This is a genomic window from Cedecea neteri (assembly GCF_000758325.1).
Lineage (GTDB): Bacteria > Pseudomonadota > Gammaproteobacteria > Enterobacterales > Enterobacteriaceae > Cedecea > Cedecea neteri_B.
Genome location: NZ_CP009459.1, coordinates 2,351,573 through 2,408,079, shown reverse-complemented (window position 1 = coordinate 2,408,079; position 56,507 = coordinate 2,351,573). Strand labels below are relative to the sequence as shown.

The 56,507-nt window shown below is 55.3% G+C and carries 56 protein-coding genes and 1 riboswitch (2 of these 57 running past the window's edge); of the genes, 24 read left to right on the top strand and 32 right to left on the bottom strand.

Going from position 1 to position 56,507, the window contains the following annotated elements:
* Positions 1-343, top strand: the end of a protein-coding gene (folC, locus tag LH86_RS11375) for a bifunctional tetrahydrofolate synthase/dihydrofolate synthase (protein ID WP_039301310.1). Its footprint begins 941 nt before the window's first position; 343 of the gene's 1,284 nt are visible here — the last part of the coding sequence; its start codon lies beyond the left edge, outside the window; its stop codon occupies positions 341-343.
* A gap of 74 nt (positions 344-417) precedes the next feature.
* Here folC and bglX read toward each other — a convergent pair whose 3' ends face one another.
* A complete protein-coding gene (gene bglX / locus LH86_RS11370) occupies positions 418-2,715 on the bottom strand; it encodes a beta-glucosidase BglX (RefSeq protein ID WP_039301308.1) in 2,298 nt (765 codons plus the stop codon).
* Between the two features lie 176 nt (positions 2,716-2,891).
* On the opposite strand from bglX, the gene dld reads away from it, so the two are divergent.
* Together dld and LH86_RS11360 are read left to right on the top strand one after the other, a co-directional pair.
* On the top strand, positions 2,892-4,625 hold the full coding sequence (gene dld / locus LH86_RS11365; RefSeq protein WP_039301306.1) for a D-lactate dehydrogenase: 1,734 nt from the start codon (positions 2,892-2,894) through the stop codon (positions 4,623-4,625).
* Between the two features lie 112 nt (positions 4,626-4,737).
* Positions 4,738-5,292 (top strand): GNAT family N-acetyltransferase, encoded by a 555-nt coding sequence (locus LH86_RS11360; protein WP_039301302.1) that lies wholly within the window; start codon positions 4,738-4,740, stop codon positions 5,290-5,292.
* Here the strand turns inward: LH86_RS11360 and pbpG are convergent, their stop codons facing one another.
* Together pbpG and LH86_RS11350 are read right to left on the bottom strand one after the other, a co-directional pair.
* Complete coding sequence (gene pbpG / locus LH86_RS11355; RefSeq protein ID WP_039301299.1) at positions 5,293-6,234, bottom strand: D-alanyl-D-alanine endopeptidase; 942 nt, start codon at positions 6,232-6,234, stop codon at positions 5,293-5,295. It lies immediately after the preceding gene.
* A 161-nt stretch (positions 6,235-6,395) separates the two neighbouring features.
* Positions 6,396-6,983 carry a Yip1 family protein gene (locus LH86_RS11350; RefSeq protein WP_039301298.1) on the bottom strand — a complete coding sequence of 196 codons (588 nt, stop codon included), beginning with the start codon at positions 6,981-6,983 and terminating at the stop codon, positions 6,396-6,398.
* A 164-nt stretch (positions 6,984-7,147) separates the two neighbouring features.
* On the opposite strand from LH86_RS11350, the gene LH86_RS11345 reads away from it, so the two are divergent.
* Positions 7,148-7,711 carry a DedA family protein gene (locus LH86_RS11345; protein ID WP_039301295.1) on the top strand — a complete coding sequence of 188 codons (564 nt, stop codon included), beginning with the start codon at positions 7,148-7,150 and terminating at the stop codon, positions 7,709-7,711.
* On the opposite strand, the gene LH86_RS11340 is transcribed toward LH86_RS11345, so the two are convergent.
* Entirely contained in the window at positions 7,708-8,274 is a 567-nt protein-coding gene (locus tag LH86_RS11340; RefSeq protein ID WP_039301292.1) for a TetR/AcrR family transcriptional regulator, read from the bottom strand. The genes LH86_RS11345 and LH86_RS11340 overlap by 4 nt on opposite strands.
* Before the next feature lie 106 nt (positions 8,275-8,380).
* Here LH86_RS11340 and LH86_RS11335 point away from each other — a divergent pair, with 106 nt between their 5' ends.
* The 3 genes from LH86_RS11335 (at position 8,381) to yohP (ending at position 9,872) form a co-directional block, all read left to right on the top strand.
* Positions 8,381-8,848 (top strand): DUF1348 family protein, encoded by a 468-nt coding sequence (locus LH86_RS11335; protein ID WP_038474398.1) that lies wholly within the window; start codon positions 8,381-8,383, stop codon positions 8,846-8,848.
* A 91-nt stretch (positions 8,849-8,939) separates the two neighbouring features.
* Positions 8,940-9,677: a class I SAM-dependent methyltransferase gene (locus LH86_RS11330; protein WP_039301290.1), complete on the top strand. Its 738-nt coding sequence runs from the start codon at positions 8,940-8,942 to the stop codon at positions 9,675-9,677.
* Between the two features lie 111 nt (positions 9,678-9,788).
* Complete coding sequence (yohP, locus tag LH86_RS22905; RefSeq protein WP_008456306.1) at positions 9,789-9,872, top strand: small membrane protein YohP; 84 nt, start codon at positions 9,789-9,791, stop codon at positions 9,870-9,872.
* Between the two features lie 35 nt (positions 9,873-9,907).
* On the opposite strand, the gene LH86_RS11325 is transcribed toward yohP, so the two are convergent.
* Entirely contained in the window at positions 9,908-10,864 is a 957-nt protein-coding gene (locus LH86_RS11325; RefSeq protein WP_039301287.1) for an MBL fold metallo-hydrolase, read from the bottom strand.
* A gap of 78 nt (positions 10,865-10,942) precedes the next feature.
* Between LH86_RS11325 and LH86_RS11320 the strand changes: the two genes are divergently transcribed.
* Entirely contained in the window at positions 10,943-11,863 is a 921-nt protein-coding gene (locus tag LH86_RS11320) for a LysR family transcriptional regulator (RefSeq protein WP_039301284.1), read from the top strand.
* A gap of 75 nt (positions 11,864-11,938) precedes the next feature.
* On the opposite strand, the gene LH86_RS11315 is transcribed toward LH86_RS11320, so the two are convergent.
* The 7 genes from LH86_RS11315 to rhlE all read right to left on the bottom strand — a co-directional run bounded on the left by LH86_RS11315 (position 11,939) and on the right by rhlE (position 21,410).
* The gene (locus tag LH86_RS11315; RefSeq protein ID WP_039301281.1) at positions 11,939-13,333 is read right to left on the bottom strand and encodes a glycoside hydrolase family 1 protein; all 1,395 of its coding nucleotides are present in this window, start codon (positions 13,331-13,333) and stop codon (positions 11,939-11,941) included.
* A 15-nt stretch (positions 13,334-13,348) separates the two neighbouring features.
* Positions 13,349-15,196, bottom strand: coding sequence for a PTS beta-glucoside transporter subunit IIABC (gene bglF, locus LH86_RS11310; protein WP_039301278.1), 1,848 nt, complete (start codon positions 15,194-15,196; stop codon positions 13,349-13,351).
* Between the two features lie 136 nt (positions 15,197-15,332).
* Positions 15,333-16,172, bottom strand: a complete 840-nt coding sequence (licT, locus tag LH86_RS11305; protein WP_039301275.1) for a BglG family transcription antiterminator LicT — start codon at positions 16,170-16,172, stop codon at positions 15,333-15,335.
* A gap of 161 nt (positions 16,173-16,333) precedes the next feature.
* Entirely contained in the window at positions 16,334-17,224 is an 891-nt protein-coding gene (surE, locus tag LH86_RS11300; RefSeq protein ID WP_039301272.1) for a 5'/3'-nucleotidase SurE, read from the bottom strand.
* A 24-nt stretch (positions 17,225-17,248) separates the two neighbouring features.
* Positions 17,249-18,577, bottom strand: coding sequence for an OprD family outer membrane porin (locus LH86_RS11295; protein ID WP_039301270.1), 1,329 nt, complete (start codon positions 18,575-18,577; stop codon positions 17,249-17,251).
* Between the two features lie 280 nt (positions 18,578-18,857).
* Positions 18,858-19,793: a tRNA dihydrouridine(16) synthase DusC gene (gene dusC, locus LH86_RS11290; protein ID WP_039301266.1), complete on the bottom strand. Its 936-nt coding sequence runs from the start codon at positions 19,791-19,793 to the stop codon at positions 18,858-18,860.
* 219 nt (positions 19,794-20,012) lie between these two features.
* Positions 20,013-21,410, bottom strand: coding sequence for an ATP-dependent RNA helicase RhlE (rhlE, locus tag LH86_RS11285; protein ID WP_039301263.1), 1,398 nt, complete (start codon positions 21,408-21,410; stop codon positions 20,013-20,015).
* A gap of 256 nt (positions 21,411-21,666) precedes the next feature.
* Here rhlE and cecR point away from each other — a divergent pair, with 256 nt between their 5' ends.
* From cecR to LH86_RS11260, 5 genes are read left to right on the top strand one after another with little or no spacing between them, the layout of a single operon-like run.
* A complete protein-coding gene (cecR, locus tag LH86_RS11280; RefSeq protein ID WP_039301260.1) occupies positions 21,667-22,362 on the top strand; it encodes a transcriptional regulator CecR in 696 nt (231 codons plus the stop codon).
* Positions 22,352-23,359 carry a secretion protein HlyD gene (hlyD, locus tag LH86_RS11275; RefSeq protein WP_039301256.1) on the top strand — a complete coding sequence of 336 codons (1,008 nt, stop codon included), beginning with the start codon at positions 22,352-22,354 and terminating at the stop codon, positions 23,357-23,359. The genes cecR and hlyD overlap by 11 nt, the downstream gene beginning before the upstream one ends.
* Positions 23,346-25,094: an ATP-binding cassette domain-containing protein gene (locus LH86_RS11270; RefSeq protein WP_039301253.1), complete on the top strand. Its 1,749-nt coding sequence runs from the start codon at positions 23,346-23,348 to the stop codon at positions 25,092-25,094. The genes hlyD and LH86_RS11270 overlap by 14 nt, the downstream gene beginning before the upstream one ends.
* Positions 25,081-26,220, top strand: coding sequence for an ABC transporter permease (locus LH86_RS11265; RefSeq protein WP_039291299.1), 1,140 nt, complete (start codon positions 25,081-25,083; stop codon positions 26,218-26,220). The genes LH86_RS11270 and LH86_RS11265 overlap by 14 nt, the downstream gene beginning before the upstream one ends.
* A gap of 10 nt (positions 26,221-26,230) precedes the next feature.
* Positions 26,231-27,337, top strand: a complete 1,107-nt coding sequence (locus LH86_RS11260; protein WP_039301250.1) for an ABC transporter permease — start codon at positions 26,231-26,233, stop codon at positions 27,335-27,337.
* Here the strand turns inward: LH86_RS11260 and LH86_RS11255 are convergent.
* From LH86_RS11255 to moaA, 7 genes are all read right to left on the bottom strand, one after another.
* On the bottom strand, positions 27,299-27,706 hold the full coding sequence (locus LH86_RS11255) for a YbhQ family protein (RefSeq protein ID WP_039301247.1): 408 nt from the start codon (positions 27,704-27,706) through the stop codon (positions 27,299-27,301). The two genes, LH86_RS11260 and LH86_RS11255, sit on opposite strands and share 39 nt — an antisense overlap.
* Positions 27,707-27,890: 184 nt before the next feature.
* Complete coding sequence (locus LH86_RS11250) at positions 27,891-28,601, bottom strand: Bax inhibitor-1 family protein (protein ID WP_008456273.1); 711 nt, start codon at positions 28,599-28,601, stop codon at positions 27,891-27,893.
* A gap of 90 nt (positions 28,602-28,691) precedes the next feature.
* Positions 28,692-29,144, bottom strand: coding sequence for a molybdopterin synthase catalytic subunit MoaE (moaE, locus tag LH86_RS11245; protein WP_008456271.1), 453 nt, complete (start codon positions 29,142-29,144; stop codon positions 28,692-28,694).
* Positions 29,145-29,390 carry a molybdopterin synthase sulfur carrier subunit gene (moaD, locus tag LH86_RS11240; protein ID WP_008456269.1) on the bottom strand — a complete coding sequence of 82 codons (246 nt, stop codon included), beginning with the start codon at positions 29,388-29,390 and terminating at the stop codon, positions 29,145-29,147.
* Complete coding sequence (moaC, locus tag LH86_RS11235; RefSeq protein WP_039301244.1) at positions 29,383-29,868, bottom strand: cyclic pyranopterin monophosphate synthase MoaC; 486 nt, start codon at positions 29,866-29,868, stop codon at positions 29,383-29,385. Before moaC ends, moaD begins: the two co-directional genes overlap by 8 nt.
* Positions 29,869-29,871: 3 nt before the next feature.
* Positions 29,872-30,384 (bottom strand): molybdenum cofactor biosynthesis protein B, encoded by a 513-nt coding sequence (gene moaB / locus LH86_RS11230; protein ID WP_039301241.1) that lies wholly within the window; start codon positions 30,382-30,384, stop codon positions 29,872-29,874.
* 24 nt (positions 30,385-30,408) lie between these two features.
* Positions 30,409-31,431, bottom strand: a complete 1,023-nt coding sequence (moaA, locus tag LH86_RS11225; RefSeq protein WP_052045573.1) for a GTP 3',8-cyclase MoaA — start codon at positions 31,429-31,431, stop codon at positions 30,409-30,411.
* Positions 31,387-31,521: riboswitch (molybdenum cofactor riboswitch) on the bottom strand. Its footprint overlaps the gene before it by 45 nt.
* Positions 31,522-31,729: 208 nt before the next feature.
* Here moaA and yvcK point away from each other — a divergent pair.
* Positions 31,730-32,638 (top strand): uridine diphosphate-N-acetylglucosamine-binding protein YvcK, encoded by a 909-nt coding sequence (gene yvcK, locus LH86_RS11220; protein WP_039301236.1) that lies wholly within the window; start codon positions 31,730-31,732, stop codon positions 32,636-32,638.
* 10 nt (positions 32,639-32,648) lie between these two features.
* On the opposite strand, the gene uvrB is transcribed toward yvcK, so the two are convergent.
* A complete protein-coding gene (gene uvrB, locus LH86_RS11215) occupies positions 32,649-34,664 on the bottom strand; it encodes an excinuclease ABC subunit UvrB (protein ID WP_039301232.1) in 2,016 nt (671 codons plus the stop codon).
* A gap of 791 nt (positions 34,665-35,455) precedes the next feature.
* Here uvrB and LH86_RS11210 point away from each other — a divergent pair.
* Entirely contained in the window at positions 35,456-36,166 is a 711-nt protein-coding gene (locus tag LH86_RS11210) for an ABC transporter ATP-binding protein (protein ID WP_039301230.1), read from the top strand.
* 12 nt (positions 36,167-36,178) lie between these two features.
* Here the strand turns inward: LH86_RS11210 and LH86_RS11205 are convergent, their stop codons facing one another.
* The 6 genes from LH86_RS11205 to bioB all read right to left on the bottom strand — a co-directional run bounded on the left by LH86_RS11205 (position 36,179) and on the right by bioB (position 40,756).
* Positions 36,179-36,697 carry a helix-turn-helix transcriptional regulator gene (locus LH86_RS11205; RefSeq protein ID WP_039301226.1) on the bottom strand — a complete coding sequence of 173 codons (519 nt, stop codon included), beginning with the start codon at positions 36,695-36,697 and terminating at the stop codon, positions 36,179-36,181.
* A 15-nt stretch (positions 36,698-36,712) separates the two neighbouring features.
* Positions 36,713-36,973, bottom strand: coding sequence for a hypothetical protein (locus LH86_RS22805; protein WP_071842826.1), 261 nt, complete (start codon positions 36,971-36,973; stop codon positions 36,713-36,715).
* A gap of 176 nt (positions 36,974-37,149) precedes the next feature.
* On the bottom strand, positions 37,150-37,833 hold the full coding sequence (gene bioD, locus LH86_RS11200; RefSeq protein ID WP_039301223.1) for a dethiobiotin synthase: 684 nt from the start codon (positions 37,831-37,833) through the stop codon (positions 37,150-37,152).
* Positions 37,826-38,584, bottom strand: a complete 759-nt coding sequence (bioC, locus tag LH86_RS11195; protein ID WP_039301219.1) for a malonyl-ACP O-methyltransferase BioC — start codon at positions 38,582-38,584, stop codon at positions 37,826-37,828. The genes bioD and bioC overlap by 8 nt, the downstream gene beginning before the upstream one ends.
* Positions 38,568-39,719 (bottom strand): 8-amino-7-oxononanoate synthase, encoded by a 1,152-nt coding sequence (gene bioF, locus LH86_RS11190; protein WP_039301216.1) that lies wholly within the window; start codon positions 39,717-39,719, stop codon positions 38,568-38,570. The genes bioC and bioF overlap by 17 nt, the downstream gene beginning before the upstream one ends.
* Positions 39,716-40,756: a biotin synthase BioB gene (gene bioB / locus LH86_RS11185; RefSeq protein WP_008456235.1), complete on the bottom strand. Its 1,041-nt coding sequence runs from the start codon at positions 40,754-40,756 to the stop codon at positions 39,716-39,718. The genes bioF and bioB overlap by 4 nt, the downstream gene beginning before the upstream one ends.
* A gap of 89 nt (positions 40,757-40,845) precedes the next feature.
* Between bioB and bioA the strand changes: the two genes are divergently transcribed.
* The 3 genes from bioA (at position 40,846) to LH86_RS11170 (ending at position 43,960) form a co-directional block, all read left to right on the top strand.
* Positions 40,846-42,132 carry an adenosylmethionine--8-amino-7-oxononanoate transaminase gene (bioA, locus tag LH86_RS11180; RefSeq protein WP_039306105.1) on the top strand — a complete coding sequence of 429 codons (1,287 nt, stop codon included), beginning with the start codon at positions 40,846-40,848 and terminating at the stop codon, positions 42,130-42,132.
* A 162-nt stretch (positions 42,133-42,294) separates the two neighbouring features.
* Complete coding sequence (locus LH86_RS11175; protein WP_039301213.1) at positions 42,295-42,534, top strand: hypothetical protein; 240 nt, start codon at positions 42,295-42,297, stop codon at positions 42,532-42,534.
* Between the two features lie 145 nt (positions 42,535-42,679).
* Positions 42,680-43,960, top strand: a complete 1,281-nt coding sequence (locus LH86_RS11170; RefSeq protein WP_039301211.1) for a putative acyl-CoA thioester hydrolase — start codon at positions 42,680-42,682, stop codon at positions 43,958-43,960.
* 56 nt (positions 43,961-44,016) lie between these two features.
* On the opposite strand, the gene pgl is transcribed toward LH86_RS11170, so the two are convergent.
* Positions 44,017-45,015, bottom strand: a complete 999-nt coding sequence (pgl, locus tag LH86_RS11165; RefSeq protein ID WP_039301209.1) for a 6-phosphogluconolactonase — start codon at positions 45,013-45,015, stop codon at positions 44,017-44,019.
* 128 nt (positions 45,016-45,143) lie between these two features.
* Between pgl and LH86_RS11160 the strand changes: the two genes are divergently transcribed.
* Positions 45,144-45,974, top strand: a complete 831-nt coding sequence (locus LH86_RS11160; RefSeq protein ID WP_039301207.1) for a pyridoxal phosphatase — start codon at positions 45,144-45,146, stop codon at positions 45,972-45,974.
* On the opposite strand, the gene modC is transcribed toward LH86_RS11160, so the two are convergent.
* From modC to LH86_RS11135, 5 genes are all read right to left on the bottom strand, one after another.
* Entirely contained in the window at positions 45,975-47,033 is a 1,059-nt protein-coding gene (gene modC / locus LH86_RS11155; protein ID WP_039301205.1) for a molybdenum ABC transporter ATP-binding protein ModC, read from the bottom strand.
* A complete protein-coding gene (gene modB, locus LH86_RS11150) occupies positions 47,033-47,725 on the bottom strand; it encodes a molybdate ABC transporter permease subunit (RefSeq protein ID WP_039301202.1) in 693 nt (230 codons plus the stop codon). Before modB ends, modC begins: the two co-directional genes overlap by 1 nt.
* The gene (modA, locus tag LH86_RS11145) at positions 47,722-48,498 is read right to left on the bottom strand and encodes a molybdate ABC transporter substrate-binding protein (protein ID WP_039301200.1); all 777 of its coding nucleotides are present in this window, start codon (positions 48,496-48,498) and stop codon (positions 47,722-47,724) included. The genes modB and modA overlap by 4 nt, the downstream gene beginning before the upstream one ends.
* A gap of 185 nt (positions 48,499-48,683) precedes the next feature.
* Positions 48,684-48,836 (bottom strand): AcrZ family multidrug efflux pump-associated protein, encoded by a 153-nt coding sequence (locus LH86_RS22070; RefSeq protein WP_008456213.1) that lies wholly within the window; start codon positions 48,834-48,836, stop codon positions 48,684-48,686.
* 91 nt (positions 48,837-48,927) lie between these two features.
* Positions 48,928-50,490, bottom strand: coding sequence for an AbgT family transporter (locus tag LH86_RS11135; RefSeq protein WP_039301198.1), 1,563 nt, complete (start codon positions 50,488-50,490; stop codon positions 48,928-48,930).
* Between the two features lie 299 nt (positions 50,491-50,789).
* Between LH86_RS11135 and modE the strand changes: the two genes are divergently transcribed.
* From modE to galK, 5 genes are all read left to right on the top strand, one after another.
* Positions 50,790-51,581 carry a molybdenum-dependent transcriptional regulator gene (gene modE, locus LH86_RS11130; RefSeq protein WP_039301196.1) on the top strand — a complete coding sequence of 264 codons (792 nt, stop codon included), beginning with the start codon at positions 50,790-50,792 and terminating at the stop codon, positions 51,579-51,581.
* Between the two features lie 77 nt (positions 51,582-51,658).
* Complete coding sequence (gene modF, locus LH86_RS11125) at positions 51,659-53,137, top strand: molybdate ABC transporter ATP-binding protein ModF (protein ID WP_039301194.1); 1,479 nt, start codon at positions 51,659-51,661, stop codon at positions 53,135-53,137.
* Between the two features lie 210 nt (positions 53,138-53,347).
* Entirely contained in the window at positions 53,348-54,364 is a 1,017-nt protein-coding gene (galE, locus tag LH86_RS11120) for a UDP-glucose 4-epimerase GalE (RefSeq protein WP_039301192.1), read from the top strand.
* Between the two features lie 9 nt (positions 54,365-54,373).
* Positions 54,374-55,426: a galactose-1-phosphate uridylyltransferase gene (galT, locus tag LH86_RS11115; protein WP_039301190.1), complete on the top strand. Its 1,053-nt coding sequence runs from the start codon at positions 54,374-54,376 to the stop codon at positions 55,424-55,426.
* Positions 55,423-56,507, top strand: partial view of a galactokinase gene (gene galK, locus LH86_RS11110; protein ID WP_039301188.1) — the 5' portion only. Its footprint extends 64 nt past the window's final position; 1,085 of the gene's 1,149 nt are visible here — the first part of the coding sequence; its start codon is at positions 55,423-55,425; the stop codon falls past the right edge of the window. The genes galT and galK overlap by 4 nt, the downstream gene beginning before the upstream one ends.

Sequence of the window (56,507 nt, the reverse complement as noted above, 5' to 3'; positions counted from 1 at the left end):
AGCGGAAAGATTGCGCAACTTCCCCACAAAGGGAAAGTACCTTTTTGTGTTCGGCATGCTTATTAATAAAGATATCAAAGGCACTGTTGAACAGTTAAAAGAGCTTGCCGGGGAGTGGTATTGCTGTGGCATTCAGGCGGGCCCCAGAAGCTCTACAGCTGAAGATATTGCTCAGTATTTACCGCAGGCAAAATGCTTCCCGGATATTTTATCCGGCTGGGAAGCGGCCAGAGATGACGCCAGTGCCGACGATGCGATCGTCGTTTGCGGCTCATTCTATTCTGTTGCGCCAGTATTAAACGAGCTCAATCTGGGCACCGAAAACAATCAGGGAATACGCTAGCTTTCAGCGGAACATTAATTACATCTAAAAAAACAGCCACCCCGAAAGGTGGCTTTTTTCAAGTATCTGCTTGTTTATTTCAGCTCAAATTCACCCTGCTGCACGCGGGCGGAATCGAGGCCGATAAACACGTTGAACTTGCCCGGCTCGGCATCGTACTTCATCTTCGCGTTCCAGAACTTCAGGGCGCTGATGTCGATTGGGAAGCTGACCGTCTGGCTTTCGCCCGCTTTCAGCGCCACTTTCTTAAAGCCTTTCAGCTCTTTCACCGGGCGGCTCATGGAAGCAGTCACGTCCTGCAGGTACATCTGCACCACGGTTTCCCCTGCCCGATCGCCGGTGTTGGTGACAGTAACCGACGCTTCAACTTTGCCGTCGCGCTTCATGCCAGGGGCAGAGAGCTTCACGTCACCGACTTTAAAGGTGGTGTAGCTCAGGCCGTAGCCAAACGGATACAGCGGCCCGTTGGCTTCATCAAAGTAGCGGGAGGTGTATTTGTTCGGTTTTTCCGGATCGTACGGGCGGCCGGTATTCAGGTGGCTGTAGTACGTCGGAATTTGCCCTACGGAACGCGGGAAGGACATCGGCAGTTTGCCGGACGGGTTGTAGTCGCCGAACAGAATGTCAGCGACGGCGTTACCGCCTTCCGTGCCGCCATACCAGGCTTCAAGCAGCGCGTCCGCCTGCTGGTCTTCTTTCACCAGCGCCAGAGGACGGCCGTTCATCAACACTAACACCAGCGGTTTACCGGTAGCCTTCAGCGCAGCAATCAGGTCACGCTGGCTCTGCGGCAGCGTCAGGTTGGTGCGGCTGGACGCTTCATGCGCCATGCCCTGGGCTTCACCGACCACCGCCACGACCACGTCGGCATTTTTCGCCGTATTCACCGCTTCGTCGATCATCGCCTTCGGCGTGCGCGGGTCAACGGTGACCGCCGGTTCGTACTGGTTCAGGAACTCGACGATATCTTTTTCATCGGTCACGTTCGCGCCCTTCGCGAACACCACTTTGCCCTGCTGGCCAACGGCATTTCTGATGCCCTCCAGCGGGGTGACGGACTGCGCGGCCACGCCTGCGGCTGACCAGCTGCCCATGGCGTCACGCTTGCTGTCCGCCAGGGGACCAATCACCGCAATGGTAGAGGTCTTTTTCAGCGGCAGCGTTTGCAGACGGTTTTTCAGCAGCACCATGCTTTCTCGCGCCACTTCACGCGCTTCTTTGCGGTGCAGGCGGCTTTCGGCGTTGGTATCTACCGGATCAGAGTCTTTCGGCCCGAGGTGGCTGTACGGATCGTTGAACAACCCCATGTCGTATTTCACGTTCAGCACGTGGCGGGTGGCGTCATCCAGCTCTTTCATCGGCACCGCGCCGCTTTTCACCAGCTCCGGCAGGTATTTGCTGTAGTACTCATCACTCATGCTCATGTTGATGCCGGAGTTGAGCGCAATGCGCACCGCGTCTTTCGGGTCGCTGGCTACGCCGTGTTTGATGAGCTCTTTAATCGCGCCGTGATCGGAGATGGTGATGCCTTTGAATTTCCATTCGTCGCGCAGCAAATCTTTTAATAGCCAGCTGTCGGCGGAGGCCGGCGTGCCGTTCAGGGAGTTCAGCGCCACCATTACGCCACCGCTGCCCGCATCCAGCGCGGCTTTGTACGGCGGCATGTAGTCGTTGAACAGGCGCTGCGGGCTCATGTCGACGGTGTTGTACTCTTTCCCGCCTTCCACCGCGCCATAGGCGGCGAAGTGTTTCACGCTGGTCATCACCGAGTAGCGATCGGCCGGACTTTTGCCCTGCATCGCTTCAACCATGGTGCGGCCCATAATCGAAGTCAGGTAGGTGTCTTCCCCAAAGCCTTCGGAGACGCGGCCCCAGCGCGGATCGCGCGAGACGTCCACCATTGGCGCCCAGGTCATGTTCAGACCGTCGTCGGCGGCTTCATAGGCGGAAATCCGCCCCACGGTTTTGACCGCATCCAAATTGAACGAAGACGCCAGGCCGAGGCTTATCGGGAAAACGGTACGTTGGCCGTGCACCACATCGTAGGCGAAGAAGAGAGGAATTTTCAGGCGGCTGAGCTGCATCACCTGGTCCTGCATGGTGCGGATATCCTGACGGGTGACCGTGTTGAAAATGGCCCCCACCTGCCCGGCTTTGATCATTTCGCGGATGGCTTCTTTCGGGTTGTCCGGGCCGACGCTTATCAAACGCAGCTGACCGATTTTTTCATCGGTGGTCATTTTTTTCAGCAGGTCGGTGACGTAGGCATCACGCGCTTCCGGCGTTAAAGGGTGCGGGCCAAACATTTCGTCGGCCAGCGCAGGCTGCAGCGCCAGGCTTACGGCAATCCCTACAGAACAGAGCCATTTCATCGGATTCACTCTCACAAGCGTTTGTTAAGGCGTGCAGTTTGCCACATCGCCATCACGGTAAGAAGAGCGTAGCCAAGTCTGGCTGCTGATTTCGTGGAGATTTCCTCGTTACGCTCACGTTTTTCGGCGCTATGCTTAACGACAGGCTTTTTGATGCCATCACAAGGAGTGGATCCATGTCTGTTTTGATGACTTCCGATAATAAAACGCTGATAAACGAACTCTCTCGCCACGTTGGCTCGCACCATGTTTTAACCGATCCGGCCAAAACGGCCCGCTACCGCAAAGGCTTCCGTTCAGGCCAGGGGGAAGCGCTGGCAGTGGTCTTCCCTGGCTCTCTGCTGGAGCTGTGGCGCGTATTAAGCACCTGCGTCGCGGCGGATAAAATTATTATTATGCAGGCCGCCAACACCGGCCTGACCGAAGGCTCGACGCCCAGCGGCAGCGACTACGACCGCGATATTGTGATTATCAGCACGCTGCGCCTCGACAAGCTGCATCTGCTGGATAAGGGCGAGCAGGTGCTGGCGTATCCAGGCACCACGCTGTACTCGCTGGAAAAAGCGCTGAAGCCGCTCGGGCGCGAGCCGCATTCGGTGATTGGCTCATCCTGTATTGGCGCTTCGGTTATCGGCGGGATTTGCAACAACTCCGGCGGGTCACTGGTGCAGCGCGGCCCGGCCTACACCGAGATGTCGCTTTTCGCGCGCATTGATGAAAGCGGCAAGCTGCAGTTGGTAAACCATCTGGGGATTAACCTCGGCACCACGCCAGAACAAATTCTTGCCGCGCTCGACGATGAGCGCGTGAAAGACAGCGACGTGCAGCACGATGGCCGCCACGCTCACGACCACGACTATGTCACCCGCGTACGCGACGTTGAGGCCGACACGCCCGCGCGTTATAACGCTGACCCGGACCGCCTGTTTGAATCTTCCGGCTGCGCGGGCAAGCTGGCGGTCTTCGCCGTCCGCCTCGACACCTTCCCGGCGGAAAAACGCCAGCAGGTGTTTTACATCGGCACCAACCAGCCCCGCGTGCTGAGCGAAATTCGCCGCCACATTCTGGCCAACTTCGAAAATCTGCCGGTTGCCGGGGAGTATATGCACCGCGATATTTACGACATCGCGGAGAAGTACGGCAAAGACACGTTCCTGATGATCGACAAGCTCGGCACCGACAAAATGCCGTTCTTCTTCACCATGAAGGGGCGCACCGACGCGATGCTCGACAAAGTGTCGCTGTTTAAACCGCACTTTACCGACCGCTTTATGCAGAAACTCGGCAGCGTCTTCCCGGCGCACCTGCCGGAACGCATGAAAACCTGGCGCGATAAATATCCTCACCACCTGCTGTTGAAAATGGCCGGGGACGGGATCGATGAAGCCAAAGCGTGGCTGAGCGAATATTTTAAAACCGCCGAGGGTGACTTCTTCGTTTGTACGGCGGAAGAAGGCAGCAAAGCCTTCCTGCACCGCTTTGCCGCCGCCGGGGCTGCCATTCGCTATCACGCCGTGCATGCGGATGAGGTGGAAGATATTCTGGCGCTGGATATCGCGCTGCGCCGCAACGATGAAGACTGGTTCGAAGAACTGCCGCCGGAGATCGGCGAGAAGCTGATCCACCGCCTCTATTACGGCCACTTTATGTGCCATGTCTTCCACCAGGATTACATCGTTAAAAAAGGCGTGGACGTGCACGAACTGAAAGAGCAGATGCTGGCGCTGTTGCACGAGCGCGGGGCGCAGTACCCCGCCGAGCATAACGTCGGCCATCTCTACAAAGCGCCGGAAACGCTGAAGCAGTTCTACAAGGCCAACGATCCCACCAACAGCATGAACCCGGGGATTGGAAAAACAACCCGGCGTAAAGGCTGGGCCGAAGACGACAGCGCGCAGGAGCACGGCTGACGGAGATAAGTTTCTCCTATGACGGGCGAACTATGTTTCATTCTTTTTTGAGCATAGATTAATGAAACGGGTGAAGAACAACTTCACCCTTTTTCTGCCCAAGGAGCGAAAGATGTCCGCAGTAGAAACTCTGCCTTTCCCTGCCGTACTCATCAGGGAAGCCACCCCCGACGATATCCCCGTCATGACAACGATTTATGCCTGGCACGTGCTGAACGGCAAAGGATCGTTTGAAGAAATCCCGCCTGATGGAAAACAGATGACCGAGCGGCTGGCGGCGGTTCGCGCTCATGGCCTGCCGTGGCTGGTCGCGGTGATTGATAATCAAGTGGTGGGCTACTGCTACGCCACGGTGTACCGCCCTCGCCCCGGCTACCGCTACACGGTTGAGGATTCGGTGTATATCGATGCCAGCATGACCGGACGCGGCATTGGCAAAGCCCTGTTGAGCGAGCTCATTGCGCTATGTGAAAAAGGGCCGTGGCGGCAGATGATTGCGGTGATTGGCGACGGGGAAAATAATACCGGATCGTGCAAATTACACCGCCAGCACGGGTTTGAAACCGTCGGATGTTTGCGAAGCGTTGGCTTTAAGCTGGGAGACTGGCGAGACACGGTGATGATGCAGCGCCCCCTCAACGGTGGAGACGGGACGCTGCCGGACTGATTACTCTTCTTCTGAACCTGCGGCGGTGTTGTTCGCCATTTGCGCCGCTTTAGAGCGCTTATAGCTTAGCGCGGCCGCCGGAACCGGGGTCACTTTGCCGGTTTCCAGGAAGGAACGCAGGCGGTTGGCGTCGGCGAAGTGGGTGTATTTCCCGAACGCGTCCAGCACCACCAGCGCCACAGGGCGGCCGTTGATGACAGTGCGCATCACCAGGCAGTGGCCCGCGTTATTGGTAAAACCGGTCTTCGTCAGCTGAATATTCCAGTTTTCGCGGTACACCAAATGGTTGGTGTTGCGGAACGGCAGCGTATAAGCCGGATTGCGGAAGGTGGCCATGTCTTCATGCGTGGTGCTGAGCTGGCCCAGCAGCGGGTATTTCTGCGTTGCCACCAGCAGTTTGGTCAGGTCGCTCGCGGTTGAGACGTTTTCAATCGACAGGCCGGTCGGCTCCACATAGCGGGTGTGGGTCATGCCGAGGGACTTCGCCTTCGCATTCATCGCGCGGATAAATGCGTCGTAGCCACCAGGATAATGATGTGCCAGGCTTGCCGCCGCGCGGTTTTCTGACGACATCAGCGCCAGCAGCATCATGTTTTTGCGGCTGATTTCGCTGTTCAGGCGAACACGAGAGTAAACGCCTTTCATTTCAGGCGTGTGGCTGATGTCCACTTTCAGCATTTCATCCATCGGTAGATGGGCGTCCAGCACCACCATCGCGGTCATCAGCTTAGTGATAGAGGCAATAGGACGAACCAGATCCGGATGGCTGGAATAGAGAATCTTGTTGGTTTGCAGATCGACAATCATGGCGCTGCCGGAGGCAATTTCCTGACCGGCGCTGGCCGCGTGAGTGGCGACCTTACTGGCCTCTGCCTGCGGGGCAAAAGGCACAGTCATCATCAGCGCAAGGCTGAACAACGATAAACGGATTTTTGTCGGCATGGTGACACTTCTGTAATGATTCCGGAAAAGTAGAGGCTCACCGCTAAGCGTCATCGGGATGACATAAACGTGCGGGGCGCCGGAATCATACTCCGCCGCCCCGCTTGACTGCCAGTTAAGAATCGTAACGTTATATCAAAACTTTCTGTAAATTCGCTCCGTCAGAACAAACGGTAGCCATAACCCCACAGAATCACCGCGACGGCCAGCAGCACTTCCAGCACCAGCACCCCAATGGCCAGGGTGGAGCTGGAAAAACTCATCCCCTCTTCTTTGTCGATGCCGAGGAAGTCCGGCACGCCGACGTAGAGCAGATAGCCGGTGTAGACCAGCGCCAGGGCGCCTACCGCCATGCACAGCCAGACCAGCGGATAAAGCGCCACAATCCCGCTTAAGAACAGCGGCGTGGCCACGTAGCCGGCAAAGACCATACAGCGGGCAAGCGACGGACGCTGCGGATAGTTACGCGCCATCCACCAGATAACCCGGCCCATCACCGCGACGCCGCCGAGCATCAGGGCGTAGAAAAGAATGCCCAGATACAGGCCGGTAAACATAGAGAGCTGAACGTAGGTGCCGTCCCCGAAGTTCCAGCCGATTTGCGTGGTGCCGATAAACGCGCAGATGACGGGAATGGCCGCCATCAACAGCACATGGTGCGTGTAGTGATGCGAGACGGACTCGTTCTCACGCTTAATTTCCTGCATTTCCCGATTAGGATGGGAAAATAATCCCCAGACATGGCTCATACAACCTCCGGACCTGCGGCGCAAATGCTTGCGATACTCCAAGTATAATTCACCTTCAGGTTATTATTTAACCAGGTGAAAAATATCTCCGATTCAGTACAAGCCTGGCGGCGATGAGTTGTATGCTTTAGGGAAGCGTTTTACATGGAGGAGAGTCCAGCTTAATGGATATCAATGGCTTAATAGAACAGTATGGCTACGCCGCGCTGATTATCGGCAGTATGGCTGAAGGGGAAACCATTACCCTGTTAGGCGGTGTGGCCGCGCATCAGGGGCTTTTAACCTTCCCGCTGGTGGTCCTGTCTGTCGCGCTCGGCGGCATGATTGGCGACCAGGTCTTGTTCCTGGTCGGCAGGCATTTCGGCAGCGCCCTGCTGGCTCGCTTTAAAAAACATCAAAAGAAAGTGGCCAAAGCGCAGGCGCTGATCAACCGCCATCCGTATTTGTTTGTGATTGGCAGCCGCTTTATGTACGGGTTTCGCATCGTCGGGCCAATCATCATCGGCGCCAGCAAACTGCCGCCAAAGCTGTTTATTCCGCTGAATATCTGCGGGGCCATTTTGTGGGCCACGCTGTTTACGACGCTTGGCTATCTCGGGGGCGAAGTCGTCGGCCCGTGGCTGCACAGCCTGGATACTCACCTGCGCCACTGGATTTGGCTTATTGTTGCCGTGGTGCTGGTCGTGGGCATTCGTCTGTGGTTCAAACATCGGCAAAAAGAGGATTAATCCTCTACGGAGGGCAGCAATGCCAGCCATGCCCGCAGCAGCAGCAGCGCCTCTTCGCTATCGCCATCGCGCTGGGCTTTGACTATCGCCCCGTCAATCACCAGCGCCAGCATTTCTGCCTGCTGCCTGCCACCTGCATTATCGGGCAAGTAACCTGCCAGACATTCTACCATCGCCTGTTTGTGGGCACGGGCAATCGGCAGCGTTTCCGGCAGCGCCTCGGCCATTTCCACCGCCGAATTAATAAACGCGCAACCGCGAAACGCCTCGTCGTCAAACCAGTTTTGCAAAGTTGCCATTAACGCTTCCGCCAGCCCTTTCCCTTCGCCCGTTTGCGCTTCCAGCGTGCGGCTAAACCACGCCATCCAGCGCTGGTGGCGGTGATCCAGAAAAGCACGGATCAGGTCGTCTTTTGCCGGAAAATGCCGGTAGAAAGTGACCTTGGTGACGCTGGCTTCTTTAATGATTCGGTCTATGCCAGTGGCACGAATACCGTCGCGGTAAAACAAATCGTGCGCGGTGTGCAAAATGCGCTCGCGGGCACCGAGGGTCGCAGTAGGCATAAATTCTCCTGTTAAAAATCTATCATGACGCATGTAGACAAATCTGTCTACACAGGCTAGCTTAGAGAGGTAGACAGACCTGTCTACACATTCACAGGAGCAGACCATGACAGTAAAACCCCCGGTTCCCCCGTTTACGCTCGAGACGGCTAAACAAAAAGTTCGTCTGGCGGAAGACGCCTGGAACAGCCGCGATCCTGAACGCGTCTCGCAGGTTTACGCCCTGAATACTCACTGGCGCAACCGCGCTGAATTTGTTGATGGCCGTGAAGCCGTCGTTGGCTTTTTAACCCGCAAGTGGCAGCGTGAGCTGGACTACCGGCTGATCAAAGAGATCTGGGCGCACGACGGCAACCGCATTGCGGTACGCTTCGCCTACGAATGGCACGATGATTCCGGCAACTGGTTCCGCAGCTTTGGCAATGAGAACTGGGAGTTTGACGAGCAGGGCCTGATGATTAACCGCCACGCCTGTATCAACGACACGCCGATCAAAGAGAGCGAGCGCGCCTTCTTCTGGCCGCTGGGCCGCCGCCCGGACGATCATCCCGAGCTGAGTCATTTCGGTTTTTAACGGTTTTGCCGCCGGAGCCGGTTTTCTTTCCGGCGGCGTCGCGTTTAAAATTCCTGCTGGCCAATGATGGCCTCAGTAATACAGAGGATTTATGACGCAAAATATCTACGACGACCCGGCTTTTTTTGCCGGTTACGCCACCCTGGACCGCTCCATAAAAGGTCTGGACGGTGCGCCTGAATGGGCAAAAGTTCAGGCGATGCTGCCGCCGCTGGCGGGCAAGCAGGTGCTGGATTTAGGCTGCGGCTACGGCTGGTTTTGCCGCTACGCGAGAGATGCCGGAGCGGCAAAAACGGTCGGGCTGGATGTCTCGACTCTCATGCTCGCCAAAGCCCGCGAAATGACCGAAGGTCCCGGGATCGAATATCGCCAGGAAGATCTTTCCGCCCTACAACTGCAGGCAAACAGTATCGATCTGGCCTACAGTTCGCTGGCGCTTCACTACCTGGAAGACATTCGCCCGCTGTTTGCCGCGCTTGAACAGGCGCTGGTGCCGGGCGGCAAGCTGGTCTTTACTGCCGAGCACCCGATCTATACCGCCGCCGCGGTGCAGGCCTGGCTGCAGGATCAGACCGGGCAACGCAGCTGGCCGGTGAATCATTATCAGCAGGAAGGCGAGCGCCTCAGCAACTGGTTTGCCGAAGGCGTGAAGAAACAGCACCGCAAGCTGGCCACCTGGATTAATGCCCTGATTGAAAGCGGCTTTGTGATTGAAAAGCTCGACGAATGGGGCCCGGAGGCCGAACAAATTGCCCTCAACCCCGGGCTGGCAGAAGAGGCCGAACGGCCAATGATCTTCTTGCTCGCAGCCGGTAAACCCCAGCGCTAAAGCTCAGTAGTACCCTTTTTCTCAATTATTCCGTCTACGGGGAGGCAACTCCCCCGTCTTCGTATCCTTGCCTATACTCAACAAGAGCCAACTAAAAGGTAAGGAGCGCTAATGAAAATTATTTTATGGGCCATTCTGATTATCTTCCTCATCGGGCTGCTGGTGGTGACCGGCGTATTCAAAATGATCTTTTAAAAACGCCTGGCGCCACGTTGTTGTGGCGCCTTTTGCTACTTTCCGGCCTGGCTACTGTAGTTTACCGGCACCCAACGCCAGGCTTTGCCTTCTTGCTTCACATGACCAATCCCCGGGAAAGCAATGTGCGCCGCCGCGACCCAGTCGCCTTCCTGAGCCGCCAGTTTTAACACCTTCTCACGCGTGGCAACCGCCTGCTGTTGGTTAACATCGAAATGAATCGCCACTTCCGGATCGGGCATCTGCACCGCTTTAGCATGAATAATATCGCCCCACATCAGCATGTTTTGACCGCTGCGGCTAACACGATAAATCACGCTGCCCGGCGTGTGCCCTGCGGCAGGAATGGCTTCGATGCCGGGAAGGATTTCAGTGGGCGCATGAAAAGTGGTTAGCTTACCGGCATCAATCACCGGGCGCAGCGAACGTTCAGATTCAGCAAAGGTATGCCGCTGGTCCGGCTCAACGTCGCTGAGGTGAGCCGGGTTGAGCCAGAAATCGACATCCTTCTGCTCTACGCGAACCGTCGCGTTGGGGAAAGCGGGCTTGCCATGGTATTCCACTCCGCCGGAATGATCGGCATGAATATGGGTCAGCAGCACCAGAGAAATATCCTCAGGGGCAATACCTGCCGCCCGTAAATTCTCCAGCAGGTGCCCACCGGCAGAGCCAAATAATGCCCCGGCTCCCGTATCAACCAGAATCAATTCACGCCCCGTATTGATAACAAAGGCATTGATCGACGTTTCTGCGGCGGGCGTCATCGCATCCTCCGCCATACGCTGGCGCAGTTTCTGCGGCGTGATATGCGTCAGCAATTTATCCAGCGGGACCACTACGGTGCCGTCCGACACCGCCGTAATTTGCCAGTCCCCCAGCATCATGCGGTAATAGCCAGGCGATTGCTGCTGAGTGATAGCCTGCGGCGTGGCGAGGACAGAAGTGGACATTGTGCCGCCTAAAAGCGTTAGCAGCATGAGCAAATTTTTCATTTTATTCTCCAGGCAGGTGTTCAACTTGCCGCCAGTATCCCGTCGGGCGTATCATCACGCCAATTGATTGGAGAAATAATGACTATCAAAGAAAATGATTTCCGCAAAATCGATCTCAATCTGCTGATCGCTTTTGCCGTGCTGTTCCGCGAGCAAAGCGTCTCGCTGGCGGCCGACAAGCTGCACCTCGGGCAGCCTGCGGTCAGCGGGGCGCTGGCAAGGCTGCGGGATATGTTCGACGACCCGCTGTTTATTCGCAGCGGCCACCGCATGCAGCCCACCGCGCGCGCAAGCGAACTGCACACCGAGCTGGTGCCTCTGCTGGAACAGCTGCAAAGCGCTCTGTTCCAGCAGGCAGAGTTTTGCCCGGCCAGCGCCAAAGCGACCGTGACCATCGGCATGACCGATTGGGTGGAAATGTGGCTAATGCCAAAACTTATTCCCGCGCTGAAGCAGGACGCGCCGGGGATGCGTATTAACGTTGTCGCCAGCGATCCGTTTACCGACGCCCAAAGGCTGGAAGGCGGCGAGCTGGATATGGCGATCAGCGTGGCGAACCAAAGCGCCCGCTGGCTGGAGCGTGAAGTGTTGACCAGCATGAATTTTGTGACGCTCTGGCACCCGCAGCACATCGAGGCCAGTGCGCCGCTGCCGCTGGAAGAGTATGTTGCCCACCGGCACGTGCTGGTCAGCTATCGTGAGGCCAACAGCAGCCAGATAGACACCCTGCTGGCGAAGCTCGGGCAGACGCGCCATATCAGCTACACCACACCGCATTTTGCTGCGCTGCCGGGATTGCTGATGCAAATGCCCGCGCTGGCTACCGTGCCGGCAGGACTGTCAGCCAGCTGGCAGAAAACCTGGGGTTTGACTGCCAGCCCGGTTCCGGTAGACGTTCCGCCGTTTGAGGTTGCTTTATTGTGGCATCAGCGCCATAACAGCGACGCCGCGCTGATGTGGCTGCGCGGGTTTATTCAGCGGCTGGTGAATGTGGCGTAAGAGAGCAGAAAGGAAAGAGGGAAAACGTATTTTCCCTCTTTTAGACTGATGGCAAACTGGCTTTATTTCCAGGGCTTAGCGCTTCAGGCTGCCACCGTTGGTGGTAATCACCTCTTTATACCAGTGGAAGCTTTTCTTTCTTGAACGTGCAAGCGTGCCGTTCCCCTGGTCATCGCGATCAACGTAGATAAACCCGTAGCGCTTCGACAGTTCGGCTTTCGACGCACTAACCAGATCGATTGGCCCCCAGCTGGTGTAGCCCATCACGTCTACGCCGTCCTCGATCGCCTCGCTCACCTGTACCAGATGGTCGCTCAGGTAGCTGATGCGGTAATCGTCGTTGATCGTGCCGTCATCTTCGGGCTTATCTTTCGCCCCCAGGCCGTTTTCGACAATAAACAGCGGTTTCTGGTAGCGATCCCACAGCATATTGAGCAGGATGCGCATGCCAGTCGGGTCAATCTGCCAGCCCCATTCGGACGCTGGCAAATGCGGGTTTGGCACCATGCTGAGAATATTACTGCGGGATTTCGCGTTAAGCTCTGCATCTGCCGTCACGCAGCCGGTCATGTAATAGCTGAATGAGATAAAATCGACGGTATTTTTCAGAATTTCACGATCGTTCTCGCTGATTTCAAGCTGAATGCCATTGTCACGGAAATAACGCTGCATATAACCCGGATAGCTGCCCCGACATTGCGCGTCGCCAAAGAACAACCAGCTGCGGTTTTCCTGCAGCGTTTCCAGCACGTCTTCCGGTTTACAGGTGAGCGGGTACATCAGGCCGCCCAGCAGCATATTGCCGATTTTCGCATCCGGGATGATTTCGTGGCAGGCTTTCACCGCCAGGCTGCTGGCAACCAGCTGATGATGGATAGCCTGATAAATTTCGCCTTTGTTCGGCTCCCCTTCCAGCCCGACGCCGGTCAGCGGCGCATGAAGCGACATGTTAATTTCATTGAACGTCAGCCATAGCTTCACTTTATGCTGATAGCGGGTGAAAACGCAGCGGGCGTAACGCTCAAAGCAGTCAATAACTTTGCGATTGCCCCAGCCGCCGTATTGCTTGACCAGCCCCCACGGCATTTCGTAGTGAGAGAGGGTCACCATCGGCTGAATACCGTGCTGTGCCAGCTCATCAAACAGTTTGTCGTAATACGCCAGCCCGGCTTCGTTTGGCTCAGACTCGTCGCCTTGCGGGAAAATGCGCGTCCAGGCGATGGACATGCGCAGGCAGCTAAACCCCATTTCAGCAAACAGCGCAATGTCCTGCGGGTAGCGGTGGTAAAAATCGATGGCGATATCTTTAATGCCGCTGTCTCCCGGCACGCGCTCCTTCAGTGGGCCAAACACCCCCTGCTGCATGACGTCCGAGGTAGAAATGCCCTTGCCGCCCTCCTGCCACGCGCCTTCAACCTGGTTTGCGGCAATAGCCCCGCCCCACAGAAATGTCTTCGGAAATGCTGTCATGTCACTCTCCTTTGCTTAGCGTTCTACCGTCAGGAACGGCATACCTGTATCAATGCTGGACTGCTGCGTCACGCGGGTCACTTCCCGGAAATCCTCGCTATTGCTGACAATTATCGGCGTAGCGAGGTCGTACCCGGCGGCGAGGATGGTTTCGCGGTCGAACTCAATGAGCAGGTCGCCGGGTTTAATTTTGTCTCCCGGCTGGACGTGGGCAGTGAAGTGCTGCCCATCCAGCTTCACCGTGTCGATACCAATATGAATTAAGACTTCAATACCGCTGTCGCTTAACAGACCAATGGCATGCCGGGTCTGAAATAGCGAGGCGACTTCGCCGTAAAACGGCGCGCGGACTTCGTTTGTCAGTGGAATAATGGCCGCGCCCTTCCCTAACAGACCCTCTGCAAACGTAGCATCAGGGACCTGGCTCATCGCCAGTACCGTGCCGCTCATCGGCGCCAGAATATCTTCGTCTCCGGCAATGGCCGTGGGTGATGATGAAGCTGGCGCGCTGCGCGGCAGACCAAAGGCCCAGGTCAGCGCGCAGGCCAGCAGCAGTGATAACAGGGTACCGATGATGGCTCCCCACACGGTGCTGTCCATGCCGCCCGGCGGAAGCATCTGCGCCAGACTGAAAATACTTGCCAGCCCGAAGGAGTAAAGATGGCTTTGACTAAAGCCGACAATGGCACCACCAATTCCCCCGGCGATGCAGCCAAAAATGAAGGGGCGGCGGTTAGGCAGCGTCACGCCATACACCGCCGGCTCAGTGATACCGAAGATCCCCGCGGTCACCGCTGAGCCGGACAGAACTTTGAGCTTTGCATCCCGCGTAGAGAGAAAGACCCCAAGCGCGGCACCGACCTGCCCCATTACCGCCGGTAGCAGGAGCGGCATCAGCGTGTCCTGCCCCAGCACGCTGAGGTTGTTGATCATGATGGGGACCAGGCCCCAATGCAGGCCAAATATCACGCAGACCTGCCAGATAGCGCCCATCACGGTTCCCGCCAGCCACGGCGCAAAGGCATAAATGGCCTGATAGCCGTGCGCCAGCATTTGGCTCAGCCAGGTTGCTGCCGGCCCAATAATCAGGAAAGTCAGCGGCACTACGGCGCCCAGGCAAACCAGAGGCGTGAAAAAGTTCTTCATTGCTGCCGGGAAAACCTTGTTGCAACGTTTTTCCAGCCAGCAGCTCACCCAGGCAGCAAAGATGATCGGGATCACCGAGGAGCTGTAGTTGATAAAGGTCACTGGAATGCCAAGAAAACGTTCAGACTGAGAGGCAGATTCGAAAGCCTGCATAATCAGCGGATGCGTAAGTGCGCCCCCGATGGCCATGGTCAAAAACGGACTGCCGCCAAACTTTTTCCCGGCCGTATAACCCAGCACCAGCGGGAAGAAGTAAAACAGCGAATCGCTGGCGGCGAACCAGATTTTATAGGTGGCCGACTCGGTATTTAGCCAGCCGCAAACGACGCTAAGTGCCAGCATCCCTTTCAGGATACCCGAGGCGGCCATCACGCCGAGGAAAGGGGTGAAAATTGCCGAAACGATATCGATAAGCCGGTTCAGTGGATTGCTTTTTTCGCCACGAACTTCTTTTGTGATGGCCTCTTCGCTGAAGCCTGCCGCAGCGCAGATCGCCGTATAAACATCGTGCACGTGGTTGCCAATCACGACCTGGAATTGCCCTCCGCTTTCCACTACCGTGATAACGCCCGGATTACTCTTCAACACCTGAGGCTCTGCGAGCGAGGGATCATTCAGTTTGAAACGCAGCCTGGTGGCGCAGTGCACCAGACTGACGACGTTTTCCTTGCCACCGACATGTTTCAGGATAGCCTGCGCCAGCCCTTGATAGTCCATACCCCTGTTCCTTTTACGTCCCGCCCGCGGGCGATGTCTGCTGAGTAAAGTTAAAAAAAAACCTGAGCCAGCCGCCCCACAGGGAAGCTAACGCTCAGGTTTTGCCTGCCGAAGCAGTCACAATCCGTTTTGTTATTTAAGCTTTGCGACTCTCTTTACGTACTCGCTCAATATGGATAGCGAGGAACATAATTTCTTCGTTGGTCAGCTCGCGCTGGTAGCTTTTGGCCAGATGCTGCTGAAGTTTCTCCGCACAGCGCCACGCCAGCGGGTAGTTGTCTTTTACCGCCGCATGCAGAGCTTCATCATCATCCGCCACGGTGGTACGATTGAGCATTCTTTGAGCAAAAAACTTCAAGTGCGTGACAAAGCGCTGGTAGCTCAGACTTTCGGTCTGGTATTCAATTTGCAGCTGGTACTTCACGATATGCAGGATTTCCTGCATCACGCGGGTGATATCCATCACCTCTGGCATTTCCCCTTCGAGCTGGGCTGTCACCAGATGCAGAGCGATGAACCCCGCTTCATCTTCAGCAAGCAGTACGCCGAGGCGCCGGTGAATGATGCCAATCGCCTCCAGCCCCAGAGCGAACTCTTTGGGATATAACCGCTTGATTTCCCAAAGCAGTACATTGCGGATCGCCATACCTTTTTTCTGCCGCTCAATCGCGAAATGGCAGTGGTCCGTCAGTGAAATATAGAGGCTTTCCTGCAGCTTACCGAGGCGTTCACGCGCCAGTTGAATAATACGATCGCAGGCGGTCATCACTTCCAGCGGGATCTGGTTCAGCAGCTCGCTTAATCTCGCCACCAGCTCATCGCTTTGCAGGGCAAATACTTTTTCTATTTGGCTGCGATCGAGGTTATCTCCTGGCTTTTTTTGAAAGCCCAGTCCCTTCCCCATCACCACCTGTTCGCGCTGGTGTTCGTCGAGAATAACCACTACGTTATTGTTCAGTATCTTGGCGATTTCCATGGTTACCCCAGAAACAAAAAAACCTGATCTCTGGCAGAGCCAGATGATCAGGTTTTGCCTGCTAAGCGCAGTAACAATCCAACATCTGCACTCTATCACGGAGGATATATCGCTCAAGCGCGCAGGACGAAAACCGTGATAGCGATCGCGACACTGCCTGACTAGTTGGCCACGGTTTCTGCTGCAAACAGTTTACGATACTGCTCGTCAAACTGCGGCGCATTCCACTCTCCGTCAAAAACGGTCCATGTAATATACCCACGGTTTAGCCAGCCGGTATCGGTGTCTGTGTCCACCGGCGTCAGCACTTTATCACTCATGATTTGCTGCGCTTTGCCATCTGGCAGCAGTTTATAGTAGTGCTGCGGCACCGGGTTTCGTTCGTTCTCAACGAATTTCACGCCCTTAACGGCCTGCTTTTCTAACGGCGGATAGTTGATGCTCAACCCTGAGCCAGCAGGTAACACAGGCTTGCCTGGCTGCCAGGTTTTCGCCAGCGTATCCACCAGACCTACCACGTAGTCTACTGAGTCCGGCCAGTATTTATGAGTGCTTGGCCACCCGGCCTTCATCTCTTGCTCGTTGAGAATATAGCCAATACTGGCGGCAATCGACGGATAACCATAGCGAACCGCGCGGGCGGCGGCACCGATGGTGCCAGAGTTGAGCTGCGCAACGCCGGTGTTGGGGCCGTCATTCACGCCTGATATCACCAGATCCGGTGGCGTCTCTTTCATTACGCCCAGCACGCCGAAGTCAAGGGCGTCTGCGGGGGTGCCAGGGAAGCAGTAGCGCTTATCGGCCACCTTTTTAACGTCGAATATTTTATTTGGTTTAAAGGTAATGGCCGAACCAATACCGCTTTGATTGGTGGCCGGTGCCACCATCCAGACGTCATATCCTTTTGCCGCCAGCTTCTCCTGCAGAGAGGTTGTCCCAACCGACTCGCAGCCATCATCATTGACGACCAGAATACGCATCGGGCGCTCAGCGGCAAAAGCGGAACCTGCAATTAAGGTGAGCACCAGCCCGGCGATGATGTTCTTTTTCATATTCACTCCTTATTTATGACAGAATCAAAATAAATTAAACCGATATTCAACGCGTACGCTTCCCCCCACGCCTTTCGCACGGCGGAAACTATGATTTTTTTCATCCAGAGAAGGCATTCTGCCAGACGTTAATTTCCAGCTATAGCTCGGCCCAGCCCCGGCGAATACATTCAGGCCTTTAACCTGTGGGCTGTGCCAGAGAAAATAGCCCCCGTATTCCCACTCTTTTAAATCCACGCCTTTGTATTGCATGCCAAAACCGTAATTGCCGTAGATGCCAACCAGTAATTCAGGCAAGATCTGATACTGGCTGTATAAATACAGCATTTGTTCGCCGTCGTTGATATAGTCATTGCCCTCGCCATCGGCTTTGCTATTAAAGGCACCTCGGGTGTTTTTACCAAAGTGCCAATAAAAATGACCTAAACCGTTATCCAGAGGTGCCCGGGTATGAGACCAGCCGAGGCCGGATTCAGCCCGCCCATATTGATAACCGACAAGGGCAAAAAGATGTTGTGCGCTGCGGCTAAACCCTCGAGCACCCTCCCAATCGCTGAGGCCACGGGCGTAGTAGTACGTGCTTCTTGCCAGGAGATTAAAATCTTTGCCAAGCGGCACCACGGTATTCGCTTCAAGCCCGTGGCGAAGAAGATAGCTATCGCTCTCGGCGGCAATGTAGCTGATTTTACTGCCCTTTGCTGGAGACCAGCTCAGTTCGCTGGTCGCGATATAGTCAATTTGCTTGTTCGTTTTTAGGGTGCGAAAGCGGCGTTTCTCTGGTTCATCGCGCTCAGAAAAGCGGTTAACGACGGCGGCCTTTGCATCAAACTCATCCCAGACAAACTCGGCGCTAACGCCTTCCCAGGTACTGGGGGCGGCGCGGCTGCGGGTGACGTTTAACGCGCCGAATTTATAGAGCTGACGCCAGCCAGCCCAAAGAGAGAGATGCCGCTCAGCGTCGCCCCATCGTGCTTTGGCATACAGTTGTCCAAGCTTATTGAAGCCCTGTGCTTTGCCGTTTTTGTCCCGCAACAAGTCCCTGCCGTAGAAGGCATCGTTGGCGTAAAGCTTCGCTACGCCATACCACGAAGCATCAATGCCCACGCTGTCCCACAGCCAGCCGCTTTGCCAGTCGAGATGCACCGCCTGGGCCCAGGCGTTCTGATCGCCAATCCCCTGGTCCGCCATTGCATCGGTGGTATTCAACATCCAGACATTTTTTAAGGTGGCATCAAGATGGCTGCCCGTCAGCAGGCCACCGTCATAGCGAGCATAGCTGGCCAACGCATCGGGCATACCTCCCAAAGCAAACAGCAGCATCATGCCACCGGTTATTTTTGTGCGTGAGTACATGATAAACGTCCCTTGTTTTAATAAAAAAGAAGCAAAAAAAAACCTAAATTCATTTCCCGACATGCGGAGAATAAATTTAGGTTTTGCCTGTGAGACAGTAGCAATCCTTGGTGTAATTTATGAGGCTATAGTGGCATCATGCTGCAAGCAGCTCCAGCACTAAATAAAATTAAAATGGAATTTTGTGAACTCTATTCAGGAAATAATGAAAGAAGATGAATTGATTTAAAGAAAATGCCCGTGAATTAAAAACTCAATTAACGGGTCATGTAGAAAATGATTATTTTAACGCGCCAATAACATTGGCGATTTCACCGGACGTTTTTAATGTACGAATAACGGTAAACAGTTCCGTTGCTTCAACGTATTCTTTACGTAAATAACCAAGCCACTGTTTAATCCTTGCCACGTGATACAGCCCGGTATCACCCTGTTTTTCGAGGCGGCTGTATTTTTGCAAAAGCGTAACGACATCGGCCCACGGCATTCGCGCTTCGTTGTATTTGATAACCCGGCTCAGGTTCGGCACATTCAACGCCCCACGCCCAATCATCACCGAATCACATCCCGTAGCGGCCAGGCAATTCTGCGCGCTTTGCCAGTCCCAGATTTCACCGTTAGCGATAACCGGGATCGACAGCCGCTGGCGAATTTCACCGATGGCGCCCCAGTTGATCAGCTCGGCTTTGTAGCCATCTTCTTTAGTACGTCCGTGAACCACCAGTTCCGTCGCCCCCGCCTGCTGCACGGCATCCGCAATTTCAAACTGACGTGCGCCGCTGTCCCAGCCGAGGCGAATCTTTACCGTGACCGGCAAATGCGCTGGCACAGCCTCACGCATGGCTTTCGCACCGCGATAAATGAGTTCGGGATCTTTGAGCAAAGTCGCACCGCCGCCGCTGCCGTTGACCAGCTTTGACGGGCAGCCGCAGTTTAAGTCCACGCCCCAGGAGCCGAGTTCGACCGCACGAGCCGCGTTCTCAGCCAGCCACTGCGGGTATTGCCCAAGAAGCTGAACGCGAACCAGCGTACCGGATGGCGTGCGGCTGGCGTGATTAAGCTCGGGGCAAAGTTTGAGGAAAGATTTAACCGGCAACAGCTGATCGACCACGCGAAGAAATTCGGTGATACAGAGATCGTAGTCGTTAACCTCGGTAAGAAGTTCGCGGACTAAAGAGTCGAGAACCCCTTCCATCGGGGCAAGAAGAACACGCATGACGCATCCGAAAATATTTGTGTTGTTATCCCCTCACCCCGACCCTCTCCCCAAGGGGGAGAGGGGGAAACCCAGAATCTCACTCATTCCTTCCCCCAAAGAGGAAGGGGAGAAAATCCAGGATCCCACTCATTCCTTCCCTTAAAGGGAAACAGAAATACAGGGTATCTTTACTCCCCTCTCCCTTTCAGGGAGAGGGTTAGGGTGAGGGTATGAAACTTACTGCGCAGCCGCTGGTTTACGCGGTGGGCGACGGCGACGAGCATTGTCCCCTGCCGGCTTCGCAGCACCTTCGCCCTGCGGTTTACCGCTGCGGCGCGGGCCGTTGTTACGCTCACCGGAAGCATTTGCGTTTCCGCCGCTGCCACCGCGACGCTGGCCCTGCCCCTGGCTTTGACCACCGCGACCACCCTGGCCGCCACGACCACCGCCGCCACGCTGCTGACGACCGTTGACGATTGGCTCAGCCGGAATAGACGGATCAACGTCAAAACCTGGCAATGCGATACGTGGGATCTCGCGCTTCAGCAGACGCTCGATGTCACGCAGCAGCTTATGTTCATCCACGCAAACCAGAGACAACGCTTCACCGGTGGCTGCCGCACGACCTGTACGGCCAATACGGTGCACGTAGTCTTCCGGTACGTTCGGCAACTCATAGTTAACGACGTGCGGCAGTTCTTCAATGTCCAGGCCGCGAGCGGCGATATCGGTCGCCACCAGCACGCGAATACCGCCACTTTTGAAGTCCGCCAGCGCGCGTGTACGAGCGCCCTGACTCTTGTTACCGTGGATTGCCGCCGCGGTGATACCGTCTTTTTGCAGCTGCTCTGCCAGATGGTTAGCGCCGTGTTTGGTGCGGGTGAACACCAGCACCTGCTGCCAGTTGCCTTCGCCAATCATCTGCGACAGCAGTTCCCGCTTGCGTTTTTTGTCCACAAAGTGAACGTGCTGCGTGACCTGCTCAGACGCCGTGTTGCGGCGAGCCACTTCCACTTCTTCCGGGTTGTGCAACAGCTTTTCAGCCAGCGCTTTAATGTCGTCGGAGAAAGTAGCGGAGAACAGCAGGTTCTGGCGGCGCGCAGGCAGTTTAGCCAGCACGCGGCGAATGTCATGAATGAAACCCATATCCAGCATACGGTCGGCTTCGTCCAGCACCAGGATCTCGATCTGATCTAGCTTCACGGCATTCTGATGCTCAAGATCCAGCAGACGGCCTGGGGTTGCCACCAACACATCCACGCCGCCGCGCAGCTTCATCATCTGCGGGTTAATGCTCACGCCGCCGAAGACAACCAGCGAGCGGATATTTAAATATTTGCTGTAGTCGCGGACGTTCTCACCAATCTGCGCCGCCAGTTCGCGGGTTGGGGTGAGGATCAGCGCACGCACCGGGCGACGGCCCTTCTGGTGAGGGGCGCTGTCGGTCAGACGCTGTAACAGCGGCAGGGTAAAGCCTGCGGTTTTGCCGGTGCCGGTTTGGGCACTGGCCATCAGGTCACGGCCTGATAAGACTACCGGGATTGCCTGGCGCTGGATTGGGGTAGGCTCGCGATAGCCCTGCTCTTCCACCGCACGCAAAATATCGGCATTCAGGCCGAGAGAATCAAAAGACATAGGAACTCCAGAACCGCCCTGACCGCAGCATTGCGCGGTGTAGTTTCCAGGGGGAACATCACGCGCCAGCGCTAAGCTGGCGAAGAGAGGAGGCGCAAACCACGGCGCCGTTCGCGTGCAGTGTAGCAGTTTTTGTGATCTTCCGCATAAATTCTCATTTTCCGCCACGCTAACAGAATAAAGCCTTGCTCTGGACAGGGTTGATAACTTTGCTTACTCTTAATCAATCGATTGATTAACATTTTAAGAGGTCGGTATGACACCTTCGCCGACGCCGGTCACCAGCCGCGGAGAGCAGGCTAAAAATACGCTCATCACCGCCGCCATCGCGCAGTTCGCAGAGTATGGCATGCACGCCACCACGCGAGATATCGCCGCCCAGGCCGGGCAAAATATTGCCGCGATCACCTACTACTTTGGCTCCAAAGAAGCGCTATATATGGCATCCGCCCAGTGGATTGCTGACTTCATCAGCGGTAATTTTCACGAGCATGTTGCCCGCGCCGAAGCCCTGCTGCGCCAGCCCGAAACGGACAAAGAGAAAATACGGCATCTTATCCATACCGCCCTCGGGCAAATGATCGCCCTGCTGACCGCCGACGACACGCTCAACCTGAGCAAATTTATCTCCCGCGAACAGCTTTCCCCGACCGCCGCTTATCAGCTTATTCACCAGCAGGTTATCGACCCGATGCACACCCTGCTGACCACACTGGTGGCGCATTACACCGGGCGAGATCCTTTTGATACCGACACTATTTTGCATACCCACACGCTGCTCGGCCAGGTACTGGCCTTCCGGCTGGGGCGAGAAACGATTCTGTTGCGTACCGGCTGGCCTCAGTTTGACCAGGCCAGGGTGCAGCAAATAAGCCGCGTGGTGCTGAGCCACGTTGATTTCATCCTGCAGGGATTATCTTTAAACAGAGGAAACGCTAGTGATGAACAATAAGAAGCCGGTGATTGCCGTGATTGTGATTGTAGCGCTCGTGGCTGCGGCGTTTGGCGGCTGGAAATGGTATCAGAGCCGGCAAAACAGCGAGCTCACGCTCTACGGCAACGTGGATATCCGCACCGTTAACTTGAGTTTCCGCGTGGGAGGGCGGCTTGCGGCGCTTGAGGTTGATGAAGGCGATGCGATCAAAACTGGTGAACCGCTTGGGCTGATAGATAAAGCGCCCTATGAAAACGCGTTGCGCCAGGCCGAGGCCAACGTGGCGGCCGCCCAGGCTAAGTACGATTTGATTATTGCTGGCTACCGCGACGAAGAAATAGCCCAGGCTGCGGCGCAGGTTAATCAGGCGCAGGCAGCCTACGATTACGCGCAAAACTTCTACCAGCGCCAGCAGGGACTGTGGGCGACCAAAACTATTTCAGCGAATGATTTAGCCAACGCCCGCTCATCCAGCGACCAGGCAAAAGCCACGCTGAAGGCGGCCCAGGATAAGCTCAGCCAGTACCGCAGCGGCAACCGCCCGCAGGAAATTGCTCAGGCGCAGGCCAGCCTTCAGCAAGCCAAAGCGCAGTTGGCTCAGTCGCAGCTAGATCTGCAGGACACCACGCTGATTGCGCCTTCTGACGGTACTCTGCTGACCCGCGCCGTTGAACCCGGCAGCATGCTTAACGCAGGCAGCACGGTACTCACCCTGTCGCTCACACGCCCGGTTTGGGTTCGCGCTTATATCGACGAAACCAACCTCGGGCAGGCCAAACCCGGCAGCGAACTGCTGATTTACACCGATGGCCGCCCGGACAAGCCATATCACGGCAAAGTGGGCTTTGTGTCTCCAACGGCGGAGTTCACGCCCAAAACCGTTGAAACTCCCGATTTGCGCACGGATTTAGTCTACCGCTTACGCATTATCGTGACCGATGCAGATGACGCGCTGCGTCAGGGCATGCCCGTTACGGTGAAATTCAACGCTGGAGCTCAGCATGAGCAGCAATGACGCGGTTATTCATCTGCAGGGGCTGGTGAAGCGTTTCCCTGGACTTGAAAAACCGGCCGTCGCCAGCCTGGATTGCGAAATTCACGCCGGGGCAGTCACCGGGCTGGTAGGCCCGGACGGCGCGGGGAAAACCACGCTAATGAGAATGCTCGCAGGGCTGCTGCAGCCAAGCGAAGGCAGTGCCTCAGTGATCGGCCTCGACCCGATTAAAGACGACCGCGCTCTGCACGCTGAACTGGGCTACATGCCGCAGAAATTTGGCCTGTACGAAGATTTGACGGTAATGGAAAACCTGACGCTCTATGCCGACCTGCGCGGCGTGACCGGGGAGCAGCGCAAAAGCACATTTGCCCGGTTACTGGAATTCACGTCCCTCGGTCCGTTTACCGAACGGCTGGCGGGCAAGCTCTCGGGCGGGATGAAGCAAAAACTTGGTCTCGCCTGTACGCTCGTCGGCCAGCCGAAAGTCCTTTTGCTGGACGAGCCTGGCGTAGGCGTAGACCCCATATCCCGGCGGGAACTGTGGCAAATGGTGCACGAGCTGGCGGGTGAAGGCATGCTAATCCTCTGGAGCACATCGTATCTCGATGAGGCCGAGCAATGCCGGGAAATCCTGCTGATGAACGAAGGCGAACTGCTTTATCACGGCGCGCCGAAAGCGCTCACGCAAAAGATGGCCGGACGTTCACTGCTGGTCAGCCACGAGCACGAGAATAACCGCCAGCTGCTTCAGCGCGCGCTGAAGCTGCCGCAGGTCAGCGACGGCGTGATTCAGGGGCGCTCGGTGCGGCTGATCCTTGCTAAAGAGGCCAAAGTGAGCGAGCTGGCAAATGCCCTGAACGTGCCCGAGACCAGCCTGAAAGAAACTGACCCGCGCTTTGAAGACGCTTTTATTGATTTGCTGGGTGGCGCCGCCGCGAACGAATCGCCGCTGGGCGATATTCTTCATACCGTTGACGGCGAGCCCGGCGAAACGGTGATTCAGGCCGAAGAGCTAACCAAAAAATTCGGTGACTTTGCCGCAACCGACCACGTTAACTTTGCCGTTAAGCGCGGTGAAATCTTCGGGCTGCTTGGCCCTAACGGCGCCGGTAAGTCCACCACCTTCAAGATGATGTGCGGTTTGTTAGTCCCCACTTCGGGCAAAGCGCTGGTGCTGGATATGGATTTGAAAACCAGCTCCGGCAAAGCACGCCAGCACCTGGGCTACATGGCGCAAAAATTCTCCCTCTACGGCAACCTGACGGTGGCACAAAACCTCCGTTTCTTCTCCGGCGTTTATGGCCTCCGCGGGCGCGCCCAGCAGGACAAAATTGCCCGCATGAGCGAGGCGTTTGCGCTGCAGCCTATCGCCAATAGCACGACAGATTCTCTGCCGCTGGGTTTTAAGCAGCGACTGGCGCTTGCCTGCTCGCTGATGCACGAACCGGATATTCTGTTTCTCGACGAACCGACTTCCGGTGTGGATCCCATTACCCGCCGCGAGTTCTGGCTGCATATCAACAGCATGGTAGAAAAAGGCGTGACGGTGATGGTGACCACTCACTTTATGGATGAGGCCGAATACTGCGACCGCATCGGGCTGGTATACCGGGGCAAGCTGATTGCCAGCGGCACGCCGGACGACCTGAAACAGCAGATAGCAGATGACGACACGCCTGACCCCACCATGGAGCAGGCGTTTATCGGGCTGATTCACGAATGGGATAAGGAGCACAGCGATGAGCGAACATAGCCAAAGGATATCGTGGCGCCGCGTCCGCGCCCTGTGCGTGAAAGAAACCCGGCAAATCGTGCGTGATCCCAGCAGCTGGTTAATCGCCGTGGTTATCCCTCTTCTGCTGCTGTTTATCTTCGGCTACGGCATTAACCTGGACTCCAGCCGCCTCCACGTCGGCGTGCTGATCGAGCAGCAGAGCGAGGACGCGCTGGACTTCACTCACGCCATCAGTGCCTCGCCGTTTATTGAACCCACCATCAGCGATAACCGCGAGCAGCTGATTCAACTGATGCAGGCCGGGAAGATTCGCGGCATGGTGACGATTCCTCCTGACTTTGCGCAGAACATGGCCCGCCCCGGCGCAACGGCTCCGATTCAGGTGATCACCGACGGCAGCGAGCCCAATACGGCTAACTTTGTTCAGGGCTATATGCAGGGGATATGGCAGCTCTGGCAACAGCAGCGGGCGGAAGATCGTGGGGAGCATTTTGAGCCTTTAATCGACGTACAGCTGCGCTATTGGTTTAACCCCGCCGCCATCAGCCAGCACTTTATTATTCCCGGCGCGGTGACCATCATCATGACGGTCATTGGCGCAATACTGACGTCTCTGGTCGTGGCCCGCGAATGGGAGCGCGGCACCATGGAGGCCCTGCTTTCCACGCAGGTGACAAAGACCGAACTGCTGCTCTGCAAACTGGTGCCCTATTATGTTTTGGGGATGTTAGCCATGCTGCTTTGTATGCTGGTGACGGTGTTTATTCTCGGCGTGCCGTGGCGCGGCTCGCTGGTGCTGCTGTTTCTGATCACCAGCCTGTTTTTACTCAGTACGCTGGGCATGGGGCTGCTGATTTCCACCATTACGCGTAACCAGTTTAACGCCGCGCAGGTCGCGCTGAACGCTGCATTTTTACCGTCCATCATGCTGTCCGGCTTTATTTTCCAGATAGACAGCATGCCAGCGATTATCCGGGCGGTAACCTACGTCATCCCGGCGCGCTACTTTGTCAGCACCCTGCAAAGCCTGTTCCTGGCGGGGAATATCACCTCGGTGTTGATCGTCAACACGCTGTTTTTGATTGCCTCGGCGGTGATGTTTATCGGCCTGACGGCGCTGAAAACCAAACGTCGGCTCGATTAAGGGAGAAAGCATGTTTTATCGTTTATGGACGTTGATTCGCAAAGAGCTGCAGTCGCTGCTGCGCGAGCCGCAAACCCGCGCCATTCTGATTTTGCCGGTGCTGCTGCAGGTGCTTTTGTTCCCGTTTGCCGCCACGCTTGAGGTCACCAATGCCACTATCGCTATCTATAACGAAGACAACGGCAACAACTCGATTGAGCTGACCCAGCGCTTTGCCCGCGCCAGCGCATTCAGCCACGTGCTGTTGCTGAAAAGCCCGCAGGAAATAAAGCCGACGATAGACAACCAAAAAGCGCTGCTGCTGATTCGCTTCCCGGCGAATTTCTCGCGCGATATTGCCAGTCAGAATCCGGCAAAGCTGCAAATCCTGCTTGACGGGCGGAACTCAAACAGCGCGCAAATTGCCGCGAATTACCTCCAGCAAATCGTCAATAACTATCAGCAAGAGCTGATGACCGGTATGCCCAAACCCAACAACAGCGAGCTGACTATTCGCAACTGGTACAACCCTAACCTCGATTACAAATGGTTTGTGGTGCCGTCGCTGATTGCGATGATTACCACCATTGGCGTGATGATTGTGACGTCCCTTTCGGTTGCCCGCGAGCGCGAGCAAGGCACGCTCGATCAGCTGTTGGTTTCTCCCCTGGCCACCTGGCAAATATTTATTGGCAAAGCGGTTCCCGCGCAGATTGTCGCGCTGGTGCAGGCCACCATTGTGCTGGCGGTAGGGATTTGGGGATATCACATCCCCTTCTCCGGCTCGCTGCTGCTGTTTTACTTCACGATGATTATCTACGGGCTATCGCTGGTGGGGTTCGGGCTGCTGATTTCCGCCCTCTGCTCAACCCAGCAGCAGGCGTTTATCGGCGTGTTTGTCTTTATGATGCCAGCGATCCTGCTCTCCGGCTATGTTTCGCCGGTGGAAAACATGCCGGTGTGGCTGCAGGATTTAACGTGGATAAACCCGATTCGTCATTTCACCGACATCACGAAACAGATTTACCTGAAGGATGCGAGCTTTGGGATTGTCTGGCAGAGTTTGTGGCCGCTGCTGGTGATTGCGGCCACAACGGGTTCAGCGGCGTACTGGATGTTTAGACGCAAGATTGCGTGATTTGTCTTTCGCGAGCAGAGAGAAGATAGCCGGTCCGGCGAGCATCGCCATGCCGGCCAGCGCCAGAAGAAGGTGACTTTGCACCACGCGTGACAGCAGCCACAGCGCAATCATAGCGTTGCCGAAATACCAGGTCGTGGTGAGCTCTTCAAGGAAGTCACCGATATCGCGCAGCAGGCCGGTGTGAAAACGCTGGAAGATAAACATCAGCACCACGGTGGCGACATAAAGCAGGCACAGCCCTACGCCCACGGGGATCAGGGTCGCGGTTTTCCAGCCAACGAGCAGCGCAGCGACCACCGCAAGATGCAGCATAATCTGCCAGCAACCCAGTCCGGTTCTCACTCTTACACGTTGTTGCCACTTCATGTTTTATCTCCTGGAGTATTTCTTCCTGTTAATCAGAGTACGCAAGTGTACGGAAATTTCCTCAATACGCCCCCTTTTTGTGACAGATATTGCAATATATTTCCGTTCAGACAGGGAAAAGTCGCGGGAGGAAAAGCAAAACTGTGGGGAAATTCCCTCCCCCGAAGGAGAGGGAATGCTGACATTAACGACGGTTGCCGAAGATACGCAACAGCATCAGGAACAGGTTGATGAAGTCGAGATACAGCGTCAGGGCACCCAGAATCGAGTATTTACGCAGCATTTGCGCGTCGCGGGTATCAATTTGCTCGCCGATGTTTTTCAGTTTCTGCGTGTCGTACGCGGTCAGGCCCACAAACACCACCACGCCGATGTAGGTGATGGCCCACATGAGCGCATCGCTTTTCAGCCAGAAGTTAACCAGCGAAGCCAGTACAATTCCGATCAGCGCCATAAACAGCATGTTGCCGAAGCCGCTCAGGTCACGTTTGGTGGTATAGCCATAGAGGCTCATGGCGCCAAACATCCCACCGGCCACCACAAACGTGCTGGCGATAGACGAATAGGTATAAACCAGGAAAATGCTCGCCATGGTCAACCCGGTCAGCGCCGAGTAAAGCATAAACAGCGAAGTCGCCACGCCGGCGCTCAGCTTGTGCACCATGCCGGAGAGCACAAAGACCAGCCCCAGTTGAACGATAATCAGACCAAAGAAGGTGATTTTACTGGAGAAGACAAACTCCATAACCGCCGGGGTATTCGCTGCGTACCACGCGATAAAGGCGGTTAAAAGCAGACCGCAGGTCATCCAGCCGTAAACTTGTGCCATAAAGGTCTGAAGGCCCGTATTGGCACGCTGCACGATAGTCTCATTGGGACGCGGGAATCGGTCCATGATGCTTCCTCTGTGTTGTGAATTAAGCTTCTGACGCGAGCTGTTTGGCTCGCCCGCTTTAAGATTAACACATCCCGCAGACCGCGTAGCCTACCAGCGTTTAGCCGCCTGTTTATCGCTGTCCCGGGCTTCGACCCAGCGGTCGCCTTCGGCGGTCGCTTCACGTTTCCAGAACGGGGCGCGGGTTTTCAGGTAATCCATGATGAACTGGGCGGCTTCAAACGCCGAGCTGCGGTGCGCGCCCGTCACGCCGACAAAAACAATTTCATCGCCGGGCCACAGTTCGCCGATGCGGTGGATCACCGTCACTCGCTGCAACGGCCAGCGGCTTCTGGCCTCGGCGACAATCTCAGCCAGCGCTTTTTCGGTCATGCCCGGATAATGTTCAAGCGTCAGGGCACTAACGCTGTCGCCAAGGTTGTGATTGCGAACTTTACCGGTGAAGGTCACGACGGCGCCGTCTTCATCGCACTGCGAAAGCCACTGATATTCTTCGCCGACGTTAAAATTCTCGCGGCCAACAATGATTCGGGTGCTGTCCATTTAACCTCCTGTTACCGGAGGGAAAAATGCCACTTCATCGCCCTTCGCCAGCGGATGATCAAAGCTCACCAGCGTTTGATTGACCGCGGCCAGCAGCTTGCCGGACTCCAGCGCCAGCGCCCAGCGACTGCCTCTGTCGGCTAGTGCCGCACGCAGTTGCTCCACGTCGCCGTAGGCTTCATCCAGCGCGAGGCTATCGCAGCCAACCAGTTCTCGTACCTGGGCAAAAAACAGAACATTAAGCATCGTTTTCCACCTTAAAGTCGCCGGATTTTCCGCCGCTCTTTTCCAGCAGGCGCACCGGGCCGATCGTCATGTCTTTTTGTACGGCCTTGCACATATCATAAATGGTCAACGCGGCGACGGAGGCCGCAGTTAATGCCTCCATTTCTACGCCGGTTTTTCCCGTCAGGCGGCACACGGACTCAATGCGAACGCGGTTTTGCTCAGCCTGAGCCTCAAGCTGCACTTCTACTTTGCTCAGTAAAAGCGGATGGCACAGCGGAATCAGTTCCCAGGTACGTTTAGCAGCCTGGATCCCCGCGATACGCGCAGTGGCAAAAACGTCACCTTTGTGGTGACTGCCGTCAACAATCATCGCCAGCGTTGCCGGCTGCATGGTCACAAACGCTTCAGCGCGGGCCTCACGAACCGTCTCAGCCTTGGCGGACACATCCACCATATGGGCTTCCCCGGCGGCGTTAATATGGGTCAAATGCGACATAACTTACTTCTTAATATGTGGGTGGAAATTGCACGGGCGCTGACGAGCATCCAGTTGAGGTTGAATGATATTTTCCCAGGCAGTGCGGCAGGCCTTTGTTGAACCCGGCATGGCGAAAATCAGCGTTTTGTTCGCCATGCCCGCAACGGCCCGTGACTGCAGCGTAGAAGTGCCAATCTCTTCAAATGAGAGCATACGAAACAGTTCGCCAAAGCCTTCAACTTCCCGGTCAAACAGCGGGAGAAGCGCCTCCGGCGTCTGGTCTCCGTCGGTAAACCCGGTGCCGCCGTTGATCAGCACCACCTGAACCTGCTCATCGGCAATCCACTGCGAAACTGCGGCCCGGATGGCATAACGGTTTTCTTTGGCGATAGCTTTGTCGACCACCTGATGCCCCGCTTCCGTGGCGACCTCGCTCAGATAATGGCCCGAAGTGTCGTCCTCTTCACCACGACGGCTGGACACCGTCAAAATAGCAATACGTGCCGGGATAAACTCTGCGCTTACCTGACTCATCGATATTCTCCTTGTGGGCAGGCTCTAGCCGCCGATATACGACAGATTTTGGGTGATGCCGGTATTACCGTCATGCAGGAAATGGGTTTGTTTTTTCTGCGCCAGCGCGGAAGAGATACGCCCTTCCAGCTCGCTTTGCTGGCCGTCATCCGTCAACAGATCGCGTAACGCAATCCCCTGATCGCCAAACAGGCAGAGGTGCAGGTTGCCGACGGACGAAACCCTCAGCCGGTTGCAGCTGGCACAGAAGTCTTTCTCATACGGCATGATGATCCCAATTTCGCCTTTATAATCGGGATGGCAGAAAACCTGGGCAGGGCCGTCGCTGCGCTGGCGCAGCTGGTGTACCCAACCGCGTTCAAGCAGCTGGTCGCGAATGGTTTTGCCGGAAATATGGTGTTTGCGGAAAATCGAGCCGCCGTCGCCGGTTTCCATCAGCTCAATAAAACGGAGCTGAATGGGACGCGGTTTGATCCAGGCGAGGAAGGTCTCAAGTTGATGGTGGTTTACATCACGCATCAGCACGGTGTTCACTTTTACTCGCTCAAAGCCCGCGCTGAAAGCTGCGTCAATGCCTTCCATCACCTGACGAAATTTATCCTGACCGGTAATGGCATGAAACTGACGAGCGTCCAGGCTGTCGACGCTAACATTCAGGGCGGTCAGCCCCGCATCACGCCAGGCATTAACATCCCGGGCCAGGCGATAGCCGTTGGTCGTCACCGCAAGCTGGCGAATCGACGCGTTTTCACGCACCGCGGCGATGATTTCGGTAAAGTCGCGGCGCAAAGAAGGTTCCCCGCCGGTCAGACGCACCTTTTCGGTTCCCAGAGCGGCGAAAGCCCGGGTAACGCGGCGGATTTCATCGACGTTGAGGAAGCTTTTATTGGCCACGCCGTGCGGCTTGTAGCCATCAGGCAGGCAATAGCTGCAGCGAAAGTTGCAGACGTCGGTAATTGATAAGCGCAAGTAATAGAACTTACGCGCAAAAGCATCAGTAAGCTGGGACACTGAGTACACCTTTCCAAATACGGGAGATGCAGTCATTTCTTCCTGCACCCTGGCAACCTCAGGGGCTGCGGCCAGGGCACCTTATCTTGTGACTTAGGTACCAGGGCTTGAGTGTGTGTTACTGCGATAGTAGCGCGACATCTGGCTTCGCGCCATATCAGTTTTCGCTATATAAATCTATACATAACGAGATGATTGCTTAATTTCGCTACAGAGTACTTAAAAAGCTAACTTTTACTTTGATATGCATCATTATCCACAGAGCAAGAATCGTCTTTTTGGCGCTTTTACGCTACCTTAAGCGCCTGTATGCCTCTTAAGGATTATCTTTTCTATGCGTAATCGCACGCTTGCAGATCTTGATCGGGTTGTCGCACTGGGCGGTGGGCACGGTCTGGGCAGAGTAATGTCATCTCTCTCCCCTCTTGGCTCACGTTTAACCGGCATCGTCACCACCACCGACAACGGTGGTTCAACGGGGCGTATTCGGCGCTCTGAAGGCGGGATTGCCTGGGGAGATATGCGCAACTGCCTGAACCAGCTGATCACCGAACCAAGCGTGGCATCGACAATGTTTGAGTACCGTTTTGGCGGTAATGGCGAACTTTCAGGCCATAACCTCGGAAACCTGATGTTAAAAGCGCTGGATCACCTCAGCGTGCGCCCTCTGGAAGCAATCAATTTAATTCGCAACTTGCTAAAGGTCGATGCACAGCTGATTCCGATGTCGGAACATCCGGTCGATTTAATGGCTACCGACGACCAGGGCAACGCCGTGTATGGCGAAGTGAGTATCGACCAGTTGCCCAATCCACCGCAGGATTTGGCGGTCTACCCTAAAGTCCCGGCCACGCGTGAAGCCCTGGAAGCCATCGCTGAAGCCGATTTAATTTTGATTGGCCCAGGGAGCTTTTACACCAGCCTGATGCCGATTCTGCTGCTTGAAGAGATGGATCAGGCGCTGCGCCGCACGCCAGCGCCAATGGTGTATATCGGCAACCTGGGCAAAGAGCTAAGCCCTGCCGCAGCCAGCCTTTCCCTGCGCCAAAAACTTGAGTTGATGGAACAGCATATCGGAAAACGCGTTATCGATGCCGTACTGGTTGGCCCGCAGGTTGACGTCAGCGAAGTAGGCGACAGATTGGTTATCCAACAGCCGCTGGAGGCCAGCGACATTCGCTATCGCCACGACCGCCAGCTGCTGCGGGCAGCCCTCGAACAGGCCGTGCAGCAGCTCGGTTAAGGCTCGCCGCTTATGAGGCGGCGATAAACATTTCGCGCAACTTGTGGAGCTGGTCGCGAACCTGCGCGGCCTCTTCAAACTCCAGATTCTGCGCATGTTCCAGCATCTTCGTTTCAAGCTGATGAATTTTCTGCTGCAGCGCTTTCGGGGTCAGCACAACTTCATCATCTTCAATCACGCTGCGTGCTTTGGTTTTAACCCGCCCTTTGGTCTTAGCCATGCCTTCGCCAAGCTGCAGAACGTCCACCACTCGTTTGTTCAGGCCCTGCGGCGTAATACCATTCTCTTCGTTGTAGCGCTGCTGCTTCTCACGGCGGCGTTCGGTTTCACCAATCGCTTTGGCCATTGACGGCGTGATTTTATCGCCGTAGAGAATCGCCTTGCCGTTAACGTTACGCGCCGCACGGCCAATGGTCTGAATAAGCGAGCGCTCGGAACGCAGAAAACCTTCTTTATCCGCATCCAGAATGGCAACCAGCGACACTTCCGGCATATCAAGACCTTCTCGCAGCAGGTTGATCCCCACCAGGACGTCAAATTCACCAAGACGCAAATCGCGGATAATCTCCATGCGCTCCACGGTGTCGATATCTGAGTGCAGGTAGCGCACGCGCTCGCCATGCTCCTCTAAATACTCGGTCAGATCTTCCGCCATCCGCTTGGTTAATGTCGTCACCAGCACGCGTTCATTGATGGCCACACGTTTACGAATTTCAGAGAGCAAATCATCTACCTGCGTTGCCACCGGGCGCACTTCAATCACTGGATCGAGCAGCCCCGTAGGGCGAACAACCTGGTCAACGATGTCCTCGCCAGATTTTTCCAGCTCATAGTTGCCCGGCGTCGCTGAAACGTAGATGGTCTGCGGGGCCAGCGCTTCAAACTCTTCAAATTTTAACGGGCGGTTATCCAGCGCCGACGGCAGGCGGAAACCGTATTCCACCAGCGTTTCTTTACGGGCTCGGTCGCCACGATACATGCCGCCAATTTGCGGAATGGTGACGTGGGATTCATCCACCACCAGCAGGCCATCAGCCGGAAGATAGTCAAAAAGCGTCGGGGGTGGTTCGCCAGGCCCTCGCCCGGAGAGGAAGCGCGAGTAGTTTTCAATGCCCGAGCAATAACCCAGCTCGTTCATCATCTCGAGATCAAACTGGGTTCGCTGGGTAATACGCTGCTCTTCCAGCAGTTTATTATTTTCCAGCAGGAATTTTCGGCGCTCGGCCAGCTCAACTTTGATGTCTTCCATCGCCTGCACAATACGCTCGCGCGGCGTCACGTAGTGCGATTTAGGGTAGATAGTAAAACGCTGAATAGTTTGATCGATTTGCCCGGTGAGCGGATCAAACAGCGACAGCCTTTCAACCTCTTCGTCGAACAATTCAACGCGAAGCGCAAGATCGTCTGATTCAGCCGGGAAGATATCGACCACCTCCCCTCTTACGCGGAACGTACCGCGCTGGAATGCCTGATCGTTGCGCGTGTATTGCAGCTCCGTGAGACGGCGCAGGATCGCCCGCTGATCGATGATCATGCCCTTCGTCAGATGAAGCATCATCTTCAGGTACAGGTCCGGGTCACCCAGACCGTAGATCGCCGACACGGATGCCACCACGATGACGTCCCGGCGCTCAAGCAGCGCTTTGGTCGCCGACAGACGCATCTGTTCAATGTGTTCGTTCACCGACGCATCTTTTTCAATGAAGGTGTCCGAGCTTGGCACATAAGCTTCAGGCTGGTAGTAATCGTAGTAAGAGACAAAAAACTCAACGGCATTGTCCGGGAAGAACTCTTTCATTTCACCGTAAAGCTGCGCCGCCAGCGTCTTATTTGGCGCCAGTACCATCGTGGGGCGCTGAAGGTCAGCAATCACGTTTGCCACCGTGAAGGTTTTACCCGACCCCGTAACGCCCAGCAGCGTCTGGTGCGCCAGCCCGTTTTCAAGCCCGTCTTTCAGGCGAAGGATAGCTTCAGGCTGGTCGCCAGAAGGTTTAAATGCGGAATTCAGTTTGAACGCTTTACTCATGAACGGGCTACCTGATGAAGAAACGAGCGGGCCGGAGAGTAATTTTACCCGGCAGCGGGATTTTTGCCAGTATAAAAACTGTATAAAACACCAGTTCTCATTTTTACTACGCCTGCTAACGACTGCTTTTTGCCACTTTGTTTGCCCACAATTTGCCCCTTCGCCAGATAAATCTCCAGCCGTGACCGGTTATCCCCAAATTTTTTCGCCTTTTAACATTTGTCAAGGGAGGTAAGGATACCTCTGGCCGAATGTTTGACAGTTTTATTGCAGCTGTTGCTTTTATTTAACAAATTGAATTTAAATGAATATTTCACAAAGACCGGTTTCGCGCCAATTTGGCCGCAGGCCGCGCCCGCTCTCGCTTTCGTCAAGTTTTCTAACTCTAATGCACAAGGTTATCCACAGGAATGGTGGATAACTGCAGCAAGCCCTTTTGCCTAGCCACTCGGAAAAATCCCTGATCTTCCTGTGCCAGGGGCGAAAAAAAATTTTCGCTAATTTTTTTGCTTTTATTCATTCGATTTCGCTATACCCGGCCATATTGAGCAAGATCCCGAAATCGAGATATATCCTGAGGTTAAAAGGCGTTTTATTGCACCAAATTCGTTCTTTTTAGCACCTGTCGGGTGCAGCAAGATCTCATCTTGCACCTCAACTTTATCCTCTCAGGAAACCGATACTCAGTTTTATCCTGAATAGCGCGATGCTTTCAGGCGTTATCACCAAGCTGGCAAGCTAATTGCAGCATATCCAGGGGGGAAATGACTCCCCAACCCAGGAGATGAGCCATGCTTAGCTTACGCGCTGTTAATCAGTTCTACGGTAACAATCACATTCTGTGGAACCTCGACCTCGAGCTGACCTCGGGAGAATGCACCTGCGTGCTTGGCGCGCCAGGCCAGGGCAAAACCACGCTCGTAAACTGCATTACCGGCTATTTGCCAGTCCAAAGCGGCAGCATGCTGTGGCAACAGGCGGGACAGCCGCCCGAAGACTTGGTGAATAAACCGGTTGAGCGCAGGACTGCGCTTGGGATCGGTTACGTTCCCCAGGACAGACGCATCTTCTCCCAGCTTAGCGTTGAGGAAAACCTGCAGATAGCCATGATGGCCGGTCATCAGGCCCCTCGGGCCATTCCGGTGCTAATTGATGACCTGTTTCCCGAGCTTTATAGCCTACGGCAGGTAAAAAGCTGCGAACTCAGCGGAGATATGCAGCAACAGTTAGCGCTTGCCAGGGCACTGGTTTTAGAACCCAGGCTGCTGATACTGGATGAGCCCACTCTCGGCGGAGGGCACCGCTTTATCACAGAAATGGGCAACCTCATCCGGCGCTTAAACCGCGACTTCGGCCTGACTATTTTGTTGGTCGAACAGCGGCTGTCTTTTATACGCCGGGTTGCAGACAAGTTTTGCCTGTTACATAAAGGCCGGAATGTCGCGCAAGGAAATGTCTCCCAACTGGACGACAAGCTCGTGGCAGGCTGGTTAGATCCCTGAACGCAGTCTCTACTACAAATTGTTCAATTTTGCCTGAAAGACCGGGTTGAGGTCCGTCATCGCCCGATGCAGGTTGCACTGCCGCGTCACTTTTGCGATATCCAGCAAAGGCGAAGGTATGGACCTCACGCCAGAGCTGTTCATCCAGCGTAAAACCGCGTCGAGATTCCATAGTGCCGTTTTCCCATCATGTACTGGCGCTGGAAACGCCTCCCGGGAAACCATAACTTTGCGAATATACTGCCGGGACACGCCCAGCAGTTCCGCTACGTCGCTCAACCCCACTAAATCAGGGGCAGCTTCAACCAATAACGCACCTGGAATAATGCCTGAAACGTCCTTTAGCGCGCTCAGTAAGGCTTCTTCTGCAGTGTCGGCTTCGCGGATGAAATTCAGGGCAATACGCCCCGTCACACCGATGCCAACAAGGGCGTCATCACATCCACCCGCACCCAGCGCACCAACCCACTTCTCCGGATTTTTTTGCCCTTTAGGTAGCCTAAAAACAAGCGTGAACGTGTATTCCGCCATGATGACTTCCCCTTGTTAATGCAGGACGCTGCGTGATGCCCTATTGGCGCATCCATCCACAAGCCTGCGAATTTGTCTGGCATGATTCTCTGTGTTGCGAGGCGTACTCCATACACAGCTGATGCAAAACTCGCCGCACCGGCATGTTTTATCGTTCCAGGGGCAATACATTTTTCCCCAGCAATGCGAACCGCCCTCTTTAACCCGCCAACCCTGACATTCTGCGTAGCTTAGTGCCGCCTCTATCTCTTTTTGCGGGTGCCGTTTTCTGGCCATATCTCCTCCGGCTAAAAAAGCATCTCATAAAGGTTGTCACATGACAACTAAAAGTATGAAATACTCTATAGACGTTGCAGCCTGGAAAGAATCATTGTCTGTGGGGAAAATGTTAAAGTGGGAGCCAGCCCGAGGCTTCGCTGCGGGCCTGGCTTTTGTTGCAGTCGCCTTACGGCTTAGATCGTAATAACGGAGAGATCGAGGTAGTGACCAAGCTCAGTTTGATCGCTGATATCCTCAAGCCAGGGAATTTCCCCCAGCAGCGGAGCCGGCAGCCGCTGTTTGAGCGTGGCGAGATATTCCGCATGCCTTTTTCCTGCGGGTTGAACGCCGTTGGCTACCCAGCCAGCCAGTGGTAAACCGGCGGCCTGCACCGCCTGTGCTGTGAGTATTGCATGATTAATGCAGCCAAGTTTCACACCCACCACTAAAATAACCGGCAGTTGCTCGCTGATGGCCCATTCAGCAAATGTCGTGGTGTCAGACAGAGGGGTAAACCAGCCTCCCGCCCCTTCAACCTGAACCCAGTCGGCTTTTCCTGTAAGATTCTTGAGGCCTTCAGACATAGCAGCAAAAGTAATGGGGCGCTGCTCTTCGGCACTAATGATATGCGGGGAGGTCGGCTCAAGAAAAGCCAGCGGATTGATCTCCTCATACGGCAATTTGACCGAGCTATTGCGCTGCAGCGCTAACGCATCACTGTTGCGAATGCCTTCAGACGTCATTTCACTGCCAGAGGCCACGGGTTTATAGCCCACAGAGCGATACCCTGCAGTATTCGCCGCCTGCAGCAGCGCACAGCTAGCGACGGTCTTACCGACTTCGGTGTCGGTACCGGTCACAAACCACTTTTTAATCACGTTCAATTACTCCAAAAATTATCTGCCAGCTAAGAGAGAACTGCCCGTCTTGCCGGGGCCACGCTTCGCTCAGCCGCTGCAGTTGCCCACGCGTCAGCAGAGTGTTTTTGCGGCCATCGTGCAGGTGTGTTGCCCCAACGCCCTTCAGCGAACGCATGGCGCTCATAACGTCAGGAAAACGCTGGCTTACGGTGCGGCTGGTTAATACATAACGCCAGGGGCGACATGCTTGCTCAATCTCGCACACGGATAAAAACTGATTGGCATGCGCACGTTCGTCTATCCCGCGCCAGGCCTCGTGCAGCTCAGGCAGTGAACCTGCCGCAAGCGTAGTGAATGCGATGCAGCCCCCCGATTTTGTCACTCGGTAAAGCTCGGATAAGCCTTGTTGCAGATCGCTGCACCACTGAACGGCAAGATTACTCCAGGCCAGATCCACCTGGTCATCCGCCAGCGGGATAGACTCGATATCCCCCTCAAGAAAACGATGCGCCGACTGGGTTTGCTGACACCGCTCAAGCATCGCTTTCGAGATGTCCAGCGCCAGCACTTCGCTTCCTCTTTCCCGCCAAATTCTGCTGTACCAGCCTGTGCCGCAGCCTGCATCCAGCACGCTTGCGGCGAGGCGGTTTTCCAGCTCGGCCAGCAGATTATCACCGCAGATACGCTGCAGCTCGGCGAAATGCTCGTAGCTGCCTGCCGCCCGGCTAAACGCTGCGGCAACGGCGGCTTTATCAACAAGCTGCGTCATAAAGTGCCCCCAGCAATGCGTCTATATCGCCAGAAGTATGCGCTGCCGTGAGGGTGATGCGCAGGCGGGCGCTACCGGGAGGAACGGTAGGCGGGCGAATGGCGGTTAACCAGAACCCCCGATCTTTCAGGCGGGAGGCGAGATCCAGCGTGCGCTGATTCTCCCCCACAATCAGAGGTTGTATCGCGCTGCCAGAATCAGCCAGATTCAGCGAGAGTCGGGCAGCCCCCTGCCGAAAACGCAGAATATTTTCAGCCAGCCTTGCTCTGTAATCATCGCCCTGCTGAACCACCTTTAACGCGGCCTGAAGCGAGACGGCCTGCGCCGGCGGCATGGCGGTGCTGTATATCAAGTGGCGGGCAAACTGCAGCAGGTAAGTTGCAACGTCTTCGCTGCACAATACCGCCGCGCCGCTGCCGCCAAACGCTTTACCAAAGGTGACGACCAGGATATCTGGTCTGGTATTTTGCAGATGACAGCTGCCACGCCCTTCGTCGCCAAAGACACCAATGCCATGCGCATCGTCGACCATTAGCCAACCGCCTGCTTGTCTTGTCGCCTGTGCTATTTCAGGTAGTGGCGCGCTGTCCCCGTCCATGCTGAAGATACCTTCGGTCAGGACAAGCTGTTCACCTTCATGCGGTTTACCAAGCTGCGTGGCAAGGGCCTGAACGTCGTTGTGATGAAATCTGCGTAGCTGAGCCGGGCTTTGCATCGCCGCTTCCATCATTGAGGCATGGCAAAGCTTATCGGCGATAAGCGTGTCCGTTTTTTGCGCCAGCGCGGAGATCACCGCCTGATTTGCGCTGTAGCCGGAGATAAACAACAGCGCTCGCTCAAAGCCTAGCCAATCCGCCAGCTGTTCCTCAAACGCCTGATGTGCATGGCTATACCCCGTGACGTGGCCAGACCCGCCGCTGCCAACGCCGAACTGCGTCGCGCCTTTTTGCCAGGCCTCCACAATCTGCGGGTGATGGCTCAATCCCAGATAATCGTTGCTGGAAAAATTCAAATATTCCCGACCGTTGGCCGAAAAAATACGCCCGTTACCGAGCGTATTGGCCTGTCGGGTGCGAAGGCTGGCGCTGGATCGCCGTTCGCTTAAAGCCCCGGAGATTCGCAGTGGCCAGCTCATACCGCCGCCGCGTTGTAGTAATTGTCGGTATCGGCGTTGAGGATCTGCCCGGCAAGCTGTTCCTGCTGTTCGTTGTCGCCCATTTCGGTGGTGGTTTGTTGCGGATTAAGCCCAAGCTTGCGGAACAGCTGCAGATCTTTGTCCTCCTCCGGGTTCGGCGTCGTCAGCAGTTTGCAGCCGTAGAAAATGGAGTTTGCCCCGGCCATAAAACACATTGCCTGCGTCTGCTCGCTCATCTGCTCACGGCCTGCGGAAAGGCGCACGTAGGAGGTTGGCATCATGATACGCGCCACCGCGATGGTACGAATAAAATCAAAGGCATCCACATCTTCATTATCCGCCAGAGGCGTGCCTTTGACTTTCACCAGCATGTTAATAGGTACGCTTTCTGGTGGCGTTGGCAAATTCGCTAATTGCAGTAGCAGTCCAGCGCGGTCGGTGACGGTTTCACCCAGGCCGACAATCCCCCCGGAGCAAACTTTGATCCCTGCATCACGGACTTTATCCAGCGTGTCCAGACGTTCCTGATAGGTTCGGGTTGTGATGATATTGCCGTAAAATTCCGGGGAGGTGTCCAGGTTATGGTTGTAATAATCCAGCCCTGCGGAGGCCAGACGCTGCGCCTGTTCATTGGTCAGCGTGCCAAGCGTCATACAGGTTTCCAGCCCCATAGCGCGAACGCCCTGCACCATTTGCTCAAGATAAGGCATATCGCGCTCATGCGGGTTCTTCCAGGCGGCTCCCATACAAAAACGGGTCGAACCTGCGTTTTTAGCCTTGCGGGCGGAGTCCAGCACCTGCTCGACTTCCATCAGGCGTTCAGACTCCAGGCCAGTTTTATATCTGGCGCTTTGTGGGCAATATTTACAGTCTTCCGGGCAAGCGCCGGTTTTTATAGACAGTAAGGTACTGACCTGTACCTGCCGGGGATCGAAGTGCTGTCGATGCGTTTGCTGGGCTTCAAACAGCAAATCCAACAACGGTTTTTGAAATAAAGCAGTGACCTGCGACATTGTCCAGCGTGCGTGGTGAGCCATGGGGTCTCTCCAAAAGGGGTGTTATGAGAAATCGATTGACGTTATACTCGTAAACCTAAATGTTTTTCAAATGGTTTACAAGTCACCCTATGACCCCTGATGATTTAGCGTTCGACCAGCGACATATCTGGCACCCGTACACCTCAATGAGCCAGCCGCTCCCGGTTTATCCCGTTGTGGCCGCGGCGGGCTGTGAGCTGCAGCTGGCTGGCGGGAGCATGCTCGTCGACGGCATGTCTTCCTGGTGGGCGGCTATTCATGGCTACAACCACCCGCGACTGAATCAGGTCATGAAGCACCAAATTGACAGCATGTCGCACGTGATGTTCGGCGGGATCACTCATCCACCGGCCGTTGAGCTGTGCCGCAAGCTGGTCGCGATGACGCCTGTCCCGCTGGAATGTGTGTTTCTGGCGGACTCGGGTTCGGTCGCCGTTGAGGTCGCCATGAAAATGGCGCTGCAGTACTGGCACGCTAAGGGCCAGCCCCGCCAGCGTTTTCTGACCTTCCGTAACGGCTATCACGGCGATACGTTCGGCGCGATGTCGGTCTGCGATCCCGATAACTCGATGCACAGCCTGTGGCAGGGCTATTTGCCTGAACATCTTTTTGCCCCTGCTCCACAATGCAGCTTTGGTGATGAATGGAACGAGATGGATATCGTGCCATTTGCCCGCCTGATGGCCGCCCATCGCGAAGAGATTGCCGCCGTTATTCTGGAGCCTGTCGTCCAGGGCGCGGGCGGCATGCGTTTTTACCACCCTGAATGGCTACGTCGCCTCCGCCGCATGTGCGACCGGGAGGGAATTCTGCTGATCGCCGACGAGATCGCTACAGGTTTTGGCCGCACCGGGAAACTGTTTGCCTGCGACCACGCGGGTATTTCACCGGACATCATGTGTCTCGGCAAAGCCTTGACCGGCGGCACGATGACGCTCTCAGCGACGCTTGCCACCCGCCATATCGCAGAAACCATCAGCAACGGTGAAGCCGGATGCTTTATGCACGGCCCAACCTTTATGGGGAATCCGCTCGCCTGTGCGGTTGCCAGTGAAAGCCTGGCGCTCCTGGCGGAAGGTGACTGGCAGCAACAGGTCCCTGCGATTGAACATCAGCTGCGGGAAGGTTTGCTGCCGCTCACAGCGAATGAAAACGTAGCCGACGTGCGCGTACTGGGTGCTATTGGCGTGGTGGAAACACGCAGGCCTGTGGACATGGCCGCTTTACAGCGTTTCTTTGTCGAACAGGGCGTGTGGATCCGGCCATTTGGCCGCCTGATCTACCTGATGCCGCCTTACATCATCAGCCCTGAGCAGCTGGATAAATTAATTGTAGCCGTCGCACAGGCGGTAAAAAATCCTGAGTTTTTCCGCTAGCTCCCGACTCAAACGGGCCGGGATCGCTTGCCGGCCTGGTCTGTCCTTCACTAATCGATTTCTGGAATGAATTTACACAAATAAATCCAGTTAAGTTATTAATCCCTTCCCGTCTCGCTGCCGATTAACCTTTCACCAGATTCACACCACAGAGAGACAGAAATGAAGAGAACCATTGTACTCAGCTTCTGCCTGATAGCAGGCAGCGCCCTGGCCGATACCGGCTCGCCCCAGCTAAAAGCGGAAACACAGTCAGTGATTCGCCAGGCGGGTTATCAGTGCGATACCGTGAACAGCGTGTACCCCGCCGCATTTGGGGGTTCACTTACCGTCTCCTGCGACAGTGACCACAAATATATTATTCGCAAGAAAGACGGCCAGTACACCGTAGAAAAAGAATAACAAAACGCGTTTTCATCGCCGGAAAATACCCTCTTTCTCCTTTCTGAAGCCGATTTGCACAATCGGCTTCCCGTTTCGCTCAACTTAGTATAAAAAGTCAGGCTTTGAGATAACCCTCTATTCCACCGTATAGCAAGGAGCAACCTTGAACACATTATCGGTTTCTCGTCGCGCCGCAGCCCTGGCTTTTGTAATGGCGCTGAGTGCATGTAGCTCAACCCCACCCCAGGACAAACCGTCTACTCAGGTGGCACCGGGAACCCAGTCCCGCCCAATCCTGGCGGCTGACGAAGCGCAGAATTTTGTAGCAGCGCGCTACTTCACCGCGATGAACCCAAATGAAGCCCCGTGGACACCGTCCTCGATTCGTACGCCTCAGCAGCCTGATTTTGTGGTTGGCCCTGCCGGTACGCCTGGCGTCACCCACACGTCAGTCCAGGCCGCGGTGGACGCTGCTATCATCAAGCACAGCAGCTCTCGTCTGTATATCGCCATTATGCCGGGTCAATATGAAGGTACGGTGTATATTCCTGCGGCTTCCGGTAGCGTGACGCTGTACGGTACCTCTGGCAATGCAGACGATGTCAAAATCGGCCTGACGCTGGACTCTGAAACCGACCCGACAACCTGGCGTCGCACCGTTAACCCGGGCGGGAAATACATGCCAGGGAAACCTGCCTGGTACATGTTTGATAACTGCCAGAGCCGCCGTGGTGCGACCGTGGGCGTGATGTGTTCCGCGGCCGTTTGGTCACAGAATAATGGCCTGCAGCTGCAGAACCTGACCATCCAGAACACCCTGGGCGACAGCGTAGACGCCGGTAATCACCAGGCCGTGGCGCTGCGCAGTGATGGCGATAAAGTGCAGCTGAACAACGTTCACCTGCTGGGCCGTCAGAACACCTTCTTCGTCACCAACAGCGACGTTCAGAACCGTATGTTGACCAATCGTCAGCCTCGCACGCTGGTAACCAACAGTTACATTGAAGGCGATGTGGATGTGGTCGCAGGCCGCGGTGCCGTGGTGTTTGATAACACCGATTTCCGCCTGGTGAACAGCCGCACCAAAGAAGGTTCCGTGTTCGCGCCAGCCACGCTGCCAAACATCTACTACGGCTTCCTGGCCATCAACAGCCGCTTTACCGCTGCCGGTGATGCTCAGCTGGGCCGCTCATGGGATTTAGCCGGTGAAAACGGCCAGGCCGCAAATGGACAGGTTGTGATCCGCGACAGCGTGATCAACGAAGGTTTCAACACGGCTAAACCGTGGGGCGATGCGCTGGAGTCCAAGCGTCCGTTCGCGGGTAACACGGGCACCAAAGACGATAAAGGCGCGATCAAACGCGATCTGAATGACCCGAGCTTCAACCGCATGTGGGAGTTCAATAACCGCGGCGTAGGCAGCCCGGTCGTCGAAGAGAAGTAATTTTTAATTCAGTAAGAAAAAACCTCGCCGCGGCGAGGTTTTTTTATGGCTGACAATCAGTGCGCGTTAATCACAACCCACATTGGTCCCTGCCCGACGGCGTAGCGGCCTTTTTCTTCCAGCAGCCCCTGCTCGCCGTTAATTTTGTACACGGCAGCGTGATGGGATTTCTGCCCGACGGCAACCAGGTACTTACCGCTGTGGTCAACGTTGAAGCCGCGAGGCTGCTCTTCCGTTGGCTGGTAGCCTTCGATATTCAGCACGCTGCCATCTTCGGAAACGCTGAATACGGTAATAATACTGGCAGTGCGGTCACAGGCATAAAGATGACGGCCGTCCGGAGTAATATGGATATCGGCAGCCCAGCGGGTACCGGTGAAACCTGGTGGCATAAAGTCCAGCGTCTGCACGCATTCAATTTTGCCGTGCGGGTCGCGCAGTTCCCAGACATCAACGGTGCTGTTCAGCTCGTTCACGCAGTATGCATACTGCTGGTTCGGGTGAAACGCCATGTGGCGCGGGCCTGCGCCCTCAACCGTCGTGACCTCAGCAGGCGTTTGCGCCACCAGCTTGCCATCATCGGACAGCGTGAACAGGCAGATACGATCCTGTTTCAGCGCTGGCGTCCAGAGCGTGCGGTTATCCGGGGAGATATTCGCCGAGTGGCAGCCGTCCAGCCCTTCAACCACATCGACGGTTTCGCCCGGCAGGCCATCATTTTCAAGGCTAATCACCGCCACGTTTGCCGCGTTGTATGACGCGCTGAACAGGAAGCGGCCTTTACGGTCGGTAGAAATGTGGGTTGGGCTGCCCGGCAGAGGTGCCACGCCAGCTTCTGTCAGAGAACCATCATCAGGCGTAATGCGGTAAGCCACCACACGAAACTCAGGGCGCACGCCAACGTACAGGAAGCGTTTATCCGGGCTGATAACCATCGGCTGAACTTGCCCTGGAGCATCAACCACCTGCACAAGGGTCATTTCGCCGCTGGCGTGCAGCGTCCAGACGTGGATCTGCTGGCTTTCCGGGCTGGCGGTATAAACTGTCTGTTTCATGACTTTACTTTCCTCCTGACGTCGTAAGTAAGCATCATAAGGCCGGCTCACGGCGCGAGCTATTTTGCGCTATAGCGTGAGCGGTGTACCATCGGAACGAACCTTATGAATAATGACTGGAACCCTAAATGAGTTATCGCGTAATTGCTCTCGATCTCGACGGCACCCTGCTGACCCCGCAAAAAACCATTCTCCCGGAGTCCATTACGGCCCTTCAGCAAGCTCGCGAAGCGGGCGTGAAAGTGGTTATCGTAACGGGTCGCCATCATGTCGCCATACATCCTTTTTATCAGGCACTGGCCCTGGATACACCTGCAATTTGCTGTAATGGCACTTATTTGTATGATTATCATGCAAAAAAGGTTCTGGCGTCCGACCCTCTTCGCCCGGAGCAGGCCGCAAAAATGGTGGATTTACTGGCAGCTCACCGGGTACATGGCCTGATGTACGTCGACGATGCGATGCTCTATCTCGAAAGCTCAGAACATGTCAAAGCCCACGTCGCCCGCACCCAAACCTGGGCGCAATCATTACCTGAACAACAGCGCCCAGTTTTCCGCAGCGTGCCTTCACTCAAAGAGGCGGCTCAGGACGTGGAGGCTATCTGGAAATTCGCCCTGACGGATTCAGACATTCCTAAGCTCAAGCAGTTTACCGTTGAGGTAGAGCGCGAACTGGATCTCTCCTGCGAGTGGTCGTGGCACGATCAGGTTGACGTCGCCCAGCGTGGCAACAGTAAAGGCGCTCGCCTGGCTCAGTGGGTAGCGTCTCAGGGACTGGCCATGGATCAGGTGATTGCGTTCGGTGACAATTACAACGATCTGAGCATGCTGGAAAGCGCCGGGATGGGCGTGGCCATGGGCAATGCCGACGACGCCATTAAATCCCGCGCCGATATGACTATCGGCACGAATCTGGAAACAGGCATCGCCGAAACGCTTTATAAGTACGTGCTGTAATCAGGTTGCGATCGACACGCTTTTCACTTGCGCATACAGCCACTGGCCGGGTTTTACCGCCAGTTCGTCCCGGGCCCAGGGGCTGATGCGCGCCCACAGCGTGCGGGAACCCACTTCAAGCTGAACCTCCACCTGCCCTTCGTCGTCAAAGCACTGGGCAACCTTAGCCCTCAGCACGTTGCGAATACTGCTGTTGACCGGCGGCTGAAGCACCAGCGAGACGTCAGAAGCCTGGATGCGAATACGCAGCGGAGCCTGCACCGGTTTGTCGATTTTGTTCACCCACAGGTGCTGATCGCCAAGCGCCAGCGCCGTCATGGCGTAATGAGGATGATGCTCAAGCACGGTAACTTTCAGCACGCTGCTTTGCTGCTCTTTAGGCAGCCACGGATGCATCACGCTGCTGCCCCAAACCTCTTCAAGGTTGCCAAACGCCTTAACATTCCCCGCATCCAGCACCAGCACTTTATCCGCCAGATGTAAGATTTCCTCCAGTGAATGGCTCACGTACAGCATAGGAATGTTGATCTCGCGGGCGAGCCGCTGGAGATAAGGCAACAATTCACGTTTACGAGGAATGTCCAGCGAGGCTAGCGGCTCGTCCAGTAGCAGCAGCTCCGGCGCGGTCAGAAGTGCCCGTCCAATAGCAACGCGCTGCTTTTCACCGCCGGAAAGACTCCAGGGAAAACGCTCCAGCAACTCTTCAATGCCGAGCAATGCCACCAGCTTATCAAACTGGCCGGCCATGCTTTTTGCCATGCCGTATTTTAAATTGCCGCGAACGCGGTAGTGCGGGAACAGGCGCGCATCCTGGAACACATAGCCTACCCGGCGTTTTTCCGGCGGCAGATAAAGTTGCTTTTCGGCATCGGTCAGCACGCGATCGTTCAGCACGATCCGCCCCATCTCCGGCTTAGTCAGGCCGCTAATCGCATTGATTAATGAGGTTTTCCCTGCGCCAGAAACGCCAAAAACAGCCGTGATGCCCTGGCCCGGCAGGGTTTCATTGATTTCCAGCCGGTGCGTCCCCAGGGTTTGAATGAAGTTAAGTTCCAGCATCAGTTTGCCCCCATACGTTTACGGCTGACTCTCGCCAGCCATTCAGCCACCAGCAGCGAGGCCATCGCCAGCACGATAGCGATCAGGCACAAACGTGCGGCAGCGCTTTCTCCGCCGGGGGTTTGAATCAGAGTGTACATGGCGGAAGGCAGCGTTCGGGTTTCACCAGGAATGTTGGACACAAAAGTAATTGTCGCACCAAACTCACCCAGCGAGCGGGCAAAGGCCAGCACGGTACCCGCAATAATACCCGGCAGCGTTAACGGCAAAGTAATGGTGCAGAAGACACGCCAGCGCCCTGCGCCCAGCGTTCTGGCGGCCTGCTCAAGACGAAGATCAACGCCTTCCAGCGCCAGGCGGATTGCCCTGACCATCAGCGGGAATGACATCACCGCCGCCGCCAGCACCGCCCCTCGCCAGCTAAAAGCGAAGGTAATGCCAAACCAGTCATACAGCCAGGCGCCAATAAAACCGCGGCGGCCAAAAGCCACCAAAAGCAGATAGCCCACCACCACCGGCGGCAGGACTAAGGGAAGGTGAATCAGGCTGTCGAGCAAGGCTTTGCCCGGGAAGCGGCAGCGAACCAGCACCCAGGCAAAGAAGATCCCGACAGGAAGGCTGAACAGTACCGCAATAGATGAGACTTTTAGGCTTAGCAGTACCGCCTGCCACTCGGGATCGCTCAATATCATTGTTTCGTCGTAAATCCGTATTTTTGGAAGACTTTCGCCGCTTCCGGTCCTTTCAGATAGCTATAGAACGCGGTCACTGACGGGTTATCGTGGCCTTTCACAATCGCAATCGGGTATTCCACTTTCTTGTGAGAATCTTCCGGGAAGGTCCCCACGACTTTTACGCCTTTTCCGGCAACGGCGTCAGAACCGTAAACGATGCCCAGCGGCGCTTCGTCGCGCTCAACCAGCGCCAGCGCACCACGAACATCTTCCGCCGGAGCAAGTTTACTGGATAAGCTGTCCCATGCGCCCAGCTTTTGCAGTGCCTCTTTGGCGTAAATCCCTGCCGGAACATGATCGGGATCGCCCACGGCCAGACGGCCACCTTTCAGCAGCGATGACCAGTCGGTTTTCGCGTCAATGGTGATGTCGCCCTGTTTGCTGGCGGTAGGCGCAACGACGACCAGGCTGTTACCCAGGAGCGTTTCGCGAGTGTCTGTTTTGATGGTGTCTTTCTCAACAGCATAATCCATCCATTTCTGATCGGCAGAAATAAACAAATCGGCCGGCGCACCCGCTTCAATCTGGCGAGCCAGCGTGGAGGAAGAGGCAAAAGAAGAAGCGATCTCAACTTTCTTCTCTTTCTGATATTGCGTGGCAATATCCTGCATCGCATTGGTTAACGACGCCGCCGCAAAGACGGTAATTTTGCTACTTTCAGCCAGTGCCTGGCCTGCCAGAGAAACAGACAATGCCGCACCCAGGGCAAGGCGAACCCAACGTTGATTCATGTTTTCACTCCGTTTGTTTCGTTATGTAACGTGAAATATAACGATTGCAATGCGGAAGATACAGAATTTATCGGCAGAAAGAGGAAGGGCTTTAAAGTTCTTGACGGAGATCAACGGAATGACTGCGTGTGGGGCGTTAAGGCGGCAGAAAGAGAAAACCCGGCAAATGCCGGGCTTTCAGGGAATCAGTGATGCTGTTTCGGCTGTTGGTCGCGATGACCGACTTTTGAAAAGACGTTAAACACTTCACCCAATCCGTAGATGAGACCGAGAATGACTGCCATCACAACCGGCACCATGACCACGGCAAACACCAGGCTTTTCAATAACTCGAACATAATTGCCTCCGGCAAAAGCGAGAGTGATTATTCTAGCGGCAGTTGAGAAAAACGCACTCTCCTTTTGTGCCATTTGCCCGCCCGCCTCGGCTTATCCAGCTGACCAGGTATAAGGTGCCGCAATGCCGAGTGGCATTTCAAGCCCCCACCATACCAGCAGGAAGAGGCTCCAGCTCACCAGGAAGGCGATAGAATAAGGCATCATCATTGACACCAGCGTGCCCACGCCAGCGCCTTTCACATAGCGCTGGCAGTAAATCACGATCAGCGGGAAGAACACCATCATCGGCGTGATAATGTTTGTGGAAGAATCACCGATGCGGAATGCCGCCTGAGTAAGCTCTGGCGATATCCCAACGGCCATAAGCATCGGCACCATAATGGGTGACAGCAGCGCCCATTTTGCCGAGGCTGAACCAATCAGCAGATTAACCAGCGCCGTCAGCAGCACCATACCGATAATTGTCGCCTCTCCCGGCAGCGCCATGGCTTTAAGGCCGTCCGCCCCCGACAGCGCCACCAGCGTACCAATGTTGGAATCGCTGAAGGCTTTGATGAACAGCGCACAGAAAAACGCCATCACCATATAAGAACCCATTTTACTCATTGAGTCGTTCATCGCCCCAATGACATCTTTCCCCGATTTGAAGGTGCCTGCCGCAAAACCATAGACAATGCCCGGCAGAATAAAAATCAGGAAGATAAGCGGTACGATAGACTTCATGATGGGCGCAGCAAAGTCGGTTAACGCGCCTGCTGGGCTTCGTAGCGTTGAACTTTCAGGCCAGGCAGCAGCGGCAAGCCCCAGCAAACTAAGGAGCATCACCAGGCCCGCACGACGGAATGCCCGACTCTCTTCTGGCGTAACACTGGACATATCTTCATCATGCTTAAAGTCGCCATCCACCGCCATTTTACTGACCCGGGGCTCGACGATTTTCTCCGTCACCCACCAGCCAACGAGAGTAATCAATATTGTTGAGCCGATCCCGAAGAACAGATTACACAGCGTGTTCACGGTATACGTTGAGTCGAGGAGCTGAGCCGCAGCCTGGGTGAAACCTTGCAGCAGCGCGTCGTTTCCGGTTGGCACCATATTGGCCGCAAAACCACCGGATACGCCGGAAAATGCTGCTGCGATCCCCACTAAAGGATGGCGCCCGGCAGACATAAAAATAATTGCGCCGAGAGGGATCACCAGCACATATCCCGCATCCGCCGCGACGTGGCTAAACATAGCGACAAAAATCAGCATCGGCGTCAGCAGTTTTTTCGGCGTAACACGCAGCATTTTTTTCAACGCAACGTTAATAAAGCCGGAGCTTTCCGCAACGCCGACGCCCAGCATCGCCACCAGGACAATGCCCAAAGGAGCAAAGCTGGTAAAGGTGGTCACCATCGTAGAAAGCGTAAGCGTTAACGCCTCGGCAGAGAGCAGGTTATTGACCTGCACGGCCTGCTGCGTCACCGGGTTAATGATGCCAAACTCCAGCTGTGACAGCACGGCGGACAGCCCCATCACAACCAGTAAAAAATAGAAGAAAATCAGCGCGGGTTCCGGCAGTCGGTTACCGGCTTTTTCAATGGCATTAAGAAAACCGTTCAGCAAGCGATTCTCTTTTGCCTCATTTCCTTTTGTTGTCAGCGTACTCATAGTTGCCCCCAATCCCGAGATATGTCTGTTCTGTCATCCAATGTACGGCAGGGATAATAGGGTTAATCACAAGACGAAACTATTCTTTTAATGAAATTAATCTCTAAATAAGACCTGGTTAATAAAAATTAAAATCCAATAAACAGACAAAAACTGGTTATTAATTCGATATAATCGAAAGATAGCCATAAAATTGTTGTGCTCAATCAGGAACGATTTGTCCCCTGGCGGCGAACTGATATAATTTTCCCCATGATTACAAAGGGAAACGCTGAGCCGGTTTGCGGCGCGGAGAAACTATGCAGGCTGAAATTTTATTAACGCTGAAACTCCAGCAACGGCTGTTCGCCGATCCGCGACGCATTGCGCTGCTCAAACAGATTCGCCACACGGGCTCCATTAGCCAGGGTGCAAAACTGGCGGGCATCAGTTACAAAAGCGCCTGGGATGCGATTAACGAAATGAATCAGTTGGCAGAATCAAGCCTGGTTGATCGCGCCACCGGCGGCAAAGGCGGCGGCGGTGCCGTCCTGACCCGGTATGGTGAGCGTCTTATTCAGCTTTACGATCTACTCGCGCAAATTCAACAAAAGGCCTTTGATGTTCTGCAGGATGACGCCCTGCCCCTGGACAGTCTGCTCGCCGCCATTTCCCGCTTTTCGCTGCAAACCAGCGCCCGCAATCAGCTGTTTGGTACCGTACTTAAACGCGATGACGAACAGGTTCAGCAGCACGTCGATATTCTGCTGGCAGACGGTGAAACGCGTCTGAAAGCGGCGATTACCCGCCAAAGCGCAGAGCGACTGGGGCTGGACGAAGGCAAAGAAGTATTGGTGCTTATCAAAGCGCCGTGGATAGACGTCACGACTGATGTTAATGCAACAGGCAATGCCGATAACCAGTTGCCGGGTAAAATCAGCAGCATTGAGCAGGGCAAAGAACAAAGTGAAGTGCTGGTTCAGCTGGCGGATGGCCAGACGCTGTGCGCCACCCTGCCGAATATCCACGTAGAACAACAGGCGCTGGCAGAAGGTGCTAAGGTCACAGCATATTTCAATGCAGACAGGGTGATTGTCGCCACACTCTGCTAAAAGTCCGCTTCTCATTGACATCAACGCAGACACGCCGTAAATCTGTAGCTTCATCGCTGCAAAAAATGGGATAAAACATGTCTGCGTTGCAAATTTCGCAAGGTACGTTTCACCTTAGCGACATAAAAAACCTTACCCTGAAAGACCTTACCCTTCGCGCCGGAGAAAGCTGGGCGTTTGTTGGGGCGAACGGCAGCGGCAAATCCGCTCTTGCCCGTGCGCTGGCCGGTAGCCTGCCCATCATGAAGGGCGAACGCCACTGCGGCTTCACCCGCATTGCTCATCTCTCTTTTGAACAGTTGCAAAAGCTGGTCAGCGACGAATGGCAGCGCAATAACACCGATATGCTAAGCGTCGACGAAGATGACACCGGCCGCACCACCGCAGAAATTATCCAGGAGGAGGTGGTCAATGAAGCCCGCTGCCGCGAGCTAGCCGCGCTGTTTGGCATTGAACATCTGCTCATTCGCCGCTTTAAATACCTGTCGACGGGGGAAACACGCAAAACGCTGCTTTGCCAGGCGCTGATGTCGGAGCCAGAACTGCTCATCCTGGATGAGCCGTTCGACGGGCTGGACGTGAAATCCCGCCAGCAGCTGGCAAACCTTCTCGAGCAACTTAGCGCCCAGGGCTACACCCTGGTTCTGGTCCTGAACCGATTCGATGAAATCCCGGATTTTGTGCAATTTGCCGGCGTGTTAGCAGACTGCACGCTGACAGAAAGCGGTAAAAAGCAGGCGCTACTTGAGCAGGCGCTCATCGCTCAGTTGGCCCACAGCGAGAAGCTGGCTGGCGTGGCGCTCCCGGAAGCTGACGATCCGTCCGCCCGCTATACGCTGCCGGAAAACCAGCCTCGTATTGTGCTTAACGATGGCGTGGTGGAATACAACGATCGCCCTATCCTGCACAAACTTAGCTGGTCAGTGAACCCCGGTGAGCACTGGCAAATTGTCGGCCCTAACGGCGCCGGAAAATCAACGCTACTCAGCCTGATCACTGGCGATCATCCGCAGGGCTACAGCAACGATCTGACGCTGTTTGGCCGCCGTCGGGGTAGCGGCGAGACAATATGGGATATCAAAAAACACATTGGTTACGTCAGCAGCAGCCTGCATCTGGATTACCGCGTGAGCACCACCGTGCGAAACGTTATTTTGTCAGGCTATTTTGACTCCATTGGGATCTACCAGGCCGTTTCAGATCGCCAGCAGAAGCTGACCCGCGAATGGCTGCATATGTTAGGGATGGATAAAGCCACCGCCGATGCGCCATTCCATAGTTTGTCCTGGGGGCAACAGCGCCTGGCGTTGATCGCCCGCGCACTGGTGAAGCACCCAACATTGCTGATCCTCGATGAGCCTCTGCAAGGGCTGGATCCCCTCAACCGGCAGCTGATACGCCGCTTTGTCGATATTTTGATTGGCGAGGGAGAAACGCAGCTGCTGTTTGTGTCTCACCACGCCGAAGATGCCCCGCAGTGCATTACTCATCGATTGACGTTCGTACCGGACGGCGACAAATACGGCTATCAAATAGAAAATATTCTTCCTACATAATCTCGCAAAAAGCGTGCGGCTATTCCTGACCTGACTTTCGGAATAGCCGCACGCTTTTATTCTACCTGTCTGTTTTACAATGCCTTGTATGCTGCTTTAGCCGTATTGCTGAGGTAGTGTAAACGATACCACTAATCTGGTGCATATCACATTTTTCAGCCGTCTGTTATGCTATGGTTATCTTAACCCATAGGCTATATGGAGCGAAAAATGAGAGTTTTGGTTACAGGTGGTAGCGGTTACATTGGAAGTCATACCTGCGTACAATTGCTGCAAAACGGCCATGACGTGGTGATCCTCGATAACCTCTGCAACAGCAAACGCAGCGTATTGCCGGAAATTGAACGTCTGGGCGGCAAGCATCCGCTGTTTATCAACGGTGATATTCGCGATGAAGCCCTGCTGGCAGAAATTTTCCACGATCATCGTATTGATGCCGTAATCCATTTTGCCGGTCTGAAAGCCGTCGGTGAATCGGTGCATAAGCCGCTGGAGTATTACGACAACAACGTGACCGGCACCCTGAAGCTTATCTCCGCCATGCGAGCGGCAAACGTAACTAACTTCATCTTCAGTTCTTCCGCCACCGTTTACGGCGACCAGCCTCAAATCCCTTATGTAGAAAGTTTCCCTACCGGAAAACCCGCCAGCCCTTACGGCCAAAGCAAGCTGATGGTTGAGCAAATTCTTACCGATTTGCAAAAAGCCCAGCCAAACTGGAGCGTTGCGCTGCTGCGCTACTTCAACCCGGTTGGCGCCCATCCGTCGGGCGATATGGGCGAAGATCCTCAGGGCATCCCAAATAACCTGATGCCTTACATCGCACAGGTTGCCGTAGGCCGCCGCGACTCGCTGGCTATCTTTGGTAACGATTATCCAACCGAAGACGGCACAGGCGTACGTGATTACATCCACGTGATGGATCTCGCCGACGGCCACGTCGCCGCTATGCAGGTGCTGAACGGTAAACCAGGTGTCCATATCTACAACCTGGGCGCAGGCGTCGGCAGCAGCGTGCTCGACGTGGTGAACGCCTTCAGCAAAGCCTGCGGTAAACCGGTGAACTACCACTTTGCCCCTCGTCGTGATGGCGATTTGCCGGCCTACTGGGCCGACGCCACCAAAGCCGACAAAGAACTCAACTGGCGTGTCAGCCGTTCGCTGCAGGAAATGGCAGACGATACCTGGCGCTGGCAGTCACGTCACCCCCAAGGTTATGAAGATTAAGGATATGTAATGGAGCAGTTTAACCCGGTCGATCATCCACATCGCCGCTATAACCCGCTAACAGGTCAATGGATTTTGGTTTCGCCACATCGGGCGAAACGCCCCTGGCAGGGCGCGCAGGAAACCCCTGCGCAAGAAAAACTTCCGGCACACGATCCGGACTGTTTTCTTTGTCCAGGGAATACGCGCGTGACCGGGGATAAAAACCCCGAGTACACCGGCACTTTCGTTTTTACCAACGATTTTGCGGCGCTGATGACGGACACGCCCGATGCACCGAAGAGCCACGATCCCTTGATGCGTTGCGAAAGCGCGCGCGGTACCAGCCGGGTTATCTGCTTCTCTCCCGACCACAGTAAAACGTTGCCAGAGCTCACGCTGCCCGCTCTGGAAGAAGTCGTACAGACCTGGCAACAGCAGACCGCTGAGCTGGGGCAGACATACCCGTGGGTTCAGGTATTTGAAAACAAAGGCGCGGCCATGGGCTGCTCCAACCCACATCCTCACGGACAGGTTTGGGCAAACAGCTTTTTGCCTAACGAGGTCGCCCGTGAAGATACCCTACAACGTGAATATTTCACCCACCAGGGCACCCCAATGTTGCTGGACTACGTGCAGCGTGAACAGGCGGACGGTAGCCGTACCGTGGTTGAAACCGAGCACTGGCTGGCTGTCGTCCCTTACTGGGCAGCCTGGCCGTTCGAAACGCTGCTGCTGCCCAAAACCCATGTCCTGCGTATCACCGACCTCAGCGCAGAACAACGTGCTGACCTGGCATTAGCACTGAAAAAACTCACCAGCCGCTATGACAACCTCTTCCAGTGCTCCTTCCCTTATTCCATGGGCTGGCACGGCGCGCCGTTCAACGGTGAAAACAATCAGCACTGGCAGCTTCACGCGCATTTCTACCCGCCGCTGCTGCGCAGCGCCACGGTACGTAAGTTTATGGTCGGCTATGAAATGCTGGCCGAAACCCAGCGAGATTTAACCGCAGAGCAAGCCGCAGAACGCTTGCGTGCCGTCAGTGATATCCATTTCCGCCAGTCAGGAGCGTCATTATGAGTCTGAAAGAGAAAACCCAGCGTCTGTTCGCTGAGCAATTTGGTTACCCGGCAACCCACGCTATTCAGGCCCCGGGCCGCGTAAACCTGATTGGTGAGCACACCGATTACAACGATGGTTTTGTACTGCCGTGCGCCATTGATTATCAGACGGTTATCAGCTGCGCTAAACGAGAGGACCGTATCGTCCGCGTTGTTGCCGCCGATTATGACAATCAGCAGGACAGCTTCTCCCTCGATGCCCCTATCGTCTCGCACGACACTCAGCAGTGGGCTAACTACGTTCGCGGTGTAGTGAAACATCTGCAAAAGCGAGATAAAAACTTTTCCGGCGTGGATATGGTGATCAGCGGCAATGTGCCGCAGGGCGCAGGGTTAAGCTCGTCCGCTTCACTGGAAGTCGCGGTCGGCAAAGTATTCCAGCACCTTTACCACCTGCCTCTGGATGGCGCTCAGCTGGCGCTCAATGGCCAGGAAGCGGAAAACCAGTTTGTCGGCTGCAACTGCGGCATTATGGATCAGCTGATTTCCGCCCTTGGCAAGAAAGACCATGCGCTGCTGATTGATTGCCGCTCCCTTGGAACGAAAGCCGTCTCGATGCCAAAAGGCGTTGCGGTAGTGATCATCAACAGTAACTTCAAGCGCACGCTGGTGGGTAGCGAATACAACACCCGCCGCGAACAGTGTGAAACCGGCGCCCGTTTCTTTAGCCAGAAAGCGTTGCGCGACGTTGAGCTGGCAAAATTCAATGCCGTCGCGCACGAGCTGGATCCGATTGTTGCCAAACGCGTTCGCCACGTGCTGACCGAAAATATCCGTACCGTAGAAGCCGCAGATGCGCTTGCCAAGGGTGACCTGGTTCGCATGGGTCAACTGATGGCCGAATCTCACGCTTCCATGCGCGATGATTTCGAAATCACCGTGCCGCAAATCGATACTCTGGTAGAGATCGTCAAAGCGGCGATTGGCGAGCAAGGCGGCGTACGTATGACCGGCGGCGGTTTTGGGGGCTGTATTGTCGCGCTTGTGCCTGAAGACCTTGTCCCGGTAGTGAAACAGGCTGTGGAAGAACAGTACGAGAG

What these genes read in the sequence shown, in the direction of transcription:
- yvcK (WP_039301236.1), top strand. Translation starts at nt 31,730, where the DNA reads ATGCGTAATCGCACGCTTGCAGATCTTGATCGGGTTGTCGCACTGGGC.
- galT (WP_039301190.1), top strand. Translation starts at nt 54,374, where the DNA reads ATGGAGCAGTTTAACCCGGTCGATCATCCACATCGCCGCTATAACCCG.
- LH86_RS11265 (WP_039291299.1), top strand. Translation starts at nt 25,081, where the DNA reads ATGAGCGAACATAGCCAAAGGATATCGTGGCGCCGCGTCCGCGCCCTG.
- modC (WP_039301205.1), bottom strand. Translation starts at nt 47,033, where the DNA reads ATGCTGGAACTTAACTTCATTCAAACCCTGGGGACGCACCGGCTGGAA.
- LH86_RS11160 (WP_039301207.1), top strand. Translation starts at nt 45,144, where the DNA reads ATGAGTTATCGCGTAATTGCTCTCGATCTCGACGGCACCCTGCTGACC.
- bioC (WP_039301219.1), bottom strand. Translation starts at nt 38,584, where the DNA reads ATGACGCAGCTTGTTGATAAAGCCGCCGTTGCCGCAGCGTTTAGCCGG.
- rhlE (WP_039301263.1), bottom strand. Translation starts at nt 21,410, where the DNA reads ATGTCTTTTGATTCTCTCGGCCTGAATGCCGATATTTTGCGTGCGGTG.
- LH86_RS11175 (WP_039301213.1), top strand. Translation starts at nt 42,295, where the DNA reads ATGAAGAGAACCATTGTACTCAGCTTCTGCCTGATAGCAGGCAGCGCC.
- bglF (WP_039301278.1), bottom strand. Translation starts at nt 15,196, where the DNA reads ATGGACTATCAAGGGCTGGCGCAGGCTATCCTGAAACATGTCGGTGGC.
- LH86_RS11135 (WP_039301198.1), bottom strand. Translation starts at nt 50,490, where the DNA reads ATGAGTACGCTGACAACAAAAGGAAATGAGGCAAAAGAGAATCGCTTG.
- moaB (WP_039301241.1), bottom strand. Translation starts at nt 30,384, where the DNA reads ATGAGTCAGGTAAGCGCAGAGTTTATCCCGGCACGTATTGCTATTTTG.
- LH86_RS11345 (WP_039301295.1), top strand. Translation starts at nt 7,148, where the DNA reads ATGGATATCAATGGCTTAATAGAACAGTATGGCTACGCCGCGCTGATT.
- LH86_RS11350 (WP_039301298.1), bottom strand. Translation starts at nt 6,983, where the DNA reads ATGAGCCATGTCTGGGGATTATTTTCCCATCCTAATCGGGAAATGCAG.
- LH86_RS11255 (WP_039301247.1), bottom strand. Translation starts at nt 27,706, where the DNA reads ATGAAGTGGCAACAACGTGTAAGAGTGAGAACCGGACTGGGTTGCTGG.
- uvrB (WP_039301232.1), bottom strand. Translation starts at nt 34,664, where the DNA reads ATGAGTAAAGCGTTCAAACTGAATTCCGCATTTAAACCTTCTGGCGAC.
- pbpG (WP_039301299.1), bottom strand. Translation starts at nt 6,234, where the DNA reads ATGCCGACAAAAATCCGTTTATCGTTGTTCAGCCTTGCGCTGATGATG.
- modE (WP_039301196.1), top strand. Translation starts at nt 50,790, where the DNA reads ATGCAGGCTGAAATTTTATTAACGCTGAAACTCCAGCAACGGCTGTTC.
- LH86_RS11295 (WP_039301270.1), bottom strand. Translation starts at nt 18,577, where the DNA reads ATGTACTCACGCACAAAAATAACCGGTGGCATGATGCTGCTGTTTGCT.
- dusC (WP_039301266.1), bottom strand. Translation starts at nt 19,793, where the DNA reads ATGCGTGTTCTTCTTGCCCCGATGGAAGGGGTTCTCGACTCTTTAGTC.
- LH86_RS11330 (WP_039301290.1), top strand. Translation starts at nt 8,940, where the DNA reads ATGACGCAAAATATCTACGACGACCCGGCTTTTTTTGCCGGTTACGCC.
- modA (WP_039301200.1), bottom strand. Translation starts at nt 48,498, where the DNA reads ATGAATCAACGTTGGGTTCGCCTTGCCCTGGGTGCGGCATTGTCTGTT.
- moaA (WP_052045573.1), bottom strand. Translation starts at nt 31,431, where the DNA reads ATGACTGCATCTCCCGTATTTGGAAAGGTGTACTCAGTGTCCCAGCTT.
- LH86_RS11205 (WP_039301226.1), bottom strand. Translation starts at nt 36,697, where the DNA reads ATGGCGGAATACACGTTCACGCTTGTTTTTAGGCTACCTAAAGGGCAA.
- cecR (WP_039301260.1), top strand. Translation starts at nt 21,667, where the DNA reads ATGACACCTTCGCCGACGCCGGTCACCAGCCGCGGAGAGCAGGCTAAA.
- LH86_RS11250 (WP_008456273.1), bottom strand. Translation starts at nt 28,601, where the DNA reads ATGGACCGATTCCCGCGTCCCAATGAGACTATCGTGCAGCGTGCCAAT.
- modF (WP_039301194.1), top strand. Translation starts at nt 51,659, where the DNA reads ATGTCTGCGTTGCAAATTTCGCAAGGTACGTTTCACCTTAGCGACATA.
- bioB (WP_008456235.1), bottom strand. Translation starts at nt 40,756, where the DNA reads ATGGCTCACCACGCACGCTGGACAATGTCGCAGGTCACTGCTTTATTT.
- LH86_RS11315 (WP_039301281.1), bottom strand. Translation starts at nt 13,333, where the DNA reads ATGACAGCATTTCCGAAGACATTTCTGTGGGGCGGGGCTATTGCCGCA.
- moaD (WP_008456269.1), bottom strand. Translation starts at nt 29,390, where the DNA reads ATGCTTAATGTTCTGTTTTTTGCCCAGGTACGAGAACTGGTTGGCTGC.
- licT (WP_039301275.1), bottom strand. Translation starts at nt 16,172, where the DNA reads ATGGAAATCGCCAAGATACTGAACAATAACGTAGTGGTTATTCTCGAC.
- LH86_RS11360 (WP_039301302.1), top strand. Translation starts at nt 4,738, where the DNA reads ATGTCCGCAGTAGAAACTCTGCCTTTCCCTGCCGTACTCATCAGGGAA.
- modB (WP_039301202.1), bottom strand. Translation starts at nt 47,725, where the DNA reads ATGATATTGAGCGATCCCGAGTGGCAGGCGGTACTGCTAAGCCTAAAA.
- LH86_RS22070 (WP_008456213.1), bottom strand. Translation starts at nt 48,836, where the DNA reads ATGTTCGAGTTATTGAAAAGCCTGGTGTTTGCCGTGGTCATGGTGCCG.
- LH86_RS11340 (WP_039301292.1), bottom strand. Translation starts at nt 8,274, where the DNA reads ATGCCTACTGCGACCCTCGGTGCCCGCGAGCGCATTTTGCACACCGCG.
- galE (WP_039301192.1), top strand. Translation starts at nt 53,348, where the DNA reads ATGAGAGTTTTGGTTACAGGTGGTAGCGGTTACATTGGAAGTCATACC.
- LH86_RS11270 (WP_039301253.1), top strand. Translation starts at nt 23,346, where the DNA reads ATGAGCAGCAATGACGCGGTTATTCATCTGCAGGGGCTGGTGAAGCGT.
- LH86_RS22805 (WP_071842826.1), bottom strand. Translation starts at nt 36,973, where the DNA reads ATGGCCAGAAAACGGCACCCGCAAAAAGAGATAGAGGCGGCACTAAGC.
- bioF (WP_039301216.1), bottom strand. Translation starts at nt 39,719, where the DNA reads ATGAGCTGGCCACTGCGAATCTCCGGGGCTTTAAGCGAACGGCGATCC.
- bglX (WP_039301308.1), bottom strand. Translation starts at nt 2,715, where the DNA reads ATGAAATGGCTCTGTTCTGTAGGGATTGCCGTAAGCCTGGCGCTGCAG.
- LH86_RS11335 (WP_038474398.1), top strand. Translation starts at nt 8,381, where the DNA reads ATGACAGTAAAACCCCCGGTTCCCCCGTTTACGCTCGAGACGGCTAAA.
- dld (WP_039301306.1), top strand. Translation starts at nt 2,892, where the DNA reads ATGTCTGTTTTGATGACTTCCGATAATAAAACGCTGATAAACGAACTC.
- bioA (WP_039306105.1), top strand. Translation starts at nt 40,846, where the DNA reads ATGACCCCTGATGATTTAGCGTTCGACCAGCGACATATCTGGCACCCG.
- LH86_RS11210 (WP_039301230.1), top strand. Translation starts at nt 35,456, where the DNA reads ATGCTTAGCTTACGCGCTGTTAATCAGTTCTACGGTAACAATCACATT.
- yohP (WP_008456306.1), top strand. Translation starts at nt 9,789, where the DNA reads ATGAAAATTATTTTATGGGCCATTCTGATTATCTTCCTCATCGGGCTG.
- LH86_RS11260 (WP_039301250.1), top strand. Translation starts at nt 26,231, where the DNA reads ATGTTTTATCGTTTATGGACGTTGATTCGCAAAGAGCTGCAGTCGCTG.
- LH86_RS11325 (WP_039301287.1), bottom strand. Translation starts at nt 10,864, where the DNA reads ATGAAAAATTTGCTCATGCTGCTAACGCTTTTAGGCGGCACAATGTCC.
- surE (WP_039301272.1), bottom strand. Translation starts at nt 17,224, where the DNA reads ATGAAAAAGAACATCATCGCCGGGCTGGTGCTCACCTTAATTGCAGGT.
- pgl (WP_039301209.1), bottom strand. Translation starts at nt 45,015, where the DNA reads ATGAAACAGACAGTTTATACCGCCAGCCCGGAAAGCCAGCAGATCCAC.
- LH86_RS11320 (WP_039301284.1), top strand. Translation starts at nt 10,943, where the DNA reads ATGACTATCAAAGAAAATGATTTCCGCAAAATCGATCTCAATCTGCTG.
- hlyD (WP_039301256.1), top strand. Translation starts at nt 22,352, where the DNA reads ATGAACAATAAGAAGCCGGTGATTGCCGTGATTGTGATTGTAGCGCTC.
- moaC (WP_039301244.1), bottom strand. Translation starts at nt 29,868, where the DNA reads ATGTCGCATTTGACCCATATTAACGCCGCCGGGGAAGCCCATATGGTG.
- moaE (WP_008456271.1), bottom strand. Translation starts at nt 29,144, where the DNA reads ATGGACAGCACCCGAATCATTGTTGGCCGCGAGAATTTTAACGTCGGC.